Origin of the sequence: Sphingomonas folli (assembly GCF_019429525.1) — a bacterium.
Classification (GTDB): domain Bacteria; phylum Pseudomonadota; class Alphaproteobacteria; order Sphingomonadales; family Sphingomonadaceae; genus Sphingomonas; species Sphingomonas folii.
The window spans coordinates 112,235-169,905 of sequence record NZ_JAHXZL010000013.1 but is presented as its reverse complement, the minus strand read 5'-3'; the positions used below and the strand labels follow the sequence as shown (position 1 = coordinate 169,905).

The 57,671-nt window shown below is 73.3% G+C and carries 48 protein-coding genes, 1 tRNA gene and 1 pseudogene (2 of these 50 running past the window's edge); 35 read left to right on the top strand and 15 right to left on the bottom strand.

The window, feature by feature from the left end:
- From KZ813_RS18285 to KZ813_RS18265, 5 genes are all read right to left on the bottom strand, one after another.
- Window positions 1-1,186 carry the 5' end (the start) of a TonB-dependent receptor gene (locus tag KZ813_RS18285; RefSeq protein WP_219756423.1) on the bottom strand. It extends 2,150 nt beyond the left edge of the window, so the window shows 1,186 of its 3,336 coding nt (coding positions 1-1,186); its start codon is at window positions 1,184-1,186; its stop codon lies off the left edge, out of view.
- A gap of 189 nt (window positions 1,187-1,375) precedes the next feature.
- A complete protein-coding gene (locus KZ813_RS18280; RefSeq protein ID WP_219756422.1) occupies window positions 1,376-2,632 on the bottom strand; it encodes an ABC transporter permease in 1,257 nt (418 codons plus the stop codon).
- Window positions 2,629-3,543 carry an ABC transporter ATP-binding protein gene (locus KZ813_RS18275; RefSeq protein WP_219756421.1) on the bottom strand — a complete coding sequence of 305 codons (915 nt, stop codon included), beginning with the start codon at window positions 3,541-3,543 and terminating at the stop codon, window positions 2,629-2,631. Before KZ813_RS18275 ends, KZ813_RS18280 begins: the two co-directional genes overlap by 4 nt.
- 405 nt (window positions 3,544-3,948) lie before the next feature.
- The gene (locus tag KZ813_RS18270) at window positions 3,949-4,326 is read right to left on the bottom strand and encodes a hypothetical protein (protein WP_219756420.1); all 378 of its coding nucleotides are present in this window, start codon (window positions 4,324-4,326) and stop codon (window positions 3,949-3,951) included.
- Entirely contained in the window at window positions 4,323-4,991 is a 669-nt protein-coding gene (locus KZ813_RS18265; protein ID WP_219756419.1) for an EI24 domain-containing protein, read from the bottom strand. The genes KZ813_RS18270 and KZ813_RS18265 overlap by 4 nt, the downstream gene beginning before the upstream one ends.
- A gap of 88 nt (window positions 4,992-5,079) precedes the next feature.
- On the opposite strand from KZ813_RS18265, the gene KZ813_RS18260 reads away from it, so the two are divergent.
- A complete protein-coding gene (locus KZ813_RS18260; RefSeq protein ID WP_219756418.1) occupies window positions 5,080-6,072 on the top strand; it encodes an adenosine kinase in 993 nt (330 codons plus the stop codon).
- Window positions 6,073-6,610: 538 nt separating this feature from the next.
- Here KZ813_RS18260 and KZ813_RS18255 read toward each other — a convergent pair.
- A complete protein-coding gene (locus tag KZ813_RS18255) occupies window positions 6,611-8,833 on the bottom strand; it encodes a TonB-dependent siderophore receptor (RefSeq protein WP_219756417.1) in 2,223 nt (740 codons plus the stop codon).
- A gap of 422 nt (window positions 8,834-9,255) precedes the next feature.
- On the opposite strand from KZ813_RS18255, the gene KZ813_RS18250 reads away from it, so the two are divergent.
- The 23 genes from KZ813_RS18250 (at window position 9,256) to KZ813_RS18140 (ending at window position 29,473) form a co-directional block, all read left to right on the top strand.
- Window positions 9,256-9,642: an energy transducer TonB family protein gene (locus KZ813_RS18250; protein ID WP_219756416.1), complete on the top strand. Its 387-nt coding sequence runs from the start codon at window positions 9,256-9,258 to the stop codon at window positions 9,640-9,642.
- 251 nt (window positions 9,643-9,893) lie between these two features.
- Window positions 9,894-9,967 (top strand) — tRNA-Gly (locus tag KZ813_RS18245).
- Between the two features lie 75 nt (window positions 9,968-10,042).
- Complete coding sequence (locus tag KZ813_RS18240; protein WP_219756415.1) at window positions 10,043-10,315, top strand: DUF7957 family protein; 273 nt, start codon at window positions 10,043-10,045, stop codon at window positions 10,313-10,315.
- 133 nt (window positions 10,316-10,448) lie between these two features.
- On the top strand, window positions 10,449-11,537 hold the full coding sequence (locus KZ813_RS18235) for a hypothetical protein (protein ID WP_219756414.1): 1,089 nt from the start codon (window positions 10,449-10,451) through the stop codon (window positions 11,535-11,537).
- The gene (locus KZ813_RS18230; RefSeq protein WP_219756413.1) at window positions 11,534-12,841 is read left to right on the top strand and encodes a DNA-packaging protein; all 1,308 of its coding nucleotides are present in this window, start codon (window positions 11,534-11,536) and stop codon (window positions 12,839-12,841) included. Before KZ813_RS18235 ends, KZ813_RS18230 begins: the two co-directional genes overlap by 4 nt.
- Window positions 12,842-12,939: 98 nt before the next feature.
- Window positions 12,940-13,407: a DUF1203 domain-containing protein gene (locus KZ813_RS18225; RefSeq protein WP_219756412.1), complete on the top strand. Its 468-nt coding sequence runs from the start codon at window positions 12,940-12,942 to the stop codon at window positions 13,405-13,407.
- Window positions 13,408-13,949: 542 nt separating this feature from the next.
- Window positions 13,950-15,038 carry a phage portal protein gene (locus KZ813_RS18220; RefSeq protein WP_219756411.1) on the top strand — a complete coding sequence of 363 codons (1,089 nt, stop codon included), beginning with the start codon at window positions 13,950-13,952 and terminating at the stop codon, window positions 15,036-15,038.
- Window positions 15,035-15,367: a DUF6127 family protein gene (locus KZ813_RS18215; RefSeq protein ID WP_219756410.1), complete on the top strand. Its 333-nt coding sequence runs from the start codon at window positions 15,035-15,037 to the stop codon at window positions 15,365-15,367. Before KZ813_RS18220 ends, KZ813_RS18215 begins: the two co-directional genes overlap by 4 nt.
- Entirely contained in the window at window positions 15,364-15,768 is a 405-nt protein-coding gene (locus KZ813_RS18210) for an HK97 family phage prohead protease (protein ID WP_219756409.1), read from the top strand. Before KZ813_RS18215 ends, KZ813_RS18210 begins: the two co-directional genes overlap by 4 nt.
- A 434-nt stretch (window positions 15,769-16,202) precedes the next feature.
- The gene (locus KZ813_RS18205) at window positions 16,203-17,207 is read left to right on the top strand and encodes a phage major capsid protein (RefSeq protein ID WP_219756408.1); all 1,005 of its coding nucleotides are present in this window, start codon (window positions 16,203-16,205) and stop codon (window positions 17,205-17,207) included.
- A gap of 244 nt (window positions 17,208-17,451) precedes the next feature.
- Window positions 17,452-17,967 carry a head-tail connector protein gene (locus KZ813_RS18200; protein ID WP_219756407.1) on the top strand — a complete coding sequence of 172 codons (516 nt, stop codon included), beginning with the start codon at window positions 17,452-17,454 and terminating at the stop codon, window positions 17,965-17,967.
- Window positions 17,964-18,152, top strand: a complete 189-nt coding sequence (locus KZ813_RS18195) for a hypothetical protein (protein ID WP_219756406.1) — start codon at window positions 17,964-17,966, stop codon at window positions 18,150-18,152. Before KZ813_RS18200 ends, KZ813_RS18195 begins: the two co-directional genes overlap by 4 nt.
- Window positions 18,149-18,541 carry a tail completion protein gp17 gene (gene gp17, locus KZ813_RS18190; protein ID WP_219756405.1) on the top strand — a complete coding sequence of 131 codons (393 nt, stop codon included), beginning with the start codon at window positions 18,149-18,151 and terminating at the stop codon, window positions 18,539-18,541. The genes KZ813_RS18195 and gp17 overlap by 4 nt, the downstream gene beginning before the upstream one ends.
- Window positions 18,542-19,249: 708 nt before the next feature.
- Window positions 19,250-19,651, top strand: coding sequence for a phage major tail protein, TP901-1 family (locus KZ813_RS18185; RefSeq protein WP_219756404.1), 402 nt, complete (start codon window positions 19,250-19,252; stop codon window positions 19,649-19,651).
- Entirely contained in the window at window positions 19,648-19,962 is a 315-nt protein-coding gene (locus tag KZ813_RS18180) for a GTA-gp10 family protein (RefSeq protein ID WP_219756403.1), read from the top strand. Before KZ813_RS18185 ends, KZ813_RS18180 begins: the two co-directional genes overlap by 4 nt.
- Complete coding sequence (locus KZ813_RS20525) at window positions 19,959-20,255, top strand: phage tail assembly chaperone (protein ID WP_219756402.1); 297 nt, start codon at window positions 19,959-19,961, stop codon at window positions 20,253-20,255. Before KZ813_RS18180 ends, KZ813_RS20525 begins: the two co-directional genes overlap by 4 nt.
- Window positions 20,248-20,805, top strand: a complete 558-nt coding sequence (locus tag KZ813_RS18170) for a tail tape measure protein (protein WP_219756401.1) — start codon at window positions 20,248-20,250, stop codon at window positions 20,803-20,805. The genes KZ813_RS20525 and KZ813_RS18170 overlap by 8 nt, the downstream gene beginning before the upstream one ends.
- Complete coding sequence (locus KZ813_RS18165) at window positions 20,805-23,084, top strand: DUF2460 domain-containing protein (RefSeq protein WP_219756400.1); 2,280 nt, start codon at window positions 20,805-20,807, stop codon at window positions 23,082-23,084. The genes KZ813_RS18170 and KZ813_RS18165 overlap by 1 nt, the downstream gene beginning before the upstream one ends.
- A complete protein-coding gene (locus tag KZ813_RS18160; protein ID WP_219756399.1) occupies window positions 23,081-23,884 on the top strand; it encodes a phage/gene transfer agent baseplate hub protein in 804 nt (267 codons plus the stop codon). Before KZ813_RS18165 ends, KZ813_RS18160 begins: the two co-directional genes overlap by 4 nt.
- Before the next feature lie 254 nt (window positions 23,885-24,138).
- Window positions 24,139-24,516, top strand: a complete 378-nt coding sequence (locus tag KZ813_RS18155) for a peptidoglycan endopeptidase (RefSeq protein WP_219756398.1) — start codon at window positions 24,139-24,141, stop codon at window positions 24,514-24,516.
- A gap of 752 nt (window positions 24,517-25,268) precedes the next feature.
- Window positions 25,269-27,359, top strand: a complete 2,091-nt coding sequence (locus KZ813_RS18150; protein WP_219756397.1) for a GTA baseplate fiber-binding domain-containing protein — start codon at window positions 25,269-25,271, stop codon at window positions 27,357-27,359.
- A 368-nt stretch (window positions 27,360-27,727) separates the two neighbouring features.
- Window positions 27,728-28,228, top strand: coding sequence for a DUF2793 domain-containing protein (locus tag KZ813_RS18145; protein WP_219756396.1), 501 nt, complete (start codon window positions 27,728-27,730; stop codon window positions 28,226-28,228).
- Between the two features lie 120 nt (window positions 28,229-28,348).
- On the top strand, window positions 28,349-29,473 hold the full coding sequence (locus KZ813_RS18140) for an OmpA family protein (protein ID WP_219756395.1): 1,125 nt from the start codon (window positions 28,349-28,351) through the stop codon (window positions 29,471-29,473).
- 818 nt (window positions 29,474-30,291) lie between these two features.
- Here the strand turns inward: KZ813_RS18140 and KZ813_RS18135 are convergent.
- From KZ813_RS18135 to KZ813_RS18115, 5 genes are all read right to left on the bottom strand, one after another.
- Window positions 30,292-30,507 (bottom strand): hypothetical protein, encoded by a 216-nt coding sequence (locus tag KZ813_RS18135; protein WP_219756394.1) that lies wholly within the window; start codon window positions 30,505-30,507, stop codon window positions 30,292-30,294.
- Between the two features lie 221 nt (window positions 30,508-30,728).
- Entirely contained in the window at window positions 30,729-33,542 is a 2,814-nt protein-coding gene (locus KZ813_RS18130; RefSeq protein ID WP_219756393.1) for a TonB-dependent receptor, read from the bottom strand.
- 210 nt (window positions 33,543-33,752) lie between these two features.
- Window positions 33,753-34,286 (bottom strand): translation initiation factor IF-3, encoded by a 534-nt coding sequence (infC, locus tag KZ813_RS18125; protein WP_132910175.1) that lies wholly within the window; start codon window positions 34,284-34,286, stop codon window positions 33,753-33,755.
- Between the two features lie 83 nt (window positions 34,287-34,369).
- Window positions 34,370-34,714: a hypothetical protein gene (locus KZ813_RS18120; protein ID WP_219756392.1), complete on the bottom strand. Its 345-nt coding sequence runs from the start codon at window positions 34,712-34,714 to the stop codon at window positions 34,370-34,372.
- Between the two features lie 94 nt (window positions 34,715-34,808).
- Window positions 34,809-35,435, bottom strand: coding sequence for a retropepsin-like aspartic protease family protein (locus KZ813_RS18115; RefSeq protein WP_219756391.1), 627 nt, complete (start codon window positions 35,433-35,435; stop codon window positions 34,809-34,811).
- Window positions 35,436-35,688: 253 nt separating this feature from the next.
- On the opposite strand from KZ813_RS18115, the gene thrS reads away from it, so the two are divergent.
- Window positions 35,689-37,674 carry a threonine--tRNA ligase gene (thrS, locus tag KZ813_RS18110; protein WP_219756441.1) on the top strand — a complete coding sequence of 662 codons (1,986 nt, stop codon included), beginning with the start codon at window positions 35,689-35,691 and terminating at the stop codon, window positions 37,672-37,674.
- A 49-nt stretch (window positions 37,675-37,723) separates the two neighbouring features.
- Here thrS and KZ813_RS18105 read toward each other — a convergent pair whose 3' ends face one another.
- Together KZ813_RS18105 and KZ813_RS18100 are read right to left on the bottom strand one after the other, a co-directional pair.
- Window positions 37,724-38,422 carry a hypothetical protein gene (locus KZ813_RS18105; RefSeq protein WP_219756390.1) on the bottom strand — a complete coding sequence of 233 codons (699 nt, stop codon included), beginning with the start codon at window positions 38,420-38,422 and terminating at the stop codon, window positions 37,724-37,726.
- Window positions 38,419-39,624: a toxic anion resistance protein gene (locus KZ813_RS18100; protein WP_219756389.1), complete on the bottom strand. Its 1,206-nt coding sequence runs from the start codon at window positions 39,622-39,624 to the stop codon at window positions 38,419-38,421. The genes KZ813_RS18105 and KZ813_RS18100 overlap by 4 nt, the downstream gene beginning before the upstream one ends.
- A 165-nt stretch (window positions 39,625-39,789) precedes the next feature.
- Here KZ813_RS18100 and KZ813_RS18095 point away from each other — a divergent pair, with 165 nt between their 5' ends.
- From KZ813_RS18095 to KZ813_RS18070, 6 genes and pseudogenes are all read left to right on the top strand, one after another.
- Window positions 39,790-42,186 (top strand): TonB-dependent receptor, encoded by a 2,397-nt coding sequence (locus KZ813_RS18095; protein WP_219756388.1) that lies wholly within the window; start codon window positions 39,790-39,792, stop codon window positions 42,184-42,186.
- A 154-nt stretch (window positions 42,187-42,340) separates the two neighbouring features.
- A complete protein-coding gene (gene typA / locus KZ813_RS18090; protein ID WP_219756387.1) occupies window positions 42,341-44,164 on the top strand; it encodes a translational GTPase TypA in 1,824 nt (607 codons plus the stop codon).
- A gap of 167 nt (window positions 44,165-44,331) precedes the next feature.
- Window positions 44,332-46,122, top strand: coding sequence for a PAS domain-containing protein (locus KZ813_RS18085; RefSeq protein WP_219756386.1), 1,791 nt, complete (start codon window positions 44,332-44,334; stop codon window positions 46,120-46,122).
- 312 nt (window positions 46,123-46,434) lie between these two features.
- Window positions 46,435-48,966: a bifunctional diguanylate cyclase/phosphodiesterase gene (locus KZ813_RS18080; protein ID WP_219756385.1), complete on the top strand. Its 2,532-nt coding sequence runs from the start codon at window positions 46,435-46,437 to the stop codon at window positions 48,964-48,966.
- 97 nt (window positions 48,967-49,063) lie between these two features.
- Window positions 49,064-49,552, top strand: coding sequence for a DUF805 domain-containing protein (locus tag KZ813_RS18075; protein ID WP_219756384.1), 489 nt, complete (start codon window positions 49,064-49,066; stop codon window positions 49,550-49,552).
- A 75-nt stretch (window positions 49,553-49,627) separates the two neighbouring features.
- Window positions 49,628-49,975: pseudogene (locus KZ813_RS18070) on the top strand (DUF805 domain-containing protein); the annotation flags it as partial.
- Between the two features lie 71 nt (window positions 49,976-50,046).
- Here KZ813_RS18070 and KZ813_RS18065 read toward each other — a convergent pair.
- Both KZ813_RS18065 and KZ813_RS18060 read right to left on the bottom strand, forming a co-directional pair.
- Entirely contained in the window at window positions 50,047-50,997 is a 951-nt protein-coding gene (locus tag KZ813_RS18065) for an aldo/keto reductase (protein WP_219756383.1), read from the bottom strand.
- A 64-nt stretch (window positions 50,998-51,061) separates the two neighbouring features.
- Complete coding sequence (locus tag KZ813_RS18060; protein WP_219756382.1) at window positions 51,062-51,388, bottom strand: hypothetical protein; 327 nt, start codon at window positions 51,386-51,388, stop codon at window positions 51,062-51,064.
- Between the two features lie 302 nt (window positions 51,389-51,690).
- On the opposite strand from KZ813_RS18060, the gene KZ813_RS18055 reads away from it, so the two are divergent.
- From KZ813_RS18055 to metH, 4 genes are all read left to right on the top strand, one after another.
- Window positions 51,691-52,641 (top strand): ArsR/SmtB family transcription factor, encoded by a 951-nt coding sequence (locus KZ813_RS18055; protein WP_219756381.1) that lies wholly within the window; start codon window positions 51,691-51,693, stop codon window positions 52,639-52,641.
- Window positions 52,638-53,579 carry a methylenetetrahydrofolate reductase [NAD(P)H] gene (gene metF / locus KZ813_RS18050; RefSeq protein ID WP_219756380.1) on the top strand — a complete coding sequence of 314 codons (942 nt, stop codon included), beginning with the start codon at window positions 52,638-52,640 and terminating at the stop codon, window positions 53,577-53,579. Before KZ813_RS18055 ends, metF begins: the two co-directional genes overlap by 4 nt.
- A 152-nt stretch (window positions 53,580-53,731) precedes the next feature.
- On the top strand, window positions 53,732-54,778 hold the full coding sequence (locus tag KZ813_RS18045) for a homocysteine S-methyltransferase family protein (protein WP_219756379.1): 1,047 nt from the start codon (window positions 53,732-53,734) through the stop codon (window positions 54,776-54,778).
- 213 nt (window positions 54,779-54,991) lie between these two features.
- A protein-coding gene (gene metH, locus KZ813_RS18040) for a methionine synthase (RefSeq protein WP_219756440.1) crosses the window boundary here: on the top strand, window positions 54,992-57,671 show its 5' portion. It continues 14 nt past the right edge of the window; only the first 2,680 of its 2,694 coding nucleotides appear in the window; it begins with the start codon at window positions 54,992-54,994; its stop codon lies off the right edge, out of view.

The following is a 57,671-nucleotide window of genomic DNA, read 5'->3' as shown; positions in this document are numbered from 1 at the left end:
TGTTGTTGGTGATGACGAGCGAGTCCTCGGCGTAGCTGTAGGTCGCGGCGAGGCGCTGCGTGTCCGACAGGTTGGCGTCGATCCGCGCGACCAGGCGATCGTCCTTGTCCTGGTTGCTGTTCACCACCCCGCCGGTGGCATAGCCGTAGCGGTCCTGCGCGATCTGCGAGATACGGTTGACGGTCGATTGCGTCAGGTTGGGCACCGCGTTGCCGGCGTTGTTGTCGGTCGGGCCCTCCGCGATCGGACGCGGCGCGCGCAGCCGCTCGCCCGCGACCATGAAGAACAGCTTGTCCTTGATGATCGGGCCCGACAGCTCGGCGCCGTAGTTCTCATACTTGTAGTTGGGCAGCGTCACCTCGCCGGTGGGCACGCCCGGGCCGGCCTTGGTCTTGGTGCCGGCCAGCTCGTCTGCCGAGTAGGAGTAGAAGCCGGTGCCGTGGAACTCGTTGGTGCCCGACTTGAGGATGACGTTGACCACGCCGCCCTGGAAGTTGCCCTCGCGCACGTCATAGGGCGCGACCTTGGTCTGGAACTGACCGATCGCGTCGAGCGGGATCGGCGAGCGGCGGCTCGGCAGGCCGTCGGGGTTGAGGCCGAAATTGTCGGTGATCGGCACGCCGTCGACGGTGAAGCGGTTGAAGCGCGCGTTCTGGCCCGCGAAGCTGACGGCGCGGCCGCCGCTGGGCGTGTCGTCCAGGCGCGCCAGCGGGTCGCGGCGCATCAGGTCGCGGATGTCGCGGTTCACCGAGGCGATCGTGCCGATCTTGGTGGCGCCCAGCACCGTCGCCGGACCCTGGCTGACCGTGCGCGCGCTGGCGATCGACGAGGCGGTGACGACGATGTCGGTGCCCTCGGCGGCCAGCTCGATCGGCAGCGTGAAGGTCTGCGCGACGATCGTCTGCACGTCGGTGATCGTCGACTCGGCGTAGCCGGTCGCGCGGACGGTGACGGAATAGGGGCCGCCCGGGCGCAGGCCGGTGGCGGTGAATCCACCGTTCGCGTCGGTGGTGAGCGAGGTGCGTGTGCCCGAGGGGACGTTGACGACCTCGACCGTGGCGCCGGCCACCGGGGCGCCGTCGCCCGTCACGGTGCCGCGGATCGTCGAGGTGGTCTCCTGCGCCATGGCGGCGGCGGGCGCGACGAGCGCAACCAGCGCCGCGCCTACGAGAAGGTTGTTTCGCATCGGATGATGTCCCCTATGGCGCATGGCCTGGTGCGCGACGGAATTCGTCGTCGTTGGCCGCGCCGATGGTCCCCGATTGTGTCTGTTGCATGACATAGGCGCCCGCTTTCGCCCCGCCCCGCAACACGGTGATAAGGCGTTGCAAAAAAGCGACAGCGAGGATGCCGTATACGGTGGTGCGGGCGGGCCTCAGCGGCGCGCGAACAGCCGCTTCCACGCGGGGGTCGGGCTGCCCGACTGGAGCACGCCGCGGCGGAACAGCCGAGCGCCGACGGTGATGAAGATCGCCACCCACAGCGCCTGCCACGCCAGCGCCGCGGCGTGCGGCCACAGCGCCGAGTCGCTCGCCGCGCGCCCCGCCATCGCGAAGGGCGAGGAGAGCGGGAACAGCTCGGCCAGAGTCGCCACCCAGCTGCCCGGGTGCGACACCGCCGCCGAGGAGAGCGCGAACATCGCCACCTGGACGATCGTGATCGGCAGCGACAGCATCTGGATCTCGCGCATCGTCGCCGCCTGCGCGCCGACGCCGAGGAAGACCGAGCCGAGCAGCAGATAGGCCATGGTGAAATAGCCGCCGAACAGCAGCGCGAACCAGCCGCCGCCCACCGCGGGCGCGAGCGTGCGCAGCGCGTCGCCGGCGTCGCCGGGCAGCAGCGCGCCGAGCTGGCTGATCACCACGCCCCAGAAGGTGACGAACAGCACCGCCACGCCGAACATGCCGACCAACTTGCCCAGGAACACGCTCTCCAGCGGCACCGCCGCGGCGAGCACCTCGATCACCTTGTTGTTGCGCTCCTCCGCCATCGTCCCCGCGACCTGGCCGGAGAGGAACAGCGTGAGGAAGAAGATGCCGAAGACCGCGAAGAAGCCGGTCGCCTTGCGCACCCCCTGCGACGGCGCGTCGGTCCGCACCGCGGTGAGCGTCGCGTCCGGCGCCGCGGCACCGGCGCGCTCGACCAGCGCGGCGTCGCGCGCGAGCCCGGCGAGATAGCGCGCGCCGCCGCGGTCGCCCGCGGCGTAGAGCACCGCGGGCCGCTCGAGCGTGCCGTACAGCACCGCGGCGACGTCGACCGAGTCATGGCCATGCGCGCCCTCCGCCAGCGTCGCGGCGGCCTGGCGCGCGGCATCGCCGGCGTCGGGGGCGGGGGCGGGGGCGCGCGCCTCGACCCGCGGCTGGCGCGAGTCGCCGGCGAGCAGCGGGCGCCAGCGCGCGTCGGCGTCGAGCACGCGCCGCGCCGCCGCGGCGGGCAGCAGCACCACCAGCCGCGTGCGCGCGGCGGAGCTGTCCGACGCGCTCGCCGCGCCCATCCCGCCGACCGCGCCGAACGACGCCATGATCAGCGGCGCGAACAGGAACAGCAGGAAGATCGGGGTGAAGACGGTGGCGACGAAGTCGCGGCGCGCGATCGTCAGCGTCTGGCGGAGATGACGGCGGAGCTGGGTCACGCGCGCGCCTCCTCCTCGCCGACGACTCGCACGAAGGCCTCGTGCAGCCCGGGGCGCTCGATCGACAGGCCGGCGATGCCGTGACCGGCCGCGATCAGCCGGGTGAGCACCGGCTCGATCCCCTCGGGCGGCAGCGGGAAGCGCCAGCCCTCGCCGTCGCCGCGCGCGTCGGCGGGGAGCAGCGCGGCGATCGCGGGGTCGGCGCGGTGCGGCACGTAATGGACCTGCTGCGGCAGCAGCGCGCGCGCCGCGTCCACGGTGCCCTCGAAGCGGCACTGCCCGCGCGCGATGATCGCGAGCCGGTCGCACAGCCGCTGCGCGTGCTGCATCACATGGGTGGAGAAGAGGATGGTGGCGCCGCGCGCCTGCTCGGCGCGGATCAGCGCCTCCAGCCGCTCCTGGTTGACCGGGTCGAGCCCGGAGAAAGGCTCGTCGAGCACGAGCAGGTCGGGGCGGTGGACGACCGCGCCGAGCAGCTGGACCAGCTGCGCCATGCCCTTGGATAGCTTGCGGATCTTGCCGTCGATCGCGTGGCCCAGCCCGGCCGCCTCGAGCAGCTCGGCGGCGCGTGCGCGCCCGGTGCGCCACTCCAATCCGCGCAGCGCGCCCATGAAGGCGATCGCCTCGCGCGCCGTCATCGACGGGTAGAGCCCGCGCTCCTCGGGGAGATAGCCGACGCGGTCGCCGACGTCGCGCGGGCGCGCGCTGCCGAGCAGGCGGCGCGAGCCGGTGTCGGGCTCGATGATGCCGAGCAGCATGCGCAACGTGGTGGTCTTGCCCGCGCCGTTGGGGCCGAGCACCCCGTAGATCGCGCCCTCGGGCACCGCGAGATCGACGCCGTCGACGACGCGCCGCTCGCCGTAGCGTTTCACCAGCGCCTCGGCGCTGACCGCGATCCCATTCTCTGCCACCCGACGCCCCCTTGTCGCGGCCGAGCCTAGGCGAGCGCGCGCGTCAGGGCCAGCGGAGAGGGGGGAGGAACTGCTCCCACCTCGCTCCTCCCCGCTCCGCGGGGAGGGGGATCGCGCCCGAAGGGCGTGGTGGAGGGGGTTCTCCTCGCAGCGAAGCGCGGGTGGAAGCCCTCCTCTGCCAAGCCCTTCGCGTGCGGACTCCATCCTCGTGCCGGGGGAAATCGCTCACCCCGATCCTCCCCGCTCGGCGGGGAGGGGGACCGCCGCGAAGCGGTGGCGGAGGGGGCTCTCGACGACGGGCAGCGCTCGTGGAAGCCTCCCTCCACCAGCCTTCGGCTGGTCCCCCTCCCCGTGCCGGGGAGGAGTGGATGAGGCTCCCGCAGCAACCCCGATCGTCTGCCCCCGCTATTTCCCCCCGTCGCGCCGCGCCAGCGCGGCGACGCAGCTGGCGCGGTCGATCGAGCGGCCGTCGCGCTGGCGCGAGTCGACCCAGGTCACCTTGGCCTCGCCGCCGCCGCTCGGGGGGTAGAGATAGGCGTCGAGGATGCAGATCGCGCTGGAGAACTGCAGCTTGCGCGCGGTCCCCTCGCGCACGTCCGCGTCGGGCGGGCCGAAGCTGCGCACCAGCGCGGCGGCGTCCTGGCCGATCACGCTCTCCAGCCCCATGCTCGGCAGCGCCGCCGCGACCGGCTGCGGCCGCGCCGCGGTGGTCGGCGCGGTGGCCGTGCAGCCCGCGATCGCGAGCGCGGGGAGCAGCGCGGCGAGACGGCGGGGCGGGATCATCGGCGGGCTCCGTGGTAGAGGTGGGTCGCCATCGCCGCGCCGAGCACGGGGGCGAGGACGTTGAGCAGCGGAACCACGAACAGCGCGGTGCCGGCAAGCCCCAGCACGAAGCGCCGGCCGGCGGTCGCCGCGCGCCAGTCTCGCATCGCCGCGCGCGGCAGGTGGCGCGCCGCCACCATGTCGCCGAGGTCGCGCCCGAGCAGCCAGGCGTTGACCAGGAAGAACAGCGCCGCGGTGCCGACCCCGGTGACGAGCAGCGCCAGATAGAGCGGCAGCAGCAGCAGGTTGACCAGGACGAACCGCGCCGCCGAGCCGAGCCCCATCGCCAGACCGCGCGCCGGCGGCACCTCGCGCGCGCTCGCCGCCGCGCCGGGATAGTGGCGGCGCTCGACCGCCGCGACGATGCGGTCGGCGAACAGCCCGACCACCAGGACCGCGATCGCGCGGAACAGCAGCCAGAAGGCGAGCGCGGTCACCGCCACCGCGGCCAGCCCCGCCATCGCGCCGTGATAGCTCCAGCCCGCCAGCGCGGCGTCCACCAACCACCACAGGCCGAGCGCCAGCGCGGCGAACAGCGTCAGCGTCACCGCCAACGACTGCGCCAGCACGCGCAGCACCGGCGGGTCGCCGAGCTGGGCGATCGAGAGCAGCAGCGCGCGCACCATCGCGGCCAGCGTTGCGCGCTCGCGCGCGGTTGCGCAAGCCGCGGGCGGCGGATAGGCGGGCGCTTTCCCGGACTGCAGGACGCTCCCTTTGACCGAACCCCGCTACGACGTGGTCGCGATCGGCAACGCCATCGTCGACATCCTCTCGCCCGCGAGCGACGCCTTCGTCGCCGACAACGGCATGACCAAGGGGGCGATGGCGCTGGTCTTCTCGCCCGAGGAGGCGGACGCGCTCTACGCCAAGATGGGGCCGGGGCAGGAGGTGTCTGGCGGCTCGGCGGCGAACACGATCGCGGGCATGGCGGCGCTGGGCGCGTCCTGCGCGTTCATCGGCCAGGTCGCCGACGACCAGCTCGGCGACGTCTTCGCGCACGACATCCGCGCCGCGGGCATCCGCTTCGACACGGCCGCGCGCGCCGGCGCGCCCACCACCGGCCGCTGCCTGATCTTCGTCACGCCCGACGGGCAGCGCACGATGAACACCTTCCTCGGCGCCTCGCACTATCTGCCCGAGGCGGCGCTGGACCGCGCGCTGATCGCGGACGCGCGCTACCTCTATCTCGAGGGCTATCTGTGGGACCCGGAGGAGCCGCGCGCGGCGATGCGTGCCGCGATCGACGTCGCGCGCGGGGCGGGGCGCAAGGTGGCCTTCACGCTCTCGGCCGAGTTCGTGATCGACCGCCACCGCGCCGCCTTCCACGCGCTGATCGACGCCGGGCTGATCGACCTGCTGTTCGCCAACGAGGCGGAGCTCCTGTCGCTGACCGAGACAAGCGACGTCGAGGCGGCGATCGCGGCGGTGAAGGCCAAGGTGCCGGTGGTGGTCGTCACGCTGAGCGAGCGCGGCGCCACCGCGATCGCGGGCGACGAGCGCGCGACGGTGCCGGCGCAGCCGATCGACCAGGTGGCCGACACGACTGGCGCGGGCGACCTGTTCGCGGCGGGCTTCCTGTTCGGCCAGGCGCGCGGCAGGTCGCTGGAGGCGTCGCTGACGCTCGGCGCGATCTGCGCCGCCGAGGTGATCCAGCATGTCGGCGCGCGCCCGATCGTCGACCTGAAGGCGATCACCGCGGACGTGTGAGCGCGGCGACGATTCGGACCTAGGTGGCGGGGCAGGATCCAACGCGCCGGATGGAACGGCCCCTTCCTCCTCTCCCTCCTCGCCCGTAGGCGATGGACCTGCCGACCGCGGGGAGGAGCGGTGCGATGACGGCGCCCGTGTCTGGGAGGCGACGCAGGAGATGGAGGGCGCGCTTGCAGCGTGGGGCGAGGTTCTGCGGGCCGTGGTCCTCGCGGTCGCGCGCGGCGTCCCCGGCGAACGCGACGTCGAGGAGCCAGTGGGACCGGTCTCGATCGTCCAGCGGGTTCGAGCGACGTCGAGCATGCGCTCGGGCGCGAGCGGGGTAGAGAGCAGGACGTAGCGCACCGCGGCGGTCACGGGTTGGCCGGCGGGCGGCGGCTCTCGATGCCGGTGGCGGGCACGACCAGCGCGCCGCGGATTTCCCGCCGGTGATGGGCGATCGACGCCGGCCAGACCGCGCTCGCGCGCGGATCGGCCGCGGCGGGGAGCGCCTGCGCCCGCGCTCCGCCCTCCCCGCGAGCGGGGAAGGCCTATCGTCTCAGAACTTCCACCCCAGGGTCGCCTGGACGGTGCGGCGGTTGCCGTACCAGCACCATTGGTAATTGGCGAAACAGGAGGTGAGATAGCTCTTGTCGAACACGTTGGTCGCGTTGACCGCCAGGCTCAGCCCGCGCAGACCCGGCGCGGCGGCGCCGAGGTCGTAGCGCGCCAGCGCGTCATACACCGTATAGCCCGGGCTGTTGCGCGGCCCCGCCGCGGCCTCGCCGAACCCTGGCGTGTAGATACCGGCATAGGCCTCGTCGGCGTGGCGCACCGCGCCGCCCAGCGTCAGCCCGGTGAAGGGGCCGCCCGGCGCGGTCCAGTCGAGGTTGACCGAGGTGCCGCCGCGCCCGACCGTCTCGAGCCCGCGGCCGACGCGCGACGGGTCCTGCGGGTCGCTCGTCACGCGCACGCGCTGGCGGCTGAACGCGCCGCGAACGGTGAAGCCGTGGCCGAGCGGCGCGAAGCCTTCCAGCTCGACGCCGGTGGAGCGGACCTCGCCGGTCTGGCGCGACACGGTGAAATCGGGCGTGGAGGTCAGCACGTTGGTCTGGTCGATGCGGAACCAGGCGGCGCTGAGCAGGATCGGCGTGCCGGGCACGGTGAACTTGGCGCCGGCCTCGATCTGTTTGCCGAGCGAGGGATCGGGCAGGCCGAAGCTGCCGTCGTCGCGCAGCACCTGGCCGCTCTGCGGCTGGAACGAGGTGGAATAGCTCACATAGGGCGCCAGCCCGAACGGCAGCGTGTAGAGCGCGGCGGCGCGCCAGGTGAACTTCTCGTCGCGCTGGGTCGACCCCGCCTGGGTGCGCTCACGCCCGTACGCCCAGTCCTGCCGACCCCCGAGCGTCACGCGCAGCTCGCCGAGCGAGAGCTGGTCCTGCGCGTAGATGCCCTGCTGGCGCTGGCGTGTGTCATAGCTGCCGCCGAACGGGTTGGGCACGGCCGCGGGGGTCCGCGGCGTCGCGATCGTGCCGTAGACCGGCTGGTAGGCGTCGAGCGCGGGCGCGCTGCCGAAGGCGTACAGCTCGGTCGAGTGCGCCACCTGGCGGTCGACGCCGAGCAGCAGCTGGTGCTCGATCGGCCCGGTACGGAAGGCGCCGCTCAGCTGGTTGTCATAGGTCCAATTGTCGAGCGTCTCGTCGGTGGCGTAGGAGGCGCGGTTGTACACGCGCAGCCCCGCGTCCGCGGGCGCGCCGCTGACGTAGATGAGGCCCAGCCGCGCGGTGACATTCTGGTAGCGGCCCGAGGCGCGGAAGCTCCACCCGCCGCCGAAGTCGTGGCGGAAGATATAGGTGCCCGACGCCTGCTCGCGGCGATAGCGGTTGCCCGCCTCGCCGCCGTCGAAGCGCGACGAGAGGCGGCCGTTGGGATTGTCGATCAGCGTGCCCAGCGCGGGGAAGACGCCGTACGCGCCGTTGTGCGGGTCGTGCGAGTAATTGCCCAGCAGCGTCAGCGTGGTCGCGCCGTCCGCGCCGAGCGTCACCGCGCCCGAGATCGTCTGGCGCTCGCGCCGGCTGAAACGCTGCTGCGTGTCGGCGCCGTTGGCGCTGCCGTAGACTCGCCACAGCACGTTCTCGCCGGCGCGCCCGCCGATGTCGGCGTCGACCCGGTACAGGTCGAAGGTGCCGTAGCTCGCGGCGACAGCGCCGTAGAGCGCGGCGTCGACCGGCAGCTTGCTCGACTGCGCCACGAGGCCCCCCGGCGACGACTGGCCGTAGAGCACCGAGGCGGGGCCCTTGAGCACCTCGAAGCGGTCGAGCCGCGACACGTCGACCTGGGGCACGGCATAGCCGGTCGGGCTGCCGAACTGGCGCAGCCCGTCGAGGAACACCGCGGCGTCGAAGCCGCGCAGCTTGAACTGGTCGTACACCTCGGCGCTGGAGCCGCGCGTCTCGGGCGTGACGCCGGCGACGAAGCGCAGCGCCTGGTTGAGGTTCTGCAGCCCCAGCCCGGCGATGTCGGCGGCGGTGACGACGCTGACCGACTGCGGCGTCTGCGCCAGCGGCGCGCTGCCCTTGGTGGCGGAGGAGGCGATGTCGCGCGTCTGCACGCCGGTGACGACCACGTCGTCGCCGACCTGCTGCTGGTCGGGGGCGTCGGCGGCGTCGGCGGCCGGCACCGCGGCATCGGCGACGAGCGGCGAGTCGGTCGCGGCGGCGAGCGCCGGGAGCGGGCAGAGCGCGCTGGCGACGAGCAGCGCGCGGGCGAGACGATGATGCATGTGAGAACCCCTTCCGGCGCGGGCTCTATCGCTTATGCGAACGCCTATCAATAGCTTGTTGGCGCGCGAATGTGTGACACGCGGCGACGGCTTTCTCCACCTGGGTCAGGAAAAGCGACACCGATCCTGCCAGAAAGGTCCGATGCGGACCCTCTTTCCGCGCGACCGAAAGGGTGGTACAAGCGTGCGGGGGCGGGATCGCAGCGATCGCCGCTCTCCCTCGACCAAGGCGTCAGAGTTCACGCAGAAACTGGTCGCGCGTCCTGGCCGATCATCCAGCATCGGAGATCGTCATGAAGCATTATTCGATCGTGATCGCCGCCGTGTGCGCGTTGTTCCCGTCGACCTCCCCGGCACGGCCGCGGCAGGGAGAAGTGACGGTCCGCGGAGATCAACTGTCCCGCGAGCGATGGGTCGCCGCGGTGACCAGGCGGCTCGAGACGGAGCTGCTGCGACAACAGGAGCCGATGTGGTTCGACGGCGCGGGGTCGGGCGGCATCGTGTCGGTTCGGTTCACGTTGGACGAGCGCAACCGTCCCGCCGCGCCCCTGCTCGCGCGATCGTCGCACGACCGTCGGCTGGACCGGGCCGCGCTGCGCGCGATCGGACGGCTGGGCGTGCTCCCCGCCGTCTCCACGGGCGCGGGGGTGGGGCCGACGATCCAGGCCAACATGATCTTCGCCTCCGACTACCTCGACTATCGCGAGAAACTGGGGCTGCTGCGCCGGGAGATCCGGGTCGCGCGCCAGACGGGCGGATCGGAGCGGCTCGCGTCGATCGTGATGATCGGCGCGGCGGCGACCAACTGAGCCGCGCGGGCGACCGCTCCCCGCTCCCCGCATGCCCGGCGCGGCGGGTGGGGAGCGGCGGGGCGGTCGTGACGCCGGCGGCGGCGCCTGCGCTCGCCCCGGCGGGTGGGCGGCGGCGGACGGCTTGTGCCGCTGCCCCCCGCTCGGTATGACGCCGGGCGTCTCCGCGGCGGCGTGTCGGCCTACCGGCACGCGGCGAGTCGGAGCGGCCGGGGGGAAAGCGCCAGCGAGCGGCGCGGTCTCGCGGGTATGCGGGTATAGCACAATGGTAGTGCAGCAGCCTTCCAAGCTGAATACACGGGTTCGATTCCCGTTACCCGCTCCATCGTCTCTCCGCTCACCCCCCTGCATCCGCCGCGCGCCCGCCCGCGTATCTCCTCGACCGAGAGGAGAGCGGCCGATGCCCGATCTCACGCGAGTCGAGCGCAGCATCGCCATCGGCGGCGGGCGGCGAGTCGTGCTCTACGCCCCCGCCGCCGAGGACGAGGCGCGCGCGCGCAACCTCGTCTGCCTCGATCGCGCCGGCCGCGTGGTCTGGCGCGGGGAGCTGCCCGCCGCGGCGGGCCCCGACCGCTTCGTCGCGGTGGAGCGGGACGGCGACACGCTGCTGGTCGACACGCTCAGCGGGCGGCGGCTCGCGCTCAGCACCGGCACCGGGCGCGCGCCCCGCTGAGCGCCAGCCCGCTTGACAGCGCGACGCTGTTTGTGTACAAAACACGAACATCGAGATGATGCGAGTCGGGCCGGGCGTTCGGGAGCGAGCTTCCGCCGCACCGGCCCGCTCGCGTTTCAGCGGGAGATCGGCGATGCGGGGCGAGCGCTCGGAGAGGGCGGCGGGCGCGACCGTCCCGGCTGCCGCGGCGGCGCAGGTCCGCGCGACCGCGCTCGACGCCGCCACCCGCGCGTGCTTCCTCGACCAGCTCGCCATGCTGGGCTGCCCGGCGCGCGCCGCCGCGGCGACGGGGATCGCGCCCGTCTCGGCCTATGCGCTGCGGCGACGCAACGCGCGCTTCGCCGCGGCCTGGCGTGCGGCCCTCGCGATCGGGTACGAGCGGCTCGAGGCCGAGGCGCTGCGCCACCTGCTCGATCGCGAGACGCCGCTGGATCTCGCCGCCGCGCTGGCGCTGCTCGACCGCCACCGCGCCGCCGCTGCCGGAACCGCTGCTGGTACCGCTCCCGGGGCAGACCCGGTCCCGGCGCCGCGCGCGCGGCGCGGGCGACGGGGCGCGCTCGACCCGGCGGGGGCCGAGCTGGCGCGCCGGCTGCAGCTCTACGCCGGCGCCACCCCGCGCGTCCGCCGCACGCCGGTGTCCCCCGCGGCGGCGGCCGAGGTCGACGCGCTCGAGCGCGCCGCCGCGGCGGACTGGGGCGAGGTGGACGATCAACTTTCCGACGGCGACACGGACGCTCGTCCCGGCCCGGGCGCGGCCGAGACTGAGGCTGTAACGGGCTCGGGCATCGCGACGGGCGGCGCGGCGGCGGACCCGGCCGGGCACAGATCGCCCCCGCCCCCGTCCGCGGTCGCCATCGGGGTGGGCTCGCCGGCGGACGACGGCGGGGGCGCGCGACCGATCGCGACGACGCGCGCGGACGATCGCTCCGCCGGCGAGACCCCGCTGGCCGGTCCCGCCGCCGAGGCGCGGCTGGCCGGCGCCGCCGTCGAGACCCCACCCGGCGACGCCGCCGCGGGCCCCGCGCTCGCACCGTCCTGCCCGGGCGACGCGGACCGGCGCCACGCCGCGTGGCACGACCCGCCCGACGCCGCGCCGATCGCGCCCGACCGCCGCGACGGCGCGCCTCGCGCCGCGGGTCGGTTCCCCGCGCCGCCCGGCCGCGCGGCGGGCGCGCCCGCGCTCACCTTCGCACCCGGCGCGCGCCCGCGGGTGTGGGCATGACCCTGCCGCTCACCCGCTCGTTGCGCGCGTTGCGTCGGGCAGATCCCGCCGCCGCGGCGCTTGTGTTCGAGGCGATCGACGAGGGCACGCGCCGCGCGCTCGTCGCCGACTGGGCGGGCTGGGCGCACCCGGGGCAGCTCGCGCCGCCGGGCGACTGGCGCGTGTGGCTGATCCAGGCCGGGCGCGGCTTCGGCAAGACCCGCGCCGGCGCCGAATGGGTCGCCGCGATGGCGCGCGCGCGGCCCGAGGCGCGGATCGCGCTGGTCGGCGCCACCGACGCGGACGCGCGCCGCGTGATGGTGGAGGGGCCGAGCGGGCTGCTCGCCGCGGCGCGGCGCGACGGCGCGGCGGCGTGGCGCCCGAGCCTGGGCGAGCTGCGCTTCGCCGGCGGCGCGGTGGCGCAGGTCTATTCCGCCGCCGCGCCGGAGGGGCTGCGCGGCCCCGAGCACCATCTCGCCTGGGCCGACGAGCTCGGCAAATGGCGCGGCGCCGCGGCGTGGGACAATCTGACGCTCGGGCTCCGCCTCGGCGCGCGGCCCCAGGCGCTGGTGACGACGACGCCGCGCGCGACCGCGCTGCTGCGCGGCATCGCCGCCGCGCCCGACACCGCGGTGACGCGCGGGCGCACGCGCGACAACCCGCATCTGCCCGCCGCCTTCGTGGCGGCGGTCGCGGCGCAGTATGGCGCGACCCGGCTGGGGCGGCAGGAGCTCGACGGCGAGCTGATCGAGGACGTCGCGGGCGCGCTGTGGCCGCGCGCGCTGATCGAGCGCCAGCGCGCCGCCACCGTGCCCGCGCTGCTGCGCGTGGTGGTGGGGGTCGACCCGCCCGCCGGCAGCGGCGGCGACGCCTGCGGCATCGTCGCCGCCGGGCTGGGGCGCGACGGCCACGGCTATGTGCTCGAGGACGCCAGCGTGATCGGCGCGAGCCCCGAGCGCTGGGCGCGCGCGGTCGCCGCCTGCGCCGCGCGCCACGCCGCCGAGCGCGTGGTGGCCGAGGCCAACCAAGGCGGCGACATGGTGGCGCAGGTGCTGCGCGCCGCGGACGCCGCGCTGCCGCTGCGGCTGGTGCATGCCACGCGCGGCAAGTCGGCGCGCGCCGAGCCGGTGGCGGCGCTCTACGAGACCGGTCGGGTGTGGCACGCGCGCGCCTTCCCCGCGCTGGAGGACGAGCTGGCCGGGCTGGTCGCGGGCGGCGGCTACGAGGGGCCGGGGCGCTCGCCCGACCGCGCCGACGCCTGCGTCTGGGCGCTCACGGCGCTGCTGCTCGGTGACGGCGGCGCGGTGCGCGTGCGCGTGCTGTGAGGCGGGCGGGTTCGAGCGCATGCCGCGGGACGCGGCGCGCGCGGGTCGCCTGCTAGGTACGGGTGACCCGGCACGGTCGGCCGGCAGAGGAGATGAGCATGTCCTATCGCGTCCGCGGGCTCGATCCCGCCCCGTTCGCGCACCTGGTCGGGCGCTCCGACGCCGAGCTCGCCGCGGCGGGGGTGCGGCGCCTGGTGGTGGACCGCGCGCCGGGCTTCCCCGACCGCGTCACGGTGAGCGACCTGCCCCCGGGCGAGACCGTGCTGCTGCTCAACTACGAGCATCAGCCCGCGCCGACCCCCTATCGCGCGCGCCACGCGATCTTCGTCGGCGAGCGCCCGCGCGCGGCGCTCGACCTGGTCGGGTCGCTGCCCGCCGCGCTGCTGGCGCGCCCGATCTCGCTGCGCGGCTATGACGCCGCGGGCGAGATGGTCGACGCCGTGCTGGCCGAGGGCGCGGCGCTGCACGGCGCGGTCGAGCGGCTGCTCGGCGACGACGCGTTGGCCTATGTCCACGCGCATTACGCCGCGCGCGGCTGCTACGCCGCGCTGATCGAGCGCGCCTGACGGGCGTGAGGGACCCTCGATCCGCGGCCGAGACGGCGCGGTGGGGAGGCTGCTGAAGCGACGCCGGGCAGGGACACGAAGGTGTCCGCGATCGTCGACGCGAGGGCATCCGCTGCTATGTCGTCAGCCCCGCCCGCGGGGGGCGGTCAGGCTGGGGGGTGACGACCGGGGGCGCTGCCGCACCGGCGGCAGCCGGCGCGGCGCGGCGCGACCGACGCGTCGGGGCCGGCCACGCCGTCCCACACCGGCGAGGGGAGCTCTCCTCCCGCCCCGTCACCCGGGAGAAGCGGTGATCGGGATACGCCGGCAGCCGCGATCCCCGGCGCGGGACGCTCTCCTGGTGGCGTCGCCGTCCGGCGGAGCGGGGATCCAGACGCGACGGCGTCCGCGACGCGGCCGCTCCGGCGGCGTCTCTGGATTAACGCCTTCGCGGGGATGACGGCTTCTCGGGGGAGCCGCCCGTTCCGATCACACGCTCGACCTCGAACGATCCTCCCCCACGTCGCCGCCCACTGAACGCCGTACATCGAGGAGATCGCCTTATGGCCTGGTTCCGCAAGACCGCGCCCGCCCCCGCGGCGGCGCGGCCCGCCCTGGCGCGCGCGTCGGGCATCGCCGCGCCCCCGCCGCCCGTCACTTGGCCGCAGGGCTATGAGGCGCAGGTGCGCGCGGCCTATCTCGGCAACGCCATCGCGCAGCGCGCGGTGCGGCTCGTCGCCGAGAGCGTCGCGAGCGCGCCGCTCGACTGCCCCGACCCGGCGCTGCGCGCGCTCGTCGCCGCGCCTGGGCTGCTCGAGACCGTCGCGGCGCAGCTGCTGCTCCACGGCAACGCCTTCGTCCAGCCGCTGCGCGACGAGCAGGGCGCCCCCGCCGCGCTCTACCCGCTGCGCCCGGAGCGGGTCAGCGTCGAGCTCGGCGCCGACGGCTGGCCCGCGGCCTTCCTCTATCGCGTCGGCGCGCGCGCCAGCCGGCTCGTGCCCGAGGCGGTGATCCACCTGCGCCGCTTCCACCCGCTCGACGACCATTACGGCCTGGGCTGCCTCGGCGCCGCCGCGCCCGCGGTGGCGATCCACAATGCCGCGGCGGCGTGGAGCAAGGCGCTGCTCGACAATGCCGCGCGGCCCTCGGGCGCCTTGGTGTATGACGCGCGCGACGGCGCGACGCTGTCGCCCGACCAGTTCCGCCGCCTCCGCGAGGAGATGGACGCGGGCTTCGCGGGCGCGGTCAACGCCGGGCGGCCGCTGCTGCTCGAGGGCGGGCTGACGTGGCAGCCGCTCAGCCTCACCCCCGCCGACATGGACTTCGCGGGCACCAAGGCGGCGGCGGCGCGCGAGATCGCCTTGGCCTTCGGCGTGCCGTCGATGCTGCTCGGCCTGCCCGGCGACTCGACCCATGCCAATTACGCCGAGGCCAATCGCGCGCTGTGGCGGCTGACCGTGCTGCCGCTCGCCGACGCGATCCTCACCGCGCTCGCCGCCGGGCTGGCGCGCTGGGTGGGGGAGGCGGTGCTGCGCGTCGACCTCGACCGCGTCCCCGCGCTGGCGGAGGACCGCGAGCGGCTGTGGCGGATGGCGGCGGCGGCCGACTTCCTGTCGCCCGAGGAGAAGCGCGCGATGGTGGACTGGCAATGAGCGCGCCGCACGACGAGGGCAGCGCCGCGGTGCTGGCGCACCTGCTCGCGCAGCTCGCCGCCGAGGGCGCCGACCCGGCCGGGCTGCGCGCGGTGGCGGAGCAGGCGGGCGAGCTGGGCGCGACGCGCGCGCTCACGCGGCTGGGGCTGGCCGACGCGGGCGCGGCGGGCGACGTCGCCGCGCTGCGCGAGCTGCTCCAGACGTGGCGCGCGGCCAAGCGCTCGGCGTGGCGCGCGTTGCTCGGCTGGGTGACGCGGACGCTGGGCGCGCTGCTGCTGCTCGGGCTGGCGATGCGGCTCGGCGTCGACCTCGGCGGGGACGGCCAGTGAGGGTCGGGGGCTATGCCGCGCTGTGGGACCGCGTCGACCGCGCCGGGGACGTGCTGCGCGCGGGCGTGTTCGGCGCGGCGCCGCGCGCGGTGCCGCTGCTGTGCCAGCATCGCGGCGCGCCGGTGGGGGCGCTGCTGTCGCTGGCGGACGACGCGCGCGGGCTGCTGGTGGCAGCGCGGGTCGACGACGCGGCGGTGGCGCGCGCGGTGAAGAGCGGCGCGCTGCCGGGCTTCTCGGTCGCCTATCGCGCGCGCGCGGTGCGGCAGGGCGCGCATCGCGCGGTCGTCGCCGCCGAGCTGGTCGAGGTCAGCCTGGTGGCGGTGCCGATGCAGCCCGGCGCGCTGGTCGACTGGTGGGAGGAGCCGCCTCGTCCGGACCCGCACGCGGGAGCGCCGGGATGAGGCTCGCGCGAGGACGCGAGGACGCGAAGCGGTCGCGGCAGAGCGACGGCGCTCCGGATCGTGCCCCGGCGGACGCCGGGGCACCGCGGCGGTTTGAACGAGATGAGGCGCTCACCGGTGCCAGGGTGAGGGTCGCGCCGATGTGCCGAGCCGACGGTGACGCGACGGCGCGGAGCGCCTGAAGATGGTCACGCGGAGGCGCGGAGGCGCGGAGACGCGGGGACGGCGCGCGTCGGGCGACCGTCACGTCCCAACGCCCCGGTGAGACCAAGGGAGCGCCGCCGCGCTCGGGCCCTCTCAGCGCCTCCGCGCCTCCCGCGTGACCGATCCTTCTTCTTCGCGTCGTCGCGTCCTCGCGTGAACCCTCCCTCCGCTCCCAGCACGAGCGTGGCGCCGCCGCCGCCCACCACCGCTTCACACCGAGGAGACCGACCATGACCGACACCGTCGACGCGCGCCCGCTGCTGGAGGGCGCCCGGCCCGAGGGCGACGCCGCCTTCGCGCGCTACATCCGCACCGGCGCGACGCTGGAGACCAAGGCCTTCACCGGCGTTACCGGCGAGCAGGGCGGGGTGGCGATCCCCTCCGAGCTCGATGCCAGGATCGACGCCCAGCTCGTCAGCTTCAGCCCGATCCGCGCCATCGCCAACGTGGTCCAGGTTGGCAGCGCGGGCTATCGCAAGCTGATCACCAGCGGCGGCACGCCCTCTGGCTGGGCGGGCGAGACCGACCCGCGCCCGGTCACCGCGACGCCGATCTTCCACGAGCTGGTCCCGCCCCACGGCGAGCTCTACGCCAACCCCAGCGCGAGCCAGGCGATGCTCGACGACGCGCTGTTCGACAGCGAGGCGTGGCTCGCCGACGAGATCGCGACCGAGTTCGCCAAGGCCGAGGGCGCCGCCTTCGTCACCGGCAGCGGGCTGGGCCGACCGCGCGGTTTCCTCACCGCGCCGGCGAGCGCGGAGGGGGACGGCGCGCGCGCCTTCGGCACGCTGCAATATCTCCCCAGCGGCGCGGCGGGCACCTTCGCGGGCGACCCCGGCGAGCGGCTGATCGACCTCGTCCAGGCGCTGCGCGCGCCCTATCGCCAGGGCGCGTGCTTCGTGATGAACGCGGCCACCGCGGCGCTCGTGCGCAAGGTGAAGACGCGTGACGGCCAGTTCCTGTGGCAGCCCGGGCTGGCGGCGGCGCAGCCCGCGACGCTGCTGGGCTATCCGGTGGTGGAGGCGGGGGACATGCCCGACGTCGCGGCTGGCAGTGCGGCGATCGCGTTCGGCAACTTCCGGCTGGGCTATCTGATCGCCGACCGCGGCGACACCGCGGTGCTGCGCGACCCGTACAGCAACAAGCCCTTCGTCACCTTCTACGCGACGCGCCGGATCGGCGGCTGCGTGAGCGACAGCGACGCGATCAAGCTGCTGAAGTTCGTGGAGAAGTGAGGGGCTAGATCCTCCCCGCCTGGCGGGGAGGGGGCGCCTTGAGGGGCCGGTCGGTCGAGTTCGGCAAACCCAGATCCTCCCCGCAGGGCGGGGAGGGGGACCGGCCGCAGGCTGGTGGAGGGGGCTCTCCCCCCGGCGCACCGGCCCGTTTGCCAAAGCCCCCCTCCGCCACGCCGCTGCGCGGCGCGTGCGGGCTCTGGCGTGCCGGGAAGGATCAAGTTCTACCCACATCAGGAGACCCGTCATGCCGATCCTCAGCGGCGCGCCCGGCACGGTGGCGCTGGGCGAGGGCGATCGCGCCGCCGCGCTCGCCGCGCTGCGCGCCGAGCTGCGCGCCGCCGCCACCGACGACGACCCGCTCGCGCTCGCCATGGTCGAGACCGCGCTCGGCGCCGCCGAATTGTTCCTGGGCGAGGTGCTGATCGCGCGCGCGCTGGTGGCGGCGCTGCCCGCGCGCGCGGGCTGGCAGCCGCTGCCGGCACGCCCGGTACGCCACGTCGAGGCGCCCCTCGCCGCGATGGTCGACATCGACGCGGAGGGCACCGGCTGGGTCCGCACCGCCGCGCCGGTCGAGATCACCTTCACCGCGGGGCGCGCGGGCGACTGGGCCGGCCTGCCGCCCGCGCTGCGCCACGGCGCGGTGCTGCTCGCGGCCTATCTCTTCGCCGACCGCGGCGGCGCCGCGCCGCTGCCCGCGGCGGTGACGGCGCTGTGGCGCCCGCACCGAAGGGTGCGGCTGGTGGCGGAGGCGCGCGCGTGAGCGGCGCGGTGGAGCGCGTCGCGGCACGGCATGTCGCCGCGACGAGCGCGCGGGTGGCGGCGCGGCTGCGCGCGCTGCTGCCGGGCGCGCGCGTCGAGCTGGTGGACGCGGGCGTGGCGGTGAGCGGGCGCGGGCTGGTGCGGCGCTGGCTCGCCGACGCGCGGCTCGGCTGGTGGCGCGCGTGAGCGCGGCGGAGGGCGCGAGCGCGGCGCTGCGCGCGGCGGCGCTGGCGGCGCTGCGCGGCATCGGCGTGACGCGCGTGTTCGACGGCACCGCGCCGCGCGCGGCCGTGCCCTACGCGCTGCTGCGCGAGCTGGCCGCGACCGACTGGGGCTGCACGACCCACGACGGGCGCGAGCTGCGGCTGGGCGTGACGATCCGCGACGAGGGCGAGAGCGGCGCGCGCGCCGAGCGGCTCGCGGCGGCGGCGGAGGCGGCGCTGCTCGCGCTGCCGCCGCTGGCGGCCGCGTGGCAGGTGGTGAGCGTCGCGCCGCTGCGGCTCGCGCTGGTGGCGGAGGCGCCGGCGCGCTGGGCCGCGCTGGTCGACGTCCGCGTGCGGATGCTGCGGGTGTGAGGGGGAGAGGAGCGCCGGCGCCCGGCCGGGTCGGACCGTGCGGGCGGCGTGCGGTCCTCGTGCGGTTCTCGTGCGGCTCTCGTGCGTCCCTCGTGCGTCCCTCGTGCGTCCCTCGTGCGTCCCTCGTGCGTCCCTCGTGCGTCCCTCGTGCGTCCCCGTCCCGTATGACCTCCCCTTCTCCCGTCAAGGGGCCCTCCTCCCGTCGATCGCCATTCTCCCGTTGATCGCCCCTCCTTTCGTCATCCCCGCGCAGGCGGGGATCCACACGCGCGGGTCTCACGATCGAGGAGCGGGGGGAGTGGCTCTGCCTCCTATTCTCCGCGTGCCCGGCGGAGGAGGCTTCGGCGCCGATGTCGCCGCAGGAGCCCTCGCGTCGGCGCGTCTGGATCCCCGCCTGCGCGGGGATGACGGGAGAGGGGCGGGGATGACGGGAGGGAAGGCGGAGACGTCGGCGCGAGACGGCAGCGACACGCGGACGCACACGCCACAGCGAGGCGGCAGCGACACGCGCGCGCTTCCGCCACAGCGAGGCGGCGGCGACACGCGCGCGCTCACACCACAGCGAGGCGGCAGCGACACGCGGACGCTCCCGCCGCGGCGAGTCCGCCGGTCGCGGTCGCGTACCTGACCGACGTCATCGCGCCCGCCGCCCCCGCCCGCCGCGCGCACCCCCGAACGACCCCATCACCATCAACCAGGAGAACCGACATGGCAGCGGAGAGAGGCAGCGCGTTCCTGCTCAAGGTGGCGGACGGCGGCGGCGGCCATCGCACCGTCGCGGGGCTGCGCACCACGCAGCTCAGCGTCAACGGCGAGGCGGTCGCGATCACCAACAAGGACTCGGGCGGCTGGCGCGAACTGCTCTCCGGCGCGGGCGTGCGCTCGGTCAGCGTCGCCGCGGCGGGCATCTTCACCGGCTCCGCCGCCGAGGCGCGGGTGCGCGCCAGCGCGCTGGCGGGCACGCTCGACGACTATAAGCTCACCTTCGAGAGCGGCGAGGCGCTGGCCGGGCGCTTCCTCGTCACCAAGCTCGACTATGCCGGCGACTACAACGGCGAGCGCAGCTACACGCTGGCGCTGGAGAGCTCGGGCGCGGTGGCGGCGGCATGAGCGCCACCGCCAACCCGGCGCGCGGCGAGGCCGCGGTCCGCGTCGCCGGCGAGACATTGGTGCTGCGCCCGAGCTTCGCCGCGCTGGTCGCCGCGGAGCAGGAAGTGGGGCCGCTGTTCGCGCTGGTCGAGCGCGCCGCGGCGGGGCAGCTCGCGCTCGGCGAGCTGGTCGCGCTATTCTGGCACTGCCGGCACGACTGGCCCGCGGCGCTGACGCGCGACGCGCTCGGCGAGGCGCTGGTGGCGGGCGGGCTCGCCGCCGCCACGCCCGTGCTCCACGCGCTCCTGCGCCAGGTGCTCGCGGGACGATGAGTTGGCCTGGGAGCGGGCCTGGGAGCGGGCCCGGGAGCGGGCCTGGCAGCGGGCCTGGGAGCGGAGCGAGCAGCGAGGCTTGGTGCGGGCCCGGGAGCGACGCCACCTTCGCGGGGGCGGCGACTCGGCTCGCCGGCCTCGCCGCGCTCGCGCTCGGCTGGCGCCCCGACGACTTCTGGCGCGCGACCCCGGCCGAGCTCGCCGCCCCCGGCGCCGCGCTCGCGCCCGACCGGCCGCGGCCCCCCGACGCGGCGCTGCGCGCCCGCCTGCAGGAGATGTTCCCCGATGGATGAGGAGATCGAGCGGCTGGTGATCGGCGTGCGCGCCGACACCGCCGGCTTCGCGCGCGACCTGGACACGATGCGCGGCCAGGTCGAGGGCCCGTTCGCGCTCGGCGCGGCGCGCGCGGGGCGCGGGCTGGAGCACGCGCTGCTCGAGGCGGTGCGCAAGGGCAAGCTCGGCATGGACGAGCTGCGCGGCGTCGCGATGGGGGCGATGGACGCGGTGGCGCGCGCCGCGCTGCGCGACGGCGTCGCCGGCGTCACCGGCGGGGGCGGCGCGACCGGGCTGCTCACCGGGCTGCTCGGCGGGCTGTTCGGGCTGGGCCACGGTGGCGGCGGGCGCCAGCGAGGCGCGTCGGCGATGCCGGCCGCGTGGCCCGCGCCGGGGTGGCCTCCGTCCGGTGGGCCAGACGGAACCCCGACCTCCGCGCCGTCGCGACGCGGCGGCCTGCGGCTCGCCATCACGGTCAACGCGCACGCGGGCGAGGCGCCGCGCGCGCTGGAGCGGTCGGCGCGGCAGGTGGCGCGCGCGGTGCGCGCCGCGCTCGAGGAGGCGGAGTGATGCCCTATTGGCTCGCCGACGCGCGCGCGGAGCAGGCGACCGACTGGCTGACGCGCTTCGACCCGCGCTACTGGACGGTCAACTTCCCGCGCCCGATGATGGCGGCGGCGACCAACCCCGCGGCCGACGTGCTGCGCGTCGACGCGGTGTTCTACCGCCGCGACGATCTCGCCGGCATCATCTGGGAGAGCGAGGACCGCCACGACCATCCGCTGCTCGGCTACGACACCGCGCGCGACTATCGCGCCTGTCGGCTGCGCTTCCGCTGGCGTTCCGCCGGGGTGCGCGCGCTCGACCAGGTCGACGGCCCGACGCTGACGATCGAGGGCCGCGACGCCGCCGGCACGCCGCGCGCCTGGTACGTGCGGTTGTGGAACTACGCGCGGGGCACGCCCGAGGACGCCGAGGTGACGCTCGACTTCGCCGCGCTCGACGCGGGCTTCGCGCTGCCCGCGGACCGCGATCCGGTGTGGGCGGGGGACGTGGACCGCCTGTTCGTCTCGCTGGTCGCGCCGGGGTACGACCGCAGCGCCGCCCCGCTCGACGCGCCGGCGGAGGGCTGGGCCGAGCTCAGCGCCATCACCGTCGACGGCGCGGGCGCGGTGCTGGCGATCGGCGACGTGATCGTGCCCGCGCACGACCTGCGAGTGGCGAGCGGCTACGATGACCATTACCACCTCACCCCGGCGCGGCTGCTGCGCAACGCGCTCCAGCTCGGCTATCGCGGCGCGATCGACCAATACGTCGGGATGAGCCACTATTTCCGGCTCGAGGCGGTCGGCGCGGGCGCGGGCACGCGCTGGCTGGTGAGCCGCCGCGGCGGCACGCTCAACGCACCCTGCGCCGCCTGGCACGCCGATCTCGCGCGGCGCGCGGCGCAGCTCGGCTACGACCTGATCTGGTCGCTCTCCTACGAGCTGCTCGACCGCCACTGCTGGGACGATTGGAAGCAGCGCGCCGCCGACGGCACCCCCGCGCTGACCGGCTGGGACCCGCCCTCGACCCTGCTGTCGCCGACCCACGCCGGCGCGATGGACTATCTCCACGCGGTCGCGCGCGCCTTCGTCGCGATCGGCGCGGGCGCGGGGCTGGCGCCGCGCTTCCAGGTCGGCGAGCCGTGGTGGTGGATCACCGCCGACGCGCGACCGTGCCTGTACGACGAGAGCGCGCGCGGCGCGCTCAAGCCGGTCGCGATCCCCTCGCTGCGCGGCGCGCTCGACGCCGCGCAGCTGGCGACGCTCGACCGCGCCGCCGCCGCGCTGGCGCGCTCCACCGCGGCGCTGCTGGCGGCGGTGCGCGGCGACTGGCCGGGGTGCGTGACCTATCTGCTGATCTACCTGCCAACATTGCTCGACCCCGCGATGCCGGGCGCGCGGCGGCTCAACCTGCCGGCGGACTGGGCCGCGCCCGCGTTCGACTGGCTCCAGCTCGAGGACTATGACTGGGTCACCGCGGGCGCGACCGGGGCGAGCGAGCGGGGCGCGGCGCTGGTCGGCGCGACGCTCGGCTATCCCGCGGAGCGGCAGGAGTATCTGTCCGGCTTCGTGCTGCGCGCCGACGACCGCGGCGAATGGGCGCCGATCCTCGACGCCGCAGGAGCGGCGCGGCGGCGCGGCGTGGCGGCGCGCTATCTCTGGGCGCTGCCGCAGGTGCTGCGCGACGGGCTGGTCTATTGGCAGGGGGAGGACGAGATGGACGCGTTCGACGACGTGCTGTTCCCGCTCGCTTTGGGGCGCGAGGCCGAGGTGGCGCCGGGCTTCTCCACCGCGGTGACGACCAGCGCGGGCGGGCACGAGACTCGCACCGTCGCCTGGGCCGAGGCGCGCACGCGCTACGACGTCGGTCCGGGCGTGCGGAGCGAGGCCGATATCGCGCTGCTGCTCGCCTTCTACCGCGCGCGCCAGGGGCCGGCGCGCGGCTTCCGGCTGCGCGACCCGTTCGACTGGCAGGCGCGCGAGGTCGTGCTGGGGCACGGCGACGGCGCGACGCGGCGCTTCGCACTGGTGACTCGCTACGGCGACGCGACGCGGCGGATCACGCGGCCGGTAGCGGGGAGCCTGCGCGTCGCGGTGGCGGGGGCGGCGAGCGCGGCCTTCACGCTCGAGCCGCTCGGCGTGATCGTGATGGACGACGCGCCCGCGGCGGGAGCGGGGGTGACCGCGTCGTTCGACTTCGACGTGCCGGTGCGCTTCGCCGAGGACCGGCTGAGCGTCGCGCGCGCGACCTATCTGGCGGGCAGCGCGCACAGCGTGCCCGTGGTGGAGCTGCGCGAGGCATGAGCGACCGATTGCTGGCGCTGGCTTTGTGCTGGCGGCTCGAGCGGCGCGACGGCGTCACCCTGGCGCTGACCGCGCACGACCGCGACCTCGTGGTCGACGGGCTGGTCTATCGCGCCGCGCCGGGGATGACGCCCTCGGCGGTGGCGCTGGGGAGCGGGCTCGACGCCGACACGATGGCGGCGGAGGGCGCCTTCACCGCCGCCGCGATCACCGCGCGCGACCTCGCCGACGGGCGATGGGACGGCGCGCGCGTGGTGTGTCTCGCGGTCGACTGGAGCGAGGCGCGCGCGGCGCCGCTGCCGCTCGGCGAGGGGCGGATCGGCGCGGTGACCGCGCGCGACCGCGACTTCACCGCCGAGCTGAGCGGCGCGCAGGCGCGGCTCGACCGCCCCGCGGTGGAGCTGACCGCGCCGACCTGCCGCGCCGAGCTGGGCGATCGCCGCTGCCGCGTGATGATGGCGGCGCGGCGGCGCTTCGCGCGCGTGGCGGCGGCGGCGGGGACGGCGGTGACGCTCGACCGAGAGGAGCCGGTCGCGGGCGCCTATGCGGGGGGCGTGCTGCGCTGGTTCGGCGGCGACAACGGCGGGCTGGTGAGCGCGGTGGCGGCATCGGCGGGGGCGGGGGTGACGCTGGAGCAGGCACCGCCGCACGCGGTGGCGGCGGGGACGCTGGTGGAGCTGGTGGAGGGCTGCGACAAGTTGCTCGCGACCTGCGCGGGGCGCTTCGGCAACGCGGTCAACTTCCGCGGCGAGCCCTATGTGCCGGGGAACGACCTGCTGATGCGGTATCCGGGGGCGTGAGCGGCATGGGGGAGTCGGTCGAACCGGTGGGATCGCCGCGATGTCTAAGCTCCCCAGATCCTCCCCGGGACGGGGAGATGGCAGGCCGCAGGCCTGACGGAGCGGGGCTTCCGGCAACGCGGGGCCGCGTGGAGAGCCCCCACGACCACCGCACTACGCTTGATGTGCGGGCTCCGGCCTGCCAGCGGCACGCCGGGATGGGGTCCGGGGGACGGCATCTCGCCCGCACGCCCCCTCCCCGCGAGCGGGGAGGGTTGTACGTCCTCGGCGCCGCGCGCGCGCTGGTCGGCGTGCGCTTCCGCGCGCAGGGGCGTGACCCCTCGCTCGGGCTCGACTGCGTCGGGGTCGTCGCGGTGGCGCTCGCGCGCGCCGGGGCCGAGGTGACGCTGCCGCGCGACTATCGCCTGCGCCGCGGCACGCTGCCGTCGCTCGCGCTGCCGCCGGGGCTGCGCGCGTGCGACGGCGAGCGGCCGGGCGACGTGCTGCTGCTGCGCGTCTCGCCGGCGCAGCTCCACCTGGCGGTGCGCGGCGAGCGCGGCGTGATCCACGCCGACGCGGTCGCCGGCCGCGTGGTGGAGCGACCGGGCGAGGCGCCGTGGCCGCTGGTGGCGGCGTGGCGCTGGCGCGGGTGAGGTCCGAGGGGTGACCCGCGGCCCTCTCGTTCCCCGGCATGGGCCGGGGCCGCGTCGGGAAGCGATGCTGGGAGGCCGAGGCGCTCCGGCGCCCTCATCCTTCCCACCCCGGCGGACGCTGGGGTCCGGTTGGGGAACGTCCGTGAGTCCCGGGCCGGCCTTCCCACCTGGGCCCGGGCGTCCGCCGGGGCGGGGCGTGGGGAGCGTGGCGCCTCGCCCACGATCGGCTCGCGCGGGCGACGTCGCACCGCGCCCATCCCTCGACCGACCACCCCGGCGGAGGCCGGGGTCCAGTCGGGGAACGTCCGTGAGTCCCATGTCGGCCTTCCCACCTGGGCCCCGGCGTCCGCCGGGGCGGGGCGTGGGGAGCGCGGTGTGTCGTCCACGATCGGCTCGCGCGGGCGACGTCGCACCGCGCCCATCCCTCGACCGACCACCCCGGCGGAGGCCGGGGTCCAGTCGGGGAACGTCCGTGAGTCCCACGTCGGCCTTCCCACCTGGGCCCCGGCGTCCGCCGGGGCGGGGCGTGGGGAGCGCGGCGCCTCGCCCACGATCGGCTCGCGCGGGCGACGTCGCACCGCGCCCATCCCTCGAGCGACCACCCCGGCGGGGACGCCGGGATCCCGGTGGGCAACGAAGGTTGATCCCGGGCCCGTCTTCCTCCCGCGTCGCGGTCTCCCCGGGCACGCGCGCGGGCCTGTCGTCGTACCTCACATCCGCGCCGTCTTCGCAGCCCCACGGAGAAGCCCCGCATGGCCACGCTCGTCCTCTCCACGCTCGGCCGCGCGGTGGGCGGGCCGGTCGGCGGCGCGATCGGCGGACTGCTCGGCCACCAGCTCGACCGCGCGCTGTTCGCGCCGCGCCACCGCGCCGGCCCGCGGCTGGCCGAGCCCCGCGTCCAGACCGCCGCCTATGCCACGCCGCTGCCGCTGCTGTTCGGCGTGACGCGGGTGAGCGGCACGTTGCTGTGGTCGACCGAGCCGGCCCCCGCCGCCCAGGCCGCGCACGGCAAGAGCGGGCGCGGCGGCGCCGGCTACACCGCCTCGCTCGCGGTGGCGCTGTCGGCGCGCGCGATCCTCGACGTGCGGCGCATCTGGGCCGACGGCCAGCTGCTGCGCGGCGCCGCGGGCGACTGGAAGAGCGCGACGGGCTTCCGCCTCCACCGCGGCACTGAGGACCAGCTGCCCGACCCGCTGATCGCCGCGCACGCGCCGGACGCGCCGGCGTTCCGCGGGCTGGCCTATGCGGTGTTCGAGCAGCTCCAGCTCGCCGACTTCGGCGGGCGCGTGCCGTCGCTGTCGTTCGAGGTGGTCGCCGACGCCGCGCCGGTGCGGGTCGGCGACGTCGCGCGCGCGATCGGCGCGGGCGCGATCGTCGGTGCCGGGCCCGACGCCACCGTCGACGGCTATGCCGCCGGCGGCGACAGCGTCGCGGGCGCACTCGCGCCGCTGGCGAGCCTCACCGGCGGCTGGTTCGTCGCGGTGCCCGGCGGGGTCGCGCTTGCCGACCGCTGCGCGGTCACGCTGGCGCTCGACGACCCGATCGCGCGCGAGACGCTGCGCCGCCCGGTCGAGACCGCGCCGCGCGCGGTGACGGTGGCGCATTACGACGCCGCGCGCGACTATCAGGTCGGCGCGCAGCATGCGCGGCGCGGCGGCGCGGGCTGGCGCGAGGAGATGGTCGAGCTGCCCGCGACGGTGAGCGCGGCGCGCGCCGCGGCGCTGGCGCGCGACACGCTGCGCCGCGCCGAGCGCGCGCGCGTGTCGCGGACCGTGACGCTCGACGCGCGCGCACTGGCGGCGCGGCCCGGCGCGGCGGTGCGGCTCGACGGCGAGGCGGCGGCGTGGCGGGTCACGCGCGCGCGCTACGAGCAGCACGCGGTGACGCTCGAGCTCGCCGCGCTCGACGACGCGCCCAGCGCGATCGCGCCCGCGGACGCGGGGACGGCGCGGCGCGCGCCCGACGTCGCGATCGGCGCGACCGTGCTCCAGCTCGCCGAGCTGCCCCCGCTCGACGAGGCCGCGCCCGCGGTCGAGGGCGTGACGGTGTTCGCCGCGGGCACCGCGCCGGGCTGGCGCCGCGCCGCGCTGCTGGTGAGCGACGACGCCGGGGCGAGCTGGCAGGCGGCGGGCGACACCGCGCCCGCGGCGGTGATCGGCGCGCTGGCGGCGCCGCTCGCGCGCGCGCCGGGGACGCTGGTGGACCGCCACGGCACGATCGAGCTGCTGCTCGCGCACGACGACATGGTGCTGGAATCCTGCGCGCCGCGTGCGCTCGACCGCGGCGCCAACCTCGCGCTCGTCGGCGACGAGCTGGTGCAGTTCGCCGACGCGCGCCAGCTCGCGCCGCGGCGCTGGCGGCTGTCGACGCTGCTGCGCGCGCGGCGCGGCAGCGCGGCGGCGGCCTGGGGCGTGGGTACGCGCTTCGTCCTGGTGGAGCGCGCGACCCGCGTGACGGTGGCGCCGCCGGGCGCGCGCGCGGGCGACACGCTGCGCGTGCTCGCCGCCGGCGTGGGCGATGCCGCGCCGGTGAGCGCCGAGCTGACACTCGACGGCAGCGCGCTGGCGCCGCCGTCGCCGGTGCACCTGCGCGCGCGCGCCGCCGCGGACGGCGCGACGCTGCTGACCTGGACCCGCCGCAGCCGCCACGGCTGGCGCTGGGACGCGGCACCGGTGCCGCTCGGCGAGGAGCGCGAGCTGTATGTCGTGACCCTCGACGGCGCGCGCCGCGTCACGGTCCAGGAGCCGCGGCTGCTGTTACCGATAGGGCACGGCGCGCGGCGCGTGGCGGTTCGGCAACAGGGGACGCTGGCGCTCTCGCGGCCGACGATGCTGGAGTTGTGAGGGTGCGGCGCACCGCGAGTGAGAGAAGGTCGATCGCGCGGAGACGCGGAGGCGCAGGGAGCGCGGTTGTCCGCGGTAGCCCCCTGTCGCATCTCGTCGGGAGCGGGCGCGAGACGCTGGCCGCACGCGCGACTCCTCCGCGTCTGCGCGCCTCCGCGTGAACCATCTCACCGCGCGCCGACGCGGCGGCGCCGACGGTCCAAGCGAAGACGTTCGTTCACAAGGAAATCGCGGCGAGGGTGCGCGTGCCCCGCCGGTCCGCCGATCGCGCGGAAGCGCTGCCGCGCGGGCTCCCTTCTTCGCGTCCTCGCGTCTTCGCGTGAACCCACCTTCCTCCCCTCGCCCGCCACCAGCAGGAGACATCACCCATGAGCGACGACACGACCGCGCGGCTGGCGCTGCCGCTGCTGGTGAGCGGCCAGGCGCACAAGGAGGAGACGCACAACGAGGCGCTCGCGCTGATCGACCTCGCGCTGTGCGGCGCCGTCGAGGCCAGCGGCGTCGACGCGCCCCCCGAGGCGCCGCTCGCGGGGCAGTGCTGGATCGTCGGCACCGCGCCGCGCGGCGCCTGGGCGGGGCAGGCGGGCGCGCTCGCCGGCTGGACCGGCGCGGGATGGCAGTTCGTCGCGCCGCGCGAGGGGTTGCGCGCCTGGGACCGCGCGCGCCAGCTGGTCGTCGCCCACACCGCCGGCGGCTGGGAGAGCGGCACCGTGCGCGCCGCGCGCGTGCTGGTCGAGGGACAGCAGGTGGTCGGCGCGCGCGCCGCCGCGATCGCCGATCCGGGGCAGGGCGAGGGGGATGCCGCCGCGCGCGCCTGCCTCGCGCAAGTGCTCGCAGCACTGCGCGCGCACGGACTTATCGCGCGCTGAGCGCAGGCGGCGGTGTTGTAATCGCGCAACAGCACCCAGGATTTGTCAGCTTGTTCGGAAACCAACATCCCGATAGTGAGTTTGCGCTGTCCGTAGTGACACCATGGAAAGGGGATTATGATGCGTAAGCTAGCCATGATCATGGCGCTTGCCTCCACCGCCCTCGCCACGCCCGCGCTCGCGCGCGACAAGGCGTGGTACGTAGGCGTGGAAGGCGGCGCGATGATCGTCGAGGATATCGATTGGGATATCACCGGCTCGACGACTTCGCTGACCGGCACCGGTACGACCGACTCCAACTACGGTTGGGACGTCGACGGGATCATCGGTTACGATTTCGGTCCGTTCCGACTGGAGACCGAGGTCGGCTATCGCCGCGCGACGGTCGACAGCTTCCGGACCACGGCCGGTGTGCCGATCAGCGGCACCGCGCAGCTGCCGGCGGGCACCTATGACAATGTCGGCGGCCGTACCTCGGCGCTCAGCTTCATGGTCAACGGTCTGCTCGACTTCGGCGAGGACGACGGCCTGCAGGGCTTCGTCGGCGGCGGCGCCGGCGTGGCGCGGGTCCAGGCCCGCCTGAACCCGACCAACTCGTACACGCTGCTCGACGACTCGGACACGGTGTTCGCCTGGCAGGCGCTCGCGGGTATCCGCGCGCCGCTCAGCGACCACCTCGACGTCTCGCTGAAGTATCGCTTCTTCAACGCGGACAACGTCGAGCTGTTCGACGCGCGCGGCAGCTCGTACGACGGTCGCTTCCGGTCGCACAGCCTGCTCGGCGGCGTGACCTACAACTTCGGCGCACCGGAGGAGGCTGCTCCGCCGCCGCCGCCGCCGCCGCCGCCGCCGCCGCCTCCGCCCCCGCCGCCGCCGCCGCCGCCCGAGGTGGTCTGCTCGCCGGGTCCGTTCATCGTGTTCTTCGAGTGGGACAAGTCGGACATCACCCCGGAGGCCGCGTCGATCCTCGACAACGCCGTCACCCAGTACCAGAACTGCCAGAACGCGCAGGTCATGCTGGCGGGTCACGCCGACCGCTCGGGTTCGGCCAAGTACAACGTGGGGCTGTCGCAGCGCCGCGCGGACTCGGTCAAGGCGTATCTGACCTCGAAGGCGATCCCGGAGAACGTGATCAGCACCGAGGCGTTCGGCGAGAGCCGCCCGCGTGTCGACACCGCCGACGGTGTCCGCGAGGTGCAGAACCGCCGCGTGGAGATCACCTACGGTCCGGGCGCGGGCCAGTAAGGTCGATCGCTTCGGCGAACGAGACGGGGAGGTCGGCGCGAGCCGGCCTCCCTTTCTCGTTGTGGGCGGTGCGGGGAGGGCACGGGCGGTCCGGCGCTCGTCGACCAGGGACAGGCGACGTCGGGGCGACCGCGAGTGCGCGCGCGGCCGGCTGAGCTGCCAGCATGGCTTCCCCGCCGTGCGGCCGGCGCGGCGCTCCGAGACGGTCAGGCTATGATCCTCTGTCGGGACCGGCGGCGTGCTCCGGCGTGAGCGGGCGTGCAGGGGCGCGAGAGCTATTCCCGTGGACCTGGGCTCCGGCGTGCGCCGGAGCACGGTGGGTTCGGAGGACGTAGGCTTCGGCTCATGTCGTCTGGACCAGCGGCGTGCTCCGGGGCGAGCGGGCGTTCAGGGCCACGAGCGCTGTTCCCGCGGCCCTGGGCTCCGGCGTGCGCCGGAGCACGGTGCGACACGGAGGGCGTAGGCTTTGAACCCCGTCGGCTAGATTAGCGGCGTGCTCCTGCGCAAGCAGGAGCCCAGGGCCCCGGGCGCTGTCCCCACCGCCCTGCGACCCGGCGTCCGCCCAAGCACGGTACAGCTTCTACGCGCGCGAGCATGAGACCATGGGCGCTCGGTACGTGGACGGGCGCGCACGGCGGCGTCGACGCCAGGATCAAGCCGCCTCACTGCCCCAGGTGAACGTCGCGCCGCCGATCATCCGCGCGGGCGGGCGCTCCCACGGCGCGTCGAGGCGCGCTCGCGATCCCCGATCGGTCCTTCGCCGAGGCGACCCTCAGCCGCGGTTCGACGCGCGCGACGTCACCGGCCGCCCGCGCCGCTCAATAGGGCGCGCAGGCGCGGCGATGGGCATGGCCCTTGGGCGTGAGCACGAGATGGCCGAGGCGCTCGCGCACGAGGCCCTCGCGCATCATCCAGCCGATCGCGTCGGGGTGCTGGCCGCGCGAGACGATGAGGGTGCTGCCCGCGCTGCGCGCGGTCCAGAGGATCTGTTCGAGCTGCTCGGCCAACGACTGGCCGAGAACGTCCACGTTCATCGTCTCACCCCCACGGGCGCTCGGGCGACTTGCCAATTTATTCTATCGCAAGAAGCCCCTAGTCAGAACCGATTCGCCGATGTTGACGGCGGATCATTAACCCAATTTGACGAAGATAAGGTTAATAGATTCGACAAGAACGCCGCGGGGCGAGTGAGTCGAGCGACGGATCGAGCCGCCGCCGCCGCCCCGCCCCGCGGGGACGGCAAGTCGAGCCCCGATCAGAAGCGGGTCCGCAGCGTCACGCCATAGGTGCGCGGCTCGGCGAGGAACGACGAGAACAGTTGATTGCCGACCCCGCCGAAGCTGCGCACCTGCTCGAGGCTGCCCGCGCCCTGGAACGGCGTGTTGAAGGCGACCTGCTGATAGTCGGTGTCGAGCAGGTTCTGCGCCCAGACCTCGACCGCCCAGCGCTCGTCGCGCCCGCGCAGGCCGAGGCGCGCGTTGACCAGGGTGAAACCGTCCTGGATCTTCTCGGCGAACAGGTCGGAGCCGGTGTTATAGTCGGACGAGGTGCGCTGATCGACGTAGAACAACGCGCTCATCCCGCTGCCACCGATCGGCGGCGTCCAGCTCAGCGAGGTGGTGATCACGTTGCGCGGCGCGTTCGAGATCTGCGCGCCGGAGAGCAGGAACAGCGCCGGGTCGAGCGCGGCGCCCGCGTCCGACCCTACCAGATTGTTGCGATATTTGGTCTCCGCCAGCGTATAGCCCATCGCGAAGGCGAGGTGCTCGACCGGGTAGATCCCCGCCTCGAGCTCGATGCCCTGGCTGCGCACGCCATATTTGACGTCGCCGGTGCAGACGCCGGTGGCCGCGCTGGCGTCGCGGTCGGCGCCGTTCAGGCTGTCCGAGCAGGAACCGATATTCTCGACGACATAGTTGGTGCCGTTGAAGGTGTTGAGCTGGAAGTTCTTGAACTCCGAGCGGAACGCCGCGGCGTTGAAGGTGAACTGCCGGCTCGAATATTTGAAGCCGATCTCATAGGCGTTGACCGTCTCGGGATCGAAGCGCAGACGGCCCGCGTCGATGTTGGCGATCGTCGCGGGGTTGTAGGCGTCGCCGAGGTCGGAGCGGTCGAGGTTGTAGCCGCCCGCCTTGTAGCCGCGCGAGTAGCTGGCGTAGGTCATCAGCCGGTCGCTCGGCTTCCAGCTCAGCACCGCGGTGCCGGTGAACTGGCTCTCGCTGAAATCGTCCGCGATCTGCCTGCCGTTGAGCGCGGCCGAGCTGTTGCCGGTGCAGGCGAGCGTGGCGATGCCGCGGGTCAGCGCGGCGAGCTGCGCGTTGTTGAACAGATTGCCCGCGGGGCCCGCGCCGAGCAATGTCTGGATCTGCGGGCAGACGGTGTTGTTGTTGCCGAAGCTGGCGTCGAACTTCTTGCGCTCGTGGGTCCAGCGCAGGCCGCCGGTGAGCGAGAGCGTGTCGGTCAGCTTGAGGATATTGTGCGTGAAGACCGCGAAGCTCTTGCTGTCCTGGTTATATTCGTCGCGCGTGGTGCCCAGGTCGTTGAGCGTCCCGAGCAGCCGGATGTTGGCGAGCAGCAGCGGCGTCGCCGCGCCGAACGCGGGCGTCGTCCCCGGTACCTGGCCCGACAGGATCGCGCTGCCCGCGGCGCTGAGGCAGCCCGGGTTGGCGGGGTTGCGCAGCGCGGCATTGGGGTTGATCGTCGCGACGATGCGGCACGCCGCGAAGGCGCCATAATCGCGGCCGAACTTGAGGTTGTCGACGACCTGCAGGTCTTCCTTGCTGTAGAAGCCGCCGATCAGCCAGTTGAGCCGGTCGCCGAAGGCCTCGCCGTTGAGCCGCAGCTCCTGGGTGAAGGTGTGGAACTGACGGTAGTTGTTGCCGTCGTTGGGGCGGTAGCCGATGTCGAGCACGTTATAGTCGATGTCGCTCGCGCCGTCCGACTTATACTCGCGATAGGCGGTGATCGAGGTGAGCGAGGCGCCGCCCAGGTTCCAGTCGATCTGGCCCGAGCCGCCGTAATCCTTGGTGACGTTCGAATAGGCGCGGCCCGGGGTGTTGGCGATGCGGCGGCTGTACGGGTCACCGACGCTCGGGAAGACCGAGCCCGCGGGATAGCCGCGCAGCGCGGCGAGCGAGGTCATCACGCTGACGATGCGGTTGCCCGCGGGGTTGATCGCATAGTCGCCGGGTGCGCCCGGCGTGGGATCGATCTTCTCGCGCGTGTCGACATAGACCGCGCCGCAGCATTTCTCGTCGCGCCTCGTGTAGTCACCGATCAGCCGCAACGAGAAATTGGACGAGGGCTCGAGCAGCAGCTGGCCGCGGACGAAATAGCGGTCGCGGTTGTTATAGTCGGTGTCGTTGGCGACGTCCTGGTAGAAGCCGTCGCGCTTCTGCCACACGCCGTCGACCCGGAAGGCGAGCACGTCCTTGATGATCGGCCCGGTCAGCGCACCCGCGGCGCGATAGAAGTCGTAATTGCCGTAGGTGCCCTCGGCATAGCCGCCGAAGTCGAACGACGGCGCCTTGGTGTAGATGTTGATCGCGCCGGCCGAGGAGTTGCGCCCCGACAGCGTGCCCTGCGGGCCGCGCAGCACCTCGATGCGGTCGACCTCGCCGAGATCGTTGAGCCCCGAGCCGGTGCGGCTGCGATAGACGCCGTCGATGAACACCGCGACCGAGCTCTCCAGCCCGGGATTGTCGCCGACGGTGCCGACGCCGCGGACGCGCGCCGAGGCGTTGGCCTCCGAGCCGGTCGAGGAGACGTTGAGCGAGGGGGCGAGCTGCGCCATCTGGCGGATGTCGGTCGCGCCCGAGTTCTGCAGCGCCTGCTGGCTCACCGCGTTGATCGAGATCGGCACGTCGGCGAGCCGCTCGGAACGGCGCGTGGCGGTGACGACGATGTCGTTGGCGTTGAGCTCGCGCGTGTCGCCGGCCTGGTCGGCGGTGGTGTCGCTCTGACCGTCGACCGCGGCGTTGCTGGTCACCGGGCTGGCCTGCTGCTGTGCCAGCGCGGGGGCCGCGACGATCATCGCGGCCGACGACAAGAGGATGTTGCTCAGTCGCATGGCGTCCCTCTCCCAAGGTCCTGTTCTCCCGACCCCCGTTTTCGAAGGTTCGGTATTGGGAAGAGCTTAGCGTACACCCATGCTTCGTCTAGCGCTTTCGTGCCCGACGCGGTGATTTTCAATAACGGGTGTGGAGCGCGCGCAACGCCGGCGCGGCGCGACGCTACGGCAAGCTGGCGGGCCGCGGCGTCGCACCGCGGCCCGAGCGGCTCACTTGGGGGCGAGCACCATCAGCATCTGGCGGCCTTCCATGCGCGGGTAGGCCTCGACCTTGGCGACCTCGGCGACCTGCTCGGCGACGCGCTGGAGCACGTTCATGCCGAGCTGGCCGTGGCTCAGCTCGCGACCGCGGAAGCGCATCGTCACCTTGACCTTGTCGCCCTCCTCGATGAACTCGACCACCTTCTTCATCTTGGTGTCGTAATCGTGGTCGTCGATGTTCGGACGCATCTTGATCTCCTTGATCTCCTGCGTCTTCTGCGACTTGCGCGCGAGGTTGGCCTTTTTCTGCGCCTCGTACTTGAACTTGCCGACGTCGAGGAACTTGGCGACGGGCGGATCGGCGTTGGGGGACACCTCGACCAGGTCGAGCCCCACCTCGCGCGCCTGCTCCATGGCCTCGCGCGTGTACATCACGCCCAGGTTCTCACCCTCGTGGTCGATCACGCGGACCTTGGGGCTCTGAATCCACTCGTTGAAGCGGGGCCCGTTCATCGGTGGCGCCTGCATCGGCCGGCGCATCATGGGGGGACGTATAGGTAAATCTCCGTTGGCTGTGCTGCCGGCCAATATAAGGGAGAATGCGCGCGTTTAGAAGGGGCGCCGGATCATCGCGGCGCGGGCGGCCGCGCCGGCGCGTCGAGGATGCTGCGCGTGGCGCGATCGCGGTTGTCGATCTCGGCGCGCGCCGAGTCGGACAGGCCGCCGGCGCCGGCGTAGCGCTCGGCGATGGCCTCGTTGACGCCCACCTCGGCCTCGGCGCGGCGGGCGTCCCCGCGGGACAGGCGACCGGCGCGGCGCTCGCGCGCGATGCTGTCGCGCGTGGCGGAGAGGTCGGGCGCCACGCCCGAGTCGATGCGCGGCGTCGGCGCGATCGGCGCGGGGCGCTGCGCCGCGGCGGGGGCGGCGAGCGTGAGGGCGGCGAGCGCGGTGAGGACGTGGATCGGTCGCATGGACGCTTCTCCGGCTGGGCGCGGGCCTGTCCGGTCCCTCCTAGCGCACGCGCGACCGCGGCGTAAGCCGCCCCGCCCAGCTCGCTCGCGTACGCTATGTCGCCTGCGGGTGATGCGGCGTGAGGATCAGCGTCCGCCCCTCGACCCGCCACGCGCTCAGCCGCGACAGGAAGTTCATCCCCACCACGTCGATGTCGCCGAACGCGGGCGACACCACCACCGCGAGGTCGCGCGCCACCACGTTGCCGAAGCGCAGCTCCGCCAGCGCGCCCGTGTCGGCGCGGATCGTGCCGTTGGCGGTCTTGAGCAGCAGCGGGAAGGTCGCCGGCCTCACGGCCACTCCCGCCGCCGCGGCGGTGGCAGGCGACAGCGCGGTGATCGTCGCGCCGCTGTCGACCAGCAGCCGCCGCTCCACCGCGGCGCCCGGCGGCCCGAGCCGCGCGCGCACGTAGAAATGGCCGTCGGGGCTCATCTTGACCCGGGTCTCGCTGCCGGAGACCTGCTGGCTCTCGACGTCCAGGGCGGCGGCGACGCGGCCGAGCCAGGGATCGAAGCGCTCGCGCTCCACCATCACGGTATAGAGCAGCACCGCCAGACCGCCCCACACGGCCAGGCTCACCAGGGTGCGCAGCAGCGGCACGCGCCGCGCCACGATCGCCGCCACCAGCAGCGTGCCCAGCAGCAGGTAGAAGTGCGGGTTGGCCGAGACGTCGACGGGCATCGCGCCGATATAGGGACGCGCCGGCCGCGGATAAGCCCGCGCTGGCGCCGCGCCGCGAGCGCCGCTATATCGGCGTGACCATGCGTACGGCACCGCTCACTACTAGCGTCCCGGCGCGGCCCGCGGCCGGCGCGCGCGTCCCTCGCTGACGCGCCCCGCCGCCCGCGCCACGCCGGGCAGGCCCCCTCTTTTCTACGCTCTAGGCGCGCTTTAGGGCGTGCCCCACGGTTCTCGCAGGAAGATACTCATGGACATGCTCTCGATCACGCTGCCCGACGGTTCGGTCCGCGAGGTAGAGCCGGGCACCACGCCCGCGGCGATCGCCGCCGCGATCGGGCCCGGGCTGGCCAAGGCCGCGATCGCCGCGCGCGTCGACGGCGAGCTGCGCGACCTGTCGCGCCCGCTGACGCAAGACTCGACGCTGGCGCTGGTGACGCAGCGCGACGAGGCCGAGGCGCTCGAGCTGGCGCGGCACGATCTCGCCCACGTCCTCGCCGAGGCGGTGCAGCACCTCTTCCCGGGCACGCAGATCACCTTCGGCCCCGCCACCGACGACGGCTTCTACTACGATTTTGCGCCCAAGGACCGGCCGTTCACCGACGAGGACCTGCCCGCGATCGAGGAGGAGATGCGCCGCATCATCGCGCGCAACGAGCCGTTCACGCGCGAGGTGTGGACGCGCGAGCAGCTGATCGAGACGTGGCAGCGGCAGGGCGAGACCTTCAAGGCGGAATGGGCCGCCGAGCTGCCCGACCATGAGGAACTGACGATCTATCGCCAGGGCGAGTGGCTCGACATGTGCCGCGGCCCGCACATGCCGACGACGGGGCGGCTCGACCCGCAGGCGTTCAAGCTGACTCGCGTCTCGGGCGCCTATTGGCGCGGCGACCAGAAGAACGCGATGCTCAGCCGCATCTACGGCACCGGCTGGCTCAACAAGAAGCAGCTGGACGCGCACCTCCACATGCTGGAGGAAGCGGCCAAGCGCGACCATCGCCGCATCGGCCAGGACATGGACCTGTTCCACCTCCAGGCCGAGGCGCAGGGCTCGGTGTTCTGGCATCCCAAGGGGTTCGTGCTGTGGCGCCAGCTCGAGGCCTATATGCGCCGCCGGCTCGACGCCGCCGATTACGCCGAGGTGAAGACGCCGCAGCTGATGGACGCGCGCCAATGGGAGCAGTCGGGCCACTGGGGCAAGTATCGCGAGAACATGTTCGTCGTCCCCGACGAGATCCCGAACACCGAGGACGAGGGCGCGATCGTCACCGGCGAGGGCGACCTGATGGCGCTCAAGCCGATGAACTGCCCGGCGCACGTGCTGATCTTCAAGCAGGGCATCAAGAGCTATCGCGACCTGCCGATCCGCATGGCGGAGTTCGGCTGCTGCCACCGCAACGAGCCGCACGGCGCGCTCCACGGCATCATGCGCGTGCGCCAGTTCACCCAGGACGACGCGCATATCTTCGTGCGCGAGGACCAGTTGGTCGAGGAGGTGCGCCGGTTCTGCGAGCTGCTCGACAGCGTCTACCGCGACCTCGGCTTCGAGGATTATGCGGTGAAGCTGGCGCTGCGCCCCGACAAGCGCTTCGGCGACGACGCGATGTGGGACATGTCGGAGCAGGAGCTGCGCGACGCGGTGCTCGCCTCCGACCTGCCCGAGACGATCAAGGCGAAGTTCGAGGAGCTGCCCGGCGAGGGCGCCTTCTACGCGCCCAAGCTGGAGTTCCACCTCACCGACGCGATCGGGCGGACGTGGCAGGTGGGCACGATCCAGTCGGACCGCGTGCTGCCCGAGCGGCTCGACGCCAGCTACGTCGGCGAGGACGGCCAGCGCCACCGCCCGGTGATGCTCCACCGCGCCATCCTGGGCACGTTCGAGCGCTTCATCGGCATCCTGATCGAGCATCACGCCGGGCGCTTCCCCTTGTGGCTCGCGCCGGTGCAGGCGGTGGTGGCGACGATCGTCTCCGACGCGGACGATTATGCCGCCGAGGTGGCGGCGGCGCTGCGTGCGGCGGGCATCCGGGTGGAGACGGACACGCGCAACGAGAAGATCAACTACAAGGTGCGCGAGCATTCGGTCGCCAAGGTGCCGGTGCTGCTGGTGGTGGGCAAGCGCGAGGCGGAGGAGCGCAAGGTCGCGCTGCGCCGGCTCGGCAGCCAGGCGCAGGAAGCGCTGACGCTCGACGCGGCGGTGGCGATGCTGCGCGAAGAGGCGACCTCGCCCGACCTGCGGTGACGGCGCGGACCGGTCGGCGCGGTACCGCGTCGACCGGCCCGATGCCGCCTCACTCCGCCTCGTATCTGATCTCCAGGTAACGCCGCTTGGTCGCCAGCGCGTCGAGGTCGCCGCGGGCGAGCTCCTCGCTGGTCGCGGCCAGCTCGCGCTCGATCACGCCGAGCCCCTCGACCAGCTGCTGGTCGGGCGTGCGGCCGTTGCGCGCGGTGCCGCGCAGGCCCGGCGGGACGCGGGCATAGTCGCGCACGAAGTCGGGCAGCTGCTCGCCGATCAGCCGGCGCATGTCGGCGGCGGCGGGGCTCGCCTCGTCGAGCGCCGCCAGCTGCACGCCGAGCGTGTCGAGCCGCTGCTCGATCCGGTCGACCACCGCCAGCGCGGGCGCGGGCAGCGACGGCCGCTGCGCGTCGAGCCAGCGCGCGGTCTGCGCCGGCAGCGCCTTGAGCTCGGAGCGCGCCAGTCGCTCGGGGGTCGGCACCGGCGTCGCGGGGGCGAAGGCGATCGCCAGCGTCGCCGCCAGCATCAATGTGATCGTCGCCACGCCGCCGAACAGCCCGACGCCCAGCAGCGCCGCCGCCAGCAGGATCGCGCCGTTCACCGCCGCGATCAGCGCCAGCCGCGCCTTGGCGCCGCCGCGTCCGCGCCGCGGCCGGCGCTGCACCGTCAGCACGCCGCGCCCGCTCACCCGGTCCGCCGCGGCGCGCGCGCCCGCGATCGCGGCGTCGGTGTCGTGGCTCGGCGGCAGCGTCACAGCGCCTCCAGCTTGAACTGCTCGGCCGGGCTGGCGACGCTGTTGCGCGCGGCGCCCTCGGCGCGCGCGATATAGCCGCGGGACTTGTCGACCTCGCGCCCCAGCGTCTCCACCGTGCTCTTCATCGTGTCGAGCGACTTGAGCTTGAACGTGTCGATCGCGTCCATCGTGTCGTAGATGTTCTGGAAGGCGCGCTGCAGCGTCTCCAGCGGGATGGTCGAGGCGGCGGCCTGCTCGTGGATCGCGGCGGTGTTCTGGCGCAGCAGCTTGCCGGTCGAGTCGATCAGCCCCGCGGTGGTGGCGTTGAGCTGGGTGACCTGCTCGAGCACCAGTTTCTGGTTGGTCAGCGCCTGCGCCACCGTCACCGCGGTGCGCAGCGCCGCCACGGTGGTGGTGCTGGCGCGGTCGACGCCCTTGATCAGCTCGACGTTGTTCTTCTTGACCAGGTCGAGCGCGAGATAGCCCTGCACCGTCACCGCCATCTGGGTGAGCAGGTCCTGCGTGCGCTGGCGCGCGTAGAACAGCGCGGTCTCGCGGATCGCCTTGGCCTTGGCGGGATCGGTGGCGTCGAGCTCGTTGGCCTTGTCCTCCAGCCGCGCGTCCATCGCGCGCGCCAGATGGATCATCTGCTCGAGCCGCCCCATCGACGCCCATAGGTTGGCGCGCTCGGTGTCGATCGCGGCATTGTCCATCAGCAGCTCGTCCTTGCCCGAGCCGAGGCTGCGCAGGATCGCGGCGATGTGCGTCTGGCTGCTCTTATAGCCGTCGAAATAGTCGCGCATCTTCGAGCCGAACGGGATCACGCCGAACAGCTTCTGCGGCCTGGAGAGATTGCCGCGGCGGCCGGGGTCGAGCTGCTCGACGGTGCGGCGCAGCTCGGCGAGGTCCTTGCCGACGCCCGCCTCCTTGTCCAACGCGCGCACCGGGCGGTCGAGGAAGCGGTTGGACTGGCCCGCGGCGTCGCGGATCTCCTTCTGCCCCATCGCGGTGATCGCGTCGACGCGCTTGCCGAACTCGGGCGAGTTGACGTCCTCGGCCAGCAACTGGTCGACGAAGGCGTCGACGCGCTTCTCCAGCTCGCCGCGCGTGCCGGGATCGACGGGCACCAGCCCGGCGGCGCGCTCGCTCGGGACCGCGGGGACGGGATCGGGCGGGGTCAGCGTCAGCGCCGGCTCGGTCTCGGTACCGGGGGAGGTCGCCATGCTCGTCTCCTTCGTGCGTCGCGCCTTTGTCCCTCGCCGGCGCGCGATGTTCAACTGTGTTGTTCATGTAATACGCCGTCGCGGCGCTGTCGAGCCGGCGCCGCCACGTATGTGTCACGAAAGGTCGGTAGCGCCGGCCACATACGGGGAAACAGGGGTATCATCATGTCGCGCCAGCTCGGCGGCGGTCTCGCCGCGCTCCTGCTGCTCTCCGTCGCGCCCGCGGCGCTGGCGCAGGCGACCGCCCAGCCCGAGGGGGACGCCGGCGACGACGTGATCGTCACCGCGCAGAAGCGCGAGCAGCGGATCGAGGACGTGCCGCTCACCGTCACCGCGGTGACCGGGCAGCGCATGGCCGATCTCGGGGTCAACTCGCTGAGCGAGATGGCGCTCTACGTGCCGGGGCTGCGCATCCAGGAGCAGAGCGCGAACAACCCCGGCTTCGTGATCCGCGGCATCACCTCGGACTCGGGCTCGGCGCAGCAGGGCGCGCGCGTGACGCTCTATTACAACGGCGTCGACATCTCGCGCTCGCGCGGCGCGTACCAGGACCTGTACGACATCGAGCGGATCGAGGTGGTGAAGGGCCCGCAGGCGACCTTGTTCGGCACCGCCGCGGCGGTGGGCGCGGTGTCGATCGTCTCGGCGCGGCCGCGCCCCGGCACCGAGGCGGGGGTGACCGCCTCCTACGGCAATTACGACCGCACCCAGGTGTCGGGCTATCTCAACCTCGGCGGCGAGACGCTCGCCGGGCGGTTGGCGTTCGCGTACAAATATCGCGACGGCTACGTCCGCAACATCGCGGGCGACCGCGACGTGCCCAACCAGGACCAGGGCCGCGTCGACCAGAACGATCTCAACGGCCAGGACCAGCGCGGCGTGCGCGGCTCGCTGCGCTGGACCCCGTCCGACCGGGTCACCGCCGACCTCGTCCTCACCTATGACGGCCAGCGCAATCCCGGCACCGCTTTCAAGAGTCGCGCCTTCGCGCCGACCGGCGGGCAGACCGGCGACTATGGCGCCGCCGAGCTGTCGGGCTCGCCCTACAGCGCCGAGGTGCTGGGCAAGCGCAAGCTCGGGCTCGACCGCGACGTCTATGACGCCAACCTCAGCGTCTCGGTCGAGCTGGGCGAGGGGGTCAGCTTCACCACGGTCAACGGCTATCGCAGGTTCGACTCGCTCGAGGTGTTCGACGCCGACGGCGGGCCCGCCTGGTACCTCGAGTTCGCCGAGGACGCGCACGGCGACCAGTGGAACCACGAGAGCCGCTTCAATTTCACCGGGGACCGCTACCGCGCCGCGTTCGGCTGGAACGTCTTCCACGAGAACGGGCTGCAGCGCGTGCCCTTCTCGACCGAGGAGGGCACCTATCTCGCCTGCTCGGTGAGCCCGACGCTGGCGCCGGTGCGGCGGCTGATCGCGGCGGCGGGCTTCCCGACCGGCACCGCCTGCGTCGCCGCCGACGGCACCGTGCCGGTGAGCGGCGTGACGCGCGCGTTCACGCGCGGCGCCGCGACCCAGCTGCCCTACGCGTCCGAGTTCACCAATTACGGCAACAACGACGCTTACTCCGTCTTCGCCGACGCCACCTGGCTGCCGACCCCCGCGCTGGAGTTGACCGCGGGCGCGCGCGTGCTGATCGAGGATCGCGAGTCGGGCTACAGCTCGGTCCAGCCCAACTCGGTGCTGCTGGCGTCCGCCGGGACCTTCCTCAGCCTCACCGGGACGGCGAACACCGGCGGGCGCGAGTTCGTCGCGTCGCAGAGCTATGCCGCGATCCTGCCGCGCTTCAACGCGCTGCTGCGCGTCGCCGACGGGCTCAACCTGTACGGCACGATCAGCAAGGGGCGACGCTCGCCGGTGGTCCAGCTCGCCGCGCGCAACGCCGGGACGGGCGCGTCGCCCGACGTCGTCCCCAGCCTCCAGCTCGTGCCCGAGGAGAATGTGTGGAACTACGAGGGCGGGGTGAAGGTGGCGCGCGCCGGGCTGAGCGGCACGCTGTCGGTCTTCTACCAGGCCTATGACGGCTTCCAGGTGACCCAGGCCCAGGCCGACGGGACAAGCCGGACGGTGAGCGCCGGCTCGGCGAAGAACCTCGGGGTCGAGCTGGAGGCGACCTGGGCGCTCAGCCGCGCTGTCTCGCTGTTCGGCAGCTTCGGCTATCTCGACGGCGGCATCGGCGACGACGCCGCCAACGGCGTGTTCGCGGGCAACCGCTTCCGCCTCCAACCGCGGGTGATCGCGGCGGGCGGCGCGACGCTGCGCGTGCCGCTGGGCCAGGGCATGACCTTCTACGCGACCCCCTCGGCGACGTACCAGAGCGAGGTGTATTTCGAGCTGCCCAACCGCGCGGACATCAGCCAGGGGGGCTATACGCTGGTGAACCTGCGCGCCGGGGTGGAGTTCGCCGCGGGGCGCTATCGGCTCGGCGGTTTCGCGCGCAACCTGACCGACCGGCGCTATCTGATCGACGCGGGCAACACCGGCGGCGGCTTCGGCGTGCCGACGTACATCCGCGGCGAGCCGCGCTTCTACGGCGTGGAGCTGGCGGCGCGGTACTGAGGGCGCGGCGCTCGCGTGATGCGAGCGGCGACGGCTGACCCGTCCCGCGCCCACCACCATGCTGCGGGCGCGAAGGCTGGCGCCCGCGCTCACTTTCGGCTATGCGCGCCGGCGACATCGCCCGCGGCCGCCGCGCGCCACCTCAGGAATCCGTATGAACCTGCGCAACATCGCCATCATCGCGCACGTCGATCATGGCAAGACGACCCTCGTCGACCAGCTCTTCCGCCAGTCCGGCACGTTCCGCGACAACCAGCGGATCGAGGAGCGCGCGATGGACTCGAACGACCTCGAGAAGGAGCGGGGGATCACCATCCTCGCCAAGCCGACCTCGATCGTGTGGAACGACACGCGCATCAACATCGTCGACACGCCCGGCCACGCCGACTTCGGCGGCGAGGTGGAGCGGATCCTCTCGATGGTCGATGGCGTGATCCTGCTGGTCGATTCGTCCGAGGGCGCGATGCCGCAGACCAAGTTCGTCACCGGCAAGGCGCTGGCACTCGGCCTGCGCCCGATCGTGGTGGTCAACAAGATCGACCGCGCCGACGAGCGCACCCAGGAGGTGCTCGACGAGGTGTTCGACCTGTTCGTCTCGCTCGAGGCCAACGACGAGCAGCTCGACTTCCCCGTGCTGTTCGCCTCGGGCCGCAACGGCTATGCCTCGACCGACCCTAAGGCGCGCGAGGGCACGCTGACGCCCTTGTTCGAGAAGATCGTCGAGCACGTCCCCGCGCCCAAGGTCGACCTGGAGGCGCCCTTCACCTTCCTGGTGACCTTGCTCGACCGCGACAATTTCCTCGGCCGCATCCTCACCGGGCGCGTCAACTCGGGCGTGGTCAAGCTCAACCAGCCGATCCACGCGCTCGACAACGACGGCAACGTGGTGGAGGCGGGGCGCGCCTCCAAGCTGATGTCGTTCCACGGGCTGGAGCGCGTGCCGGTGGAAGAGGCGCGCGCGGGCGAGATCATCAGCCTCGCCGGCCTCGCCGTCGCCACCGTGGCCAACACGATCGCGGACACGTCGGTGAGCGAGCCGCTCCACGCCCAGCCGATCGATCCGCCGACGCTGTCGATGCGCTTCGCGGTGAACGACTCGCCGATGGCGGGGCGCGAGGGCAGCAAGGTGACCAGCCGGATGATCCGCGATCGCCTGATGCGCGAGGCCGAGTCGAACGTCGCGATCAAGGTGACCGAGGCGGCCGACCGCGACAGCTTCGAGGTGGCCGGCCGCGGCGAGCTCCAGCTCGGCGTGCTGATCGAGACGATGCGCCGCGAGGGTTTCGAGCTCGGCATCAGCCGCCCGCGCGTGCTGTTCGGCGAGGACGAGAGCGGCAAGAAGACCGAGCCCTACGAGACCGTGATCATCGACGTCGACGAGGAATATTCGGGCACGGTCGTCGAGAAGATGAACCTGCGCAAGGCCGAGCTGACCGACATGCGTCCTTCGGGCGGCGGCAAGACGCGCATCACCTTCTCCGCGCCGAGCCGCGGCATGATCGGCTATCACGGCGAGTTCCTGTCGGACACGCGCGGCACCGGCATCATGAACCGGCTGTTCGAGAAGTACGGCCCGCACAAGGGCGCGATCGAGGGCCGCAAGAACGGCGTGCTGATCTCCAACGGCGCGGGCGAGGCGCAGGGCTACGCGCTCGGCCCGCTCGAGGACCGCGGCATTCTCTTCGTCGGCCACGGCGAGGCGCTGTACGAGGGCATGATCATCGGGGAGAACGCCAAGACGGACGACCTCGAGGTCAACCCGATGAAGGCGAAGCAGCTCACCAACTTCCGCGCCAGCGGCGGCAAGGACGACGCGATCCGGCTGACCCCGCCCAAGAAGATGACGCTGGAGCAGGCGATCGCCTATATCGACGACGACGAGATGGTGGAGGTGACCCCCAAGTCGATCCGCCTGCGCAAGCGCTACCTCGACCCGCACGAGCGCAAGCGCGCCAGCCGCGCGAAGGAAGCGGCGTAAGCGGGGCGGGGAGGGTGCGTCGGATCACCCTCCCCGCGGCGGTCATTCCCTTCATCCTCCCCTGCAAGGGGAGGATCGAGGTCGTGACGTCGTCCGTCACGATCCATCACTTCACCTAGGCTTCCCCTCTCTTGCCGCGCCGCCCCCAAAACGGCTACCGCGCTCACATGTCCCATGATTCCGTCCCCTCCGACCCGGCCGACCGCGACGACGTCGATCCCACGGGTCTCGCCGCCGGCAAGCAGGCCGAGGGGACGATGGACACCGGCGCCAACGAGCCGATCGAGCGCAGCGGTCTGCATCACTGGCGCGAGAGCACGATCACCGATCCCGACCTGAACGACCGCGGCGGTGTCTTCTTCGCCGCGATCGAGATGACGCGGATGCCGATGATCCTCACCGACCCGACCCAGGACGACAATCCCATCGTCTTCGCCAACAAGGCGTTCTTCGACCTCACCGGCTATGAGGAGGACGAGGTGCTGGGGCGCAACTGCCGCTTCCTCCAGGGCGCGCAGACCGATCGCAACGCCGTGGCCGAGCTGCGCCACGCGGTCGAGCACAAGTCCGCGGTGGCGCTCGAGCTGCTCAACTATCGTCGCGACGGCACGCCGTTCTGGAACGCGGTGTTCATCGGCCCGGTCTATGACACGGGAGGGACGCTGCGCTATTTCTTCGCCAGCCAGCTCGACGTCACGCGCCGGCGCAATACCGAGCAATCGTACCGCCAGGCGCAGAAGATGGAGTCGATCGGCCAGCTCACCGCGGGCCTGGCGCACGACTTCAACAACCTGCTCCAGGTCGTCAACGGCAACCTCGAGCTGGTCGCCACCGCCAAGGACCCGCAGCGGGCGCAGCGCTACGTCGCCGCGGCCCAGTCGGCCGCCGAGCGCGGCGCCAAGCTGACCCGCCAGCTGCTCGCCTTCGCGCGCAAGACCCGGCTGGAGCCGCGGCCGCTGGACCTCACCCAGCTCGTCTCCGAGTTCAGCGACCTGATCGAGAGCTCGGTCAACAAGCAGGTCGAGATCCATCTCAGCCTGCGCCGCGGGCTCGCGCCGGTGGTGGTCGATCCCGACCAGCTCGAGATGGCGTTGCTCAACATCGTCAACAACGCGCGCGACGCGATGCCCGACGGCGGGCTGGTGACGATCGCGACGCGCCCGCTCAAGCTCGCGCCGAGCGACTCCGAGGGCGGCGCGATCGCGCTGCGCGACGGCGTCGAGCTGGTCGCGGGCGACTATGTCGTGCTCGAGGTGCAGGACGAGGGCCATGGCATGAGCCCCGAGGTGATCGAGCGCGCCACCGAGCCCTTCTTCACCACCAAGGGTGTCGGCAGCGGCACGGGGCTGGGGCTGGCTATGGCGAGCGGCTTCGTGCGCCAGTCGGGCGGGCGGCTCGAGATCGAGAGCCAGCCGGGGCAGGGCACCATCGTGCGCATGCTGTTCCCCAGCGGCCGCGCCGACCGCGGCGAGGTGTCCCAGCCCGAGCCGCACGTCGCCGCCAACGCGATGGTCGACGACGGGCCCGACGGCGCGCGCCACATCCTGGTCGTGGAGGACAGCGACGAGGTGCTCGCGATCGCGCGCGAGATCCTCGAGAGCGCGGGCTATCATGTCTCCACCGCGGTGAACGGCGAGCAGGCGCTGCGCCTGTTCGAGGAAGTCCACCCGCGGGACCGGATCGACCTGCTCTTCACCGACCTGGTGATGCCGGGCGGCATGAACGGGCTGGTGCTGGCCGACGCGGTGGTGGAGCGCGACGCCTCGGTGTCGGTGCTGATGACCACCGGCTACAACGAGGAGCTGGTGATCAACGGCCCGCGCGCGCGCGCCACCGACGTGCTGAGCAAGCCCTATCGCCGCGCCGAGCTGCTCGATCGAGTCAGCCAGGCGCTCAACCGCCGCGGCGAGCGCGGCACGCGGCGGCGGCGCTCGGACTTCGGCGCGGCGCAGGTGTGATCGGCCGCCGGGAACGGTGACGCTGGCCCGCGCGGGGCGACGGCCGCGCGCGCCGGCGCGGCCTGGCCGGAATCTGACACCCACCAGGCCGAACCGGTCTCCGCGCGTGCCGGCAGGTCAGGCGGGACGGACCAGATTCGCGACGTGAGAGCTAATTCTCGCGAATGGAAATGCTGACGTGCGACGATTACCATTGTTGGTTGCCGCTTTCGCAACGCTTTGGCCGATGTAAATTACTCAATTTGAAAAGTTTTTCCCGCCTGTAAAACCCGGCGCTATGGTTTCGTAAGACATCCGTGCGATCAGGTCGTCATGACCGTGGCCTCGCCTTCTGCTGCCGAACGCGAAGATGCGCGCCTCCGTGCGCTGGCGCGGCTGCAGATCCTCGACACCGCGTCCGAGCCGAGCTTCGACCATGTCGCGCGCGTCGCCGCGCTGTCGCTCGGGGCACGGTACAGTGCGGTGTCGCTGATCGACGAGCACCGCGCCTGGTTCAAGTCGCGCGTGGCGATCACCGCCGACCATTGGCCCCGCGATTCCGCCTTCTGCACCCACACGCTCGGCGCGCGCGAGTTGCTCGAGGTGCGCGACCTTGCCGCCGACCCGCGCTTCGCCGCGCACGCGCTCGTCACCGACGGGCCGCGGCTGCGCTTCTACGCCGGCGCGCCGCTGGTCACCTCCGAGGGGCACCAGCTCGGCGCGCTCTGCGTGCTCGACGATCGCACCCGCCCGGAAGGGTTGAGCGCGGACGAGCGCGCGCTGCTCACCGCGCTCGCCGCGATCACGGTCGACCTGATCGAGTCGCGTCGTCGGCGCGACGCCGGCGCGATCGCGGGCGAGGTGATCGACCATCTGCCCGACGCGGTGCTGTGCGCCGACGCCGACGGCCGGGTGCTGTTCGTCAACGCCGCCACCTCGGAGATGCTCGGGTGGCGGGCGGCGGAGATGATCGGCCAGCCCCTGGCGCGGCTGCTGCCCGGGTGGGAGGAGGCGGCCGCGCGCGGGCTGGCGACGGGCCCGGTCGCGCGCGGCATCCTGCTCGACGCCAACCACGCCGACGGCTCCACCGCGGCGGTGGGAACCATGCTGCTGCGCTGCGGTCCCGACGACGAGCCCTGCCTCACATTGGTCCTGCGCGACGACCGCGACCGCCGCGCGCTGGCGCGCGAGAATGCCGAGACCCACGCCTTCCTCGACACCATCATCGATCATCTGCCCGCGATGCTGTTCGTCAAGGACAGCGCGACCGGCCGCTACCTGCTGACCAACCGCGCCGGCGAGCAGCTGATGGGGATGGCGCGCGCCGAGATGATCGGGCGCACCGCGCGCGAGCTCTACCCCCGTTGCGGCGACGGCTTCGAGGAGCAGGACCGCGCCACGCTGGCGAGCCCCGCGTCCGAGCAGCATTTCGAGAATGAGTTCGTCCGCCCCGACGGCACGCGCGTCAGCCTGCGCACCACGCGGATCGTGCTCGACGGTCCGGACCGCCCCGCGCAATATCTGCTCGGTCTTTCCGAGGACGTCACCGAGGTGCGTCGCGCCGAGGCGGAGATCCTGCGGCTGGCGCATTTCGACTCGCTCACCGGGCTGGTCAACCGCCACAGCTACGTCGATCGGCTCGGCGAGCTGATGGCGGCGGGGGCCGAGCTGGCGCTGCTCGCGGTCGACCTCGACCGCTTCAAGTCGGTCAACGACCAGTTCGGCCACGTCGCCGGCGACCTCGTGCTGGCGGCGGTGGGCGAGCGGCTGCAGGCGCTCGTCGAGGCGACCGACCTGGTCGCGCGCGTCGGCGGCGACGAGTTCATCATCCTCATCATCGGCGACTCGCCCGCGGTGCGCGCGCGCGGCGTGGCCGAGGCGGTGATCGCGGCGATGGCGCAGCCCTTCCCGACGCCGATGGGCACCGCGCATCTCGGCGCCAGCCTCGGCATCGTGCTCGCGCCGACCCACGCCGCCTCCACCTCCGATCTGCGCCACTGCGGCGACGTCGCGCTGTACCAGGCGAAGAGCAGCGGGCGCGGCGCGATCTGCTTCTACCACCCGTCGATGGACGCGGCGGCGCGCGACCGGCGCGCGCTCGAGCTGGACCTGCGCCGCGCGATGGAGCGCGGCGAGATCACGTTGCTGTACCAGCCCGTGCTCAAGGTGGACACCGGGGCGATGGCGAGCGCCGAGGCGCTGGCGCGCTGGACCCACCCGACGCGCGGCCCGATCCGGCCCGACCTGTTCATCGCGATCGCCGAGGAGAGCGGGCTGATCGTGCCGCTCGGCCGCATGCTCCTGCGTCAGGCGTGCGTCGATGCCGCGACCTGGCCCGAGCATCTGTCGGTCGCGGTCAACCTGTCGCCGGTGCAGTTCCACGCCGGCGAGGTGTACGACACGGTGACCGACGCGCTGGCCGCGAGCGGGCTGCCGCCGCACCGGCTCAAGCTGGAAGTGACCGAGAACGTGGTGATGCACGACGTCGAGCGCACCTTCGTCGAGCTCGAGCGGCTGCGCGCCGCCGGGATCAAGATCCTGATGGACGATTTCGGCACCGGCTATTCGTCGCTCAGCTATTTCGAGCGCTTCCCGTTCGACAAGGTGAAGATCGACCAGTCCTTCGTCCGCGGGCTCGACAGCTCGCGCGCGGCGGGGGCGATCATCAAGGCGATCGTCGGCCTGGGCGAGGCGCTCGGCATGGCGATCGTCGCCGAGGGGGTGGAGACCTGCGCGCAGCGCGACGCGCTGGTGCTGGCGGGCTGTACCCATCTCCAGGGTTATCTGTTCAGCCGCCCGGTGAGCTCGGCCAGCATCGCCGCGCTGGGCGCGGGCGGGCCGGACGCGCGCGCCATCGCCGCCTGAGCCGAGCGCGACATTTCGTCGCGCGCGCGGCACGCTCCATCGTGCGAGCCTCCTATGATGCGCCCGTGACCCGCCGCGTGGCGGGCGGGGGGTGCGAGTGGACGACTGGATCCGACCGTGGCGGCTGTACGCCGACTTCGACGGACGCGCGACGCGGCGCGATTTTTGGTGCTTCCATCTCGGCGCGGCGGGCGTGCTGGCGGCGGTGGCCGTGCTGTCGCGGCTGGCGGAGGATGCGCTCGCCTGGCTCATCGCGGCGCTCGGCCTGGGCGAGAGCAACGCCGCCGCGCTGTTGCTGTTCGCGATCATGCTCGCGCCGCTGCTGGCGCTGCCGCTCCTGCTGGTGCCGAGCCTGGCGGTGAGCGCGCGCCGGCTGCGCGACCTGCGCCTCTCGCCGCGCTGGCTGCTGCTGCTGGCGCTGCCGTTCGGCGGGGTCGCGCTGGCGGTGCTGCTGGCGCTGGGACGCGGGGCGAGGCGAGCGGGCGATGCGACGTCGTGCGATCGACCGTCGACCGCCCCCGTCGCGTCCGCCGTCGGCGAGGTCGCGATCTACGACCTCACCGAGCATGCGCGACTGCCCGCCTAGGCCGGCCTGAGACACGGGGGATAGAGTGTTACCTGCTCCTATCGCGCGACCGTTTTCCGCCGCTACGCGGACTTTCGCGGGAGATCCACGCGGCGCGAATATTGGACGTTCGCGGCGGTCGCGCTGGCGACGCTGCTGGCCACCGTGGCCGCCGCGGCGGCGATCGCGAGCGTGCTCCGGGTCGACCCGGACGATGCCCGAGTCGTGACCCCCTGCCTGCCCGTGGCGCTCGCGCTCCTGGTGCCGGGGCTCGCGGTCAAGGTGCGGCGGGTCCATGACATCGGTCTGTCCGGCTGGTGGCTGCTCGTCATGATCGTCCCGCTCGTGGGCGCCCTCGTCGACCTGCTGTTCGCGTTGAAGCCGGGTGACGCCGGCCCCAATCGGTTCGGCGCCGATCCGCGCGAGCGCGTCGCGTCCGTCTGAGCGCCCGCCACGGCGGGTCAGACGCGCGCGACGGGCGAGACGCGCGCGACGGGCGAGACGCGCGCGACGGGTCAGGCGCCCGCGTCGGTCAGCCGCCCGAGCTGCTCGGGCGAGAGCGTCAGCGCCATCGCGCCGAGCAGCTCCTCGACCTGCGTCGCCGAGGTGGCGCTCGCGATCGGCGCGGTGACGCCGGGCTGCGCGATCAGCCACGCCAGCGCGACCTGCGCGGGGGTCGCGCCGCTCTCGTCCGCGACCGAGTCGAGCGCCGCGAGGACCGCCGCGCCGCGGCCCTCGAGCCACTCGGCGACGCGCGCGCCGCGCACGCTCTTCGTCAGATCGCCGCGATCGCGGTACTTGCCGGTGAGGAAGCCCGACGCCAGCGCGGAATAGGGCACGACGCCGATATTCTCGGTGACGCAATAGTCCTGCAGCTCGCCCTCGAACCGGTGGCGCGTCACGAGATTATATTCGGGCTGGAGCACCTGATAGTGCGGCAGGCCGGCGGCGCGCGCCGTCTCCACCGCCGATTTCAGCCGGCCCGCGTGGAAGTTGGAGGCGCCGAGCACGCGCACCTTGCCCGCCGCGACCAGCCGCGCGAACGCCTCGGCCACCGCCTCCTGCGGCTGCGCCTCATCGTCGCGATGCGCGAAATAGAGGTCGATCCGGTCGGTGCCGAGCCGGCGCAGCGACGCCTCGCACGCCGCCGCGATCCGCGCGGGGGCGAGCGCCTCGCCTCCCTCGCCGGGCTGCATGCCGACCTTGGTGGCGATCAGCACCTGGTCGCGCCGGCCGCTCGCGCGCAGCCAGTCGCCGATCATCGCCTCCGACTCGCCGCCGTCGTGGCCATCGACCCAGGCGGAATAGACGTCGGCGGTGTCGATCATCGTGCCGCCGCCCGCGACGAAGGCGTCGAGCACCGCGTGGCTGGCGGTCCGGTCGGCGGTCCAGCCGAACACGTTCCCGCCGAGCACGAGCGGCGCGATCTTGAGGTCGGAGGCGCCGAGGCGGCGGAGATCGGTCATGCGCTACATCCCGGACAGGCGACCGCCGCCGCGCGCGTCGGCGCGGCGGCGGGATCGGTCAGGCTCACTTGTCGCGCAGCTTCTCGCCCGCGCGCACCATCGCGTTGCCGGTGGCGTCGGCGGCGCGGTCGCCGGTGTTGCTCAGCGCGTCGCCGGTGCGGTCACCCGCGTTGCTCAGCGCGGCGCCGGTGCGGTCGAGGCTGTTCTCGGCCGAGTTGAGCGCGCGATCGGTCGCGGCGTCGACGTCGTCGACCGCGTTCGACGTGGTGGCGGCGGTGTCGGCGGCCATCGTGTTCGCCGCCGCAGCGGACTGGTCCTGCGCCTTCTGGCTGCAAGCGGCGAGGCCCATCGCGGAGGTGGCGACGAGGGCGGCGATCAGCATACGCTTCATGGATTCTTCTCCCCTGTTCGTTACGCCGGCACAATAGCCGGGGGTTGCTGGCGAACGCGGCAGCGGGGCGAAAGGTTCAAGACGGAGGTGGCGCCTCCCCGATCCCCGCCCCGCGAGGGGAGATGGCAGCCCGGAGGGCTGATGAAGGGGTGCCGCCGGTGGTGGACCTACCGGCACATGCGGCCGGTTGACCCCTCCACCTTTCGGCCGGTCCCCCTCGCCTCGCAGGGGAGGATCGAGGTTCCATACCCGCGATCCATCGTTTGACCTCATATAAAGATATCTTTATATCTACTCGTCCGATGAAGCACGCCCTCGCCATCTTCAGCGCGCTCGCCGACTCGTCGCGGCTGCGCATCGTCGCGCTGCTCGGCGCGATGGAGCTGTCGGTCGGCGAGCTGGCGCAGGTGCTGGGGCAGAGCCAGCCGCGCGTGTCGCGCCACGTCAAGATCCTGTGCGACGCCGGACTGGCCGAGCGGCGCAAGGAGGGCAGCTGGGTGTTCGTCGCGCTCGGCGACCGGCGGCGGCTCGCGCCCGTGCTCGCCGCGCTCGACTCGCTCGGCGTCACCGACGAGGCCGCCGCCGATCTCGCGCGCCTCGCCGCGGTGCGCGCCGACCGCGCCGCCGCGGCCGCGGGCTGGTTCGAGGCCAATGCCGCCCAGTGGGACGCGATCCGTTCGCTCCACGTCGCCGAGGAACAGGTCGAGGCGGCGATGCGCGACGTGCTCGCCGACGCGCCGCTCGGCCGGCTGATCGACATCGGCACCGGCACGGGCCGGATGATCGAGCTGTTCGCGCCGAGCGCCAGCCACGCGCTCGGCATCGACAAGAGCAGCGAGATGCTGCGGCTGGCGCGCGCCAAGCTGGGCGAGCGCGGGCTCGCCAACGCCGAGCTGCGCCAGGCCGATCTGTACGCGCTGCCGCTCGGCGACGGCGCGGCGGACGTGGCGATCCTGCACCATGTGCTGCATTTCGCGCAGCAGCCCGGCGCCGCGATCGGCGAGGCGGCGCGCGTGCTGGCACCGGGCGGGCGGCTGCTGATCGCTGACTTCGCGCCGCACGACCGCGAGGAGCTGCGCGCGCGCGACGCGCACACGCGGCTGGGCTTCGCGGACGCGCAGATCGAGCGCTGGTTCGCCGCGGCGGGGCTGCTGCCGACGCGGATCGAGACGCTCGAGGGCGGCGAGCTGACGGTGAAATTGTGGCTCGGCCGGAAGGCCGGCGAGCCGTGGCGAGAGGTGAAGGCGGCATGACATTCTCGGTCAACCAGCTCGAGGAGGCGCGCCGCGCGCTGGACGCGCCGCTCTACGCCGACGTCGGCGGCGACGTCGACGTCAGCTTCGAGTTCTCGCCGCCCAAGAGCGAGAAGGCGGAGGAGATGCTGTGGCAGTCGATCGAGACGCTCTGCCCGCTCGGGCCGCGCTTCCTCTCGGTCACCTACGGCGCGGGCGGGTCGACGCGCGATCGCACCCACGCCACCGTGGCGCGGATCGCGCGCGAGACCGACGTGCCCGCCGCGGCGCATCTCACCTGCGTCGAGGCGACGCGCGAGGAGATCGACGCGGTCGCGCGGGAATATTGGGCCGCCGGGGTGCGCCACATCGTCGCGCTGCGCGGCGACCCGCCGGCGGGCGCGGCGGACTATGCGCCGCACCCGGGCGGCTATGAGAACGCCGCCGCGCTGGTGGCGGGGCTGCGCCGGCTGCACCCGTTCGAGATCTCGGTGGCGGCCTACCCGGAGTGCCATCCCAGCTCGGCCGATCTCGCGGGTGACCTCGACAATCTCCGGCGCAAGCTCGACGCCGGCGCCCACCGCGCGATCACGCAGTTCTTCTTCGAGGCGGAGACCTTCTTCCGCTACCGCGACGCGGCGGCGGCGGCCGGGATCGACGCCGAGATCGTCCCCGGCATCATGCCGATCGGCAGCTTCGCGGGCGTGCAGCGGATGGCGGCGATGTGCCGCACCGACGTGCCGGGCTGGCTGGTGCGCCTGTTCGAGGGGCTCGACGACCTGCCCGCCGCGCGCCAGCTGGTGGCGGCGACGGTGGCGGCCGAGCTGTGCCGCAAGCTCTACGCCGGCGGGGTCAAGCAGCTCCACTTCTACACGATGAACCGCGCCGAGCTGAGCTACGCGATCTGCCATCTGCTGGGGGTGCGGGCGGCGCCTCGGCGAGCGGCAGCGGCAGCTTGAAATAGATCCTCCCCGCGTGGCGGGGAGGGGGGCCGCTCGCGCAGCGAGTGGTGGAGGGGGCTCTCCTCCGGATGTACCGCTGGTGGAGAGCCCCCTCCACCAGCCCTCGGCTGGTCCCCCTCCCCGCCGTGCGGGGAGGATCGGAGATTGAGATGACCCCACGTGACACCTTCCTCGCCGAGGCGGCGAAGCGGATCCTGATCACCGACGGCGCCTTCGGCACCGAGATCCAGAACTGGAAGCTCTCCGAGGCGGACTATGCCGGCGCGCTGACGCTGGGCCACGACCAGAAGGGCAACAACGACATCCTCGCGCTGACCAAGCCCGAGGTGCCCGAGTCGATCCACCGCGCCTATTTCACGGCGGGCGCGGACATCGCCGAGACCAACACCTTCTCGGCCAACCGTATCAGCCAGGCCGACTATGGCGCCGAGGGGCTGGTGCGCGAGATCAACGTCGAGAGCGCGCGGCTGGCGCGCCGCCTCGCCGACGAGTTCCAGGCGAAGGATGGCCGCCCGCGCTTCGTCGCCGGCGCGATCGGGCCGACCAACAAGACGCTGTCGCTCAGCCCCGACGTCAACGATCCCGGCTATCGCGAGATCGACTTCGACTATCTGAAGGACGTCTACCGCGAGCAGATCGACGCGCTGGTCGAGGGCGGCGCCGACTTCGTGCTGATCGAGACGGTGTTCGACACGCTCAACGCCAAGGCCGGGGTGATGGCGGCGATCGAGGCGGGCGAGGCGCTCGGGCGCGACCTGCCCATCATGCTGTCGATGACGCTGACCGACCTCTCCGGGCGCAACCTCTCGGGGCACACGGTCGAGGCCTTCTGGCACGCGATCCGCCACGCGCGGCCGCTGACGATCGGGCTCAACTGCTCGTTCGGCGCGGAGCAGCTGCGCCCGCACGTGCGCACGCTGAGCGGCATCTGCGACACGCTGATCATGGTCTATCCCAACGCCGGTCTGCCCAACGAGCTCGGTGCCTATGACGAGGCGCCCGCGACCACGGCCGGGCTGGTGGCGGAATGGGCCGAGGCGGGGCAGGTCAACGTGCTGGGTGGCTGCTGCGGCTCGACCCCGGCGCATATCGCCGCGATCGCCGAGCGCGTCCGCGGCGTCGCGCCGCGCGCGATCCCCGCGCCGCCGGTGCAGACGCGGCTGGCCGGGCTGGAGCCGTTCACCATGGCGGCGTGATCAGATCCTCCCCGCCCGCGGGGAGGGGGACCAGCCGCAGGCTGGTGGAGGGGGCTCGCCACGCACGCCGCGCCGGCGAGGGAACGCCCCCACCGAGACGACCGCCGCGGAGGGGGCTCTCCGCCGGCGCCAGCATACGCGGAGAGCCCCCTCCACCCCGCGCGACGCGCGCCGTCCCCCTCCCCGCGAGCGGGGAGGATATGAGAGAACATGATGACCGCTTCCGCCACCCGCTTCGTCAACGTCGGCGAGCGCACCAACGTCACCGGATCGGCGGCGTTCAAGAAGATGATCATGGCGGGCGACTATACGCGCGCGGTCGAGGTCGCGCGCCAGCAGGTCGAGAACGGCGCGCAGGTGGTCGACGTCAACATGGACGAGGGGCTGCTCGACGCCCACCACGCCATGACCACCTTCCTCAAGCTGATCGCCGCCGAGCCGGATATCGCGCGCGTGCCGATCATGATCGACAGCTCGAAGTGGAGCGTGATCGAGGCCGGGCTCAAATGCGTCTCGGGCAAGCCGATCGTCAACTCGATCAGCATGAAGGAGGGTGAGGAGCAGTTCCTCCACCACGCCCGCCTCTGCCGCAACTATGGCGCCGCGGTGGTGGTGATGGCGTTCGACGAGGTCGGCCAGGCCGACACCCAGGCGCGCAAGGTCGAGATCTGCGAGCGGGCCTACAAGCTGCTCACCGGCATCGGTTTCCCGCCCGAGGACATCATCTTCGATCCCAACGTCTTCGCGGTGGCGACCGGGATCGAGGAGCACAACAATTACGCGGTCGACTTCATCGCGGCGTGCCGCGAGATCAAGGCGCGCTGCCCGCACGTCCACATCTCGGGCGGTCTCTCCAACCTGAGCTTCTCGTTCCGCGGCAACGAGCCGGTGCGCCGCGCGATGCACTCGGTGTTCCTCTACCACGCCATCCCCGCGGGCATGGACATGGCGATCGTCAACGCCGGCCAGCTCGACGTCTACGACGCGATCGACCCCGAGCTGCGCACCGCCTGCGAGGACGTGATCCTCAACCGCGACCCCGAGGCGGGCGAGCGGCTGGTCGCGCTGGCCGAGCGCTTCCGCGGCACCGACGCGGTCGCCGAGAAGGCGGCGCAGGAGTGGCGCGGCTGGGACGTGGTCAAGCGACTCGAGCACGCGCTGGTCAAGGGGATCGACGCGCACGTCGTCGATGATACCGAGGAGGCGCGCGCGGAGATCGCGGCGCGCGGCGGCCGGCCGATCGAGGTGATCGAGGGCCCCCTGATGCAGGGCATGAACGTGGTCGGCGACCTGTTCGGCTCGGGCAAGATGTTCCTGCCGCAGGTGGTGAAGAGCGCGCGCGTGATGAAGAAGGCGGTGGCGCACCTGCTGCCGTACATCGAGGCGGAGAAGGCCGCGGGCGGCGCCGAGCAGCGCGGCAAGGGCCGGATGGTGATCGCCACGGTCAAGGGCGACGTCCACGACATCGGCAAGAACATCGTCGGCGTGGTGCTCCAGTGCAACGGCTTCGAGGTGATCGACCTCGGCGTGATGGTGCCCTGGTCCAGGATCCTCGAGACCGCGCGCGAGCAGGACGCCGACATGATCGGCCTCTCCGGGCTGATCACCCCCTCGCTCGACGAGATGGTGACGGTGGCGGAGGAGATGCAGCGCGCGGGTATGACGATGCCGCTGATGATCGGCGGCGCGACCACCTCCAAGGTCCACACCGCGCTGCGCATCGCGCCGGCCTACAAGGGCCCGGTGGTGCACGTGCTCGACGCCAGCCGCGCGGTCGGCGTCGCCACCGCGCTGGTGTCCGACACGCAGGCGGAGGGCTTCGTCGCGGGCGTCGCGGCGGACTATCAGGCGGTGCGCGACGCGCGCGAGGGCAAGGGCGCCAACGCGCTGCTGCCGCTGGAGGAGGCGCGCAAACGCGGCTTCGCGGCGGACATGGCGCTCAAGGCGCCACCGGCGAAGCGCCCCGGCGTCCACGTCTACGACGCCTGGGACCTCGCCGACCTCGTCGAATATATCGACTGGACGCCCTTCTTCCGCGCCTGGGAGCTGGCGGGCAACTACCCCGCGATCCTCGACGACGCGGTGGTGGGGGAGAGCGCGCGCTCGCTCTACGCCGACGCGCGCGCGATGCTCGATCGGATCGTCGCGGAGAGATGGCTGACCGCGCGCGGCGTCGCCGGGCTGTGGCCGTGCCACCGCCACGACGACGACGTGTGGGTGAACGACCGCCACAGCGTCGACACGCGCTCGCCCGACGGCGGCAGTGTGCCCGAGGGGATGCACACGCCCGATCTCGACCGTCGCAACGAGCATTCGACCCGGCTGCCGTTCCTGCGGCAGCAGATCGCCAAGCGCGAGGGCCGCGCCAACATGTGCCTCGCCGACTTCGTCGATCCCGCGGGCGACTGGATCGGCGGCTTCGCGGTCGGCATCCACGGCATCGACGCGCATCTCGCGCGCTACAAGAGCGACCACGACGACTATAACGACATCCTGCTCAAGGCGCTCGCCGATCGGCTGGCGGAGGCGTTCGCCGAGCGGCTCCACGCGCACGTCCGCACCGAGCTGTGGGGCTATGCGCCCGACGAGCAGCTGACCGGCGAGGCGCTGATCCGCGAGCAGTATCGCGGCATCCGCCCCGCGCCGGGCTATCCCGCCTGCCCCGAGCACAGCCTCAAGCGCACCCTGTTCGACCTGCTGGAGGCGGAGAAGAACGTCGGGCTGGAGCTGACCGAGAGCTACGCCATGCTGCCGACCGCGGCGGTGAGCGGCTTCTACTTCGGCCACGCCCAGGCGGAATATTTCGGCGTGGCGCGGATCGGCGAGGACCAGGTCGCCGATTACGCGCAGCGGCTCGGCGTCGACGTGCGGCAGGCGACACGGCTGCTGCGAC

Coding starts and splice junctions, on each gene's coding strand:
- KZ813_RS18120 (WP_219756392.1), bottom strand. CDS start 34,714: ATGCGACCGATCCACGTCCTCACCGCGCTCGCCGCCCTCACGCTCGCC.
- KZ813_RS18165 (WP_219756400.1), top strand. CDS start 20,805: ATGCCCTATTGGCTCGCCGACGCGCGCGCGGAGCAGGCGACCGACTGG.
- KZ813_RS18160 (WP_219756399.1), top strand. CDS start 23,081: ATGAGCGACCGATTGCTGGCGCTGGCTTTGTGCTGGCGGCTCGAGCGG.
- KZ813_RS18045 (WP_219756379.1), top strand. CDS start 53,732: ATGACCCCACGTGACACCTTCCTCGCCGAGGCGGCGAAGCGGATCCTG.
- KZ813_RS18065 (WP_219756383.1), bottom strand. CDS start 50,997: ATGACCGATCTCCGCCGCCTCGGCGCCTCCGACCTCAAGATCGCGCCG.
- KZ813_RS18135 (WP_219756394.1), bottom strand. CDS start 30,507: ATGAACGTGGACGTTCTCGGCCAGTCGTTGGCCGAGCAGCTCGAACAG.
- KZ813_RS18185 (WP_219756404.1), top strand. CDS start 19,250: ATGGCAGCGGAGAGAGGCAGCGCGTTCCTGCTCAAGGTGGCGGACGGC.
- KZ813_RS20525 (WP_219756402.1), top strand. CDS start 19,959: ATGAGTTGGCCTGGGAGCGGGCCTGGGAGCGGGCCCGGGAGCGGGCCT.
- KZ813_RS18055 (WP_219756381.1), top strand. CDS start 51,691: ATGAAGCACGCCCTCGCCATCTTCAGCGCGCTCGCCGACTCGTCGCGG.
- KZ813_RS18130 (WP_219756393.1), bottom strand. CDS start 33,542: ATGCGACTGAGCAACATCCTCTTGTCGTCGGCCGCGATGATCGTCGCG.
- KZ813_RS18095 (WP_219756388.1), top strand. CDS start 39,790: ATGTCGCGCCAGCTCGGCGGCGGTCTCGCCGCGCTCCTGCTGCTCTCC.
- KZ813_RS18080 (WP_219756385.1), top strand. CDS start 46,435: ATGACCGTGGCCTCGCCTTCTGCTGCCGAACGCGAAGATGCGCGCCTC.
- metF (WP_219756380.1), top strand. CDS start 52,638: ATGACATTCTCGGTCAACCAGCTCGAGGAGGCGCGCCGCGCGCTGGAC.
- infC (WP_132910175.1), bottom strand. CDS start 34,286: ATGATGCGCCGGCCGATGCAGGCGCCACCGATGAACGGGCCCCGCTTC.
- KZ813_RS18220 (WP_219756411.1), top strand. CDS start 13,950: ATGGCCTGGTTCCGCAAGACCGCGCCCGCCCCCGCGGCGGCGCGGCCC.
- KZ813_RS18180 (WP_219756403.1), top strand. CDS start 19,648: ATGAGCGCCACCGCCAACCCGGCGCGCGGCGAGGCCGCGGTCCGCGTC.
- KZ813_RS18100 (WP_219756389.1), bottom strand. CDS start 39,624: ATGGCGACCTCCCCCGGTACCGAGACCGAGCCGGCGCTGACGCTGACC.
- KZ813_RS18240 (WP_219756415.1), top strand. CDS start 10,043: ATGCCCGATCTCACGCGAGTCGAGCGCAGCATCGCCATCGGCGGCGGG.
- KZ813_RS18060 (WP_219756382.1), bottom strand. CDS start 51,388: ATGAAGCGTATGCTGATCGCCGCCCTCGTCGCCACCTCCGCGATGGGC.
- KZ813_RS18255 (WP_219756417.1), bottom strand. CDS start 8,833: ATGCATCATCGTCTCGCCCGCGCGCTGCTCGTCGCCAGCGCGCTCTGC.
- KZ813_RS18225 (WP_219756412.1), top strand. CDS start 12,940: ATGTCCTATCGCGTCCGCGGGCTCGATCCCGCCCCGTTCGCGCACCTG.
- KZ813_RS18230 (WP_219756413.1), top strand. CDS start 11,534: ATGACCCTGCCGCTCACCCGCTCGTTGCGCGCGTTGCGTCGGGCAGAT.
- KZ813_RS18145 (WP_219756396.1), top strand. CDS start 27,728: ATGAGCGACGACACGACCGCGCGGCTGGCGCTGCCGCTGCTGGTGAGC.
- KZ813_RS18150 (WP_219756397.1), top strand. CDS start 25,269: ATGGCCACGCTCGTCCTCTCCACGCTCGGCCGCGCGGTGGGCGGGCCG.
- KZ813_RS18265 (WP_219756419.1), bottom strand. CDS start 4,991: ATGGTGCGCGCGCTGCTGCTCTCGATCGCCCAGCTCGGCGACCCGCCG.
- typA (WP_219756387.1), top strand. CDS start 42,341: ATGAACCTGCGCAACATCGCCATCATCGCGCACGTCGATCATGGCAAG.
- KZ813_RS18170 (WP_219756401.1), top strand. CDS start 20,248: ATGGATGAGGAGATCGAGCGGCTGGTGATCGGCGTGCGCGCCGACACC.
- KZ813_RS18115 (WP_219756391.1), bottom strand. CDS start 35,435: ATGCCCGTCGACGTCTCGGCCAACCCGCACTTCTACCTGCTGCTGGGC.
- KZ813_RS18235 (WP_219756414.1), top strand. CDS start 10,449: ATGCGGGGCGAGCGCTCGGAGAGGGCGGCGGGCGCGACCGTCCCGGCT.
- KZ813_RS18270 (WP_219756420.1), bottom strand. CDS start 4,326: ATGATCCCGCCCCGCCGTCTCGCCGCGCTGCTCCCCGCGCTCGCGATC.
- KZ813_RS18200 (WP_219756407.1), top strand. CDS start 17,452: ATGCCGATCCTCAGCGGCGCGCCCGGCACGGTGGCGCTGGGCGAGGGC.
- thrS (WP_219756441.1), top strand. CDS start 35,689: ATGCTCTCGATCACGCTGCCCGACGGTTCGGTCCGCGAGGTAGAGCCG.
- KZ813_RS18085 (WP_219756386.1), top strand. CDS start 44,332: ATGTCCCATGATTCCGTCCCCTCCGACCCGGCCGACCGCGACGACGTC.
- KZ813_RS18140 (WP_219756395.1), top strand. CDS start 28,349: ATGCGTAAGCTAGCCATGATCATGGCGCTTGCCTCCACCGCCCTCGCC.
- KZ813_RS18215 (WP_219756410.1), top strand. CDS start 15,035: ATGAGCGCGCCGCACGACGAGGGCAGCGCCGCGGTGCTGGCGCACCTG.
- KZ813_RS18205 (WP_219756408.1), top strand. CDS start 16,203: ATGACCGACACCGTCGACGCGCGCCCGCTGCTGGAGGGCGCCCGGCCC.